This is a genomic window from Pantoea sp. GCM10028869, assembly GCF_042666835.1.
GTDB classification, from domain to species: domain Bacteria; phylum Pseudomonadota; class Gammaproteobacteria; order Enterobacterales; family Enterobacteriaceae; genus Pantoea; species Pantoea leporis.
Window position 1 is genome coordinate 170,189 of the sequence record NZ_JBHTGO010000004.1, and the last position, 56,876, is coordinate 227,064.

The 56,876-nt window shown below is 56.8% G+C and carries 53 protein-coding genes (1 of these 53 cut by a window edge); 29 read left to right on the top strand and 24 right to left on the bottom strand.

Annotated elements, in window-relative coordinates; all coding sequences use genetic code 11:
* A protein-coding gene (gene purM, locus ACFQW4_RS12110; protein ID WP_008108330.1) for a phosphoribosylformylglycinamidine cyclo-ligase crosses the window boundary here: on the bottom strand, window positions 1-293 show its 5' portion. The gene continues 748 nt to the left of window position 1, outside the view; 293 of the gene's 1,041 nt are visible here — the first part of the coding sequence; its start codon is at window positions 291-293; its stop codon lies off the left edge, out of view.
* A gap of 229 nt (window positions 294-522) precedes the next feature.
* Here purM and upp point away from each other — a divergent pair, with 229 nt between their 5' ends.
* The 3 genes from upp (at window position 523) to hda (ending at window position 3,346) form a co-directional block, all read left to right on the top strand.
* Window positions 523-1,149, top strand: coding sequence for a uracil phosphoribosyltransferase (gene upp, locus ACFQW4_RS12115; protein ID WP_008108331.1), 627 nt, complete (start codon window positions 523-525; stop codon window positions 1,147-1,149).
* Window positions 1,150-1,267: 118 nt separating this feature from the next.
* On the top strand, window positions 1,268-2,551 hold the full coding sequence (gene uraA, locus ACFQW4_RS12120) for a uracil permease (RefSeq protein ID WP_377725549.1): 1,284 nt from the start codon (window positions 1,268-1,270) through the stop codon (window positions 2,549-2,551).
* A gap of 93 nt (window positions 2,552-2,644) precedes the next feature.
* Complete coding sequence (gene hda / locus ACFQW4_RS12125) at window positions 2,645-3,346, top strand: DnaA inactivator Hda (protein ID WP_036649513.1); 702 nt, start codon at window positions 2,645-2,647, stop codon at window positions 3,344-3,346.
* Here hda and arsC read toward each other — a convergent pair.
* Entirely contained in the window at window positions 3,343-3,690 is a 348-nt protein-coding gene (gene arsC, locus ACFQW4_RS12130; protein WP_377725551.1) for an arsenate reductase (glutaredoxin), read from the bottom strand. The genes hda and arsC overlap by 4 nt on opposite strands.
* A gap of 4 nt (window positions 3,691-3,694) precedes the next feature.
* Window positions 3,695-5,158, bottom strand: a complete 1,464-nt coding sequence (locus ACFQW4_RS12135) for a M48 family metallopeptidase (protein ID WP_110866485.1) — start codon at window positions 5,156-5,158, stop codon at window positions 3,695-3,697.
* A 641-nt stretch (window positions 5,159-5,799) separates the two neighbouring features.
* Between ACFQW4_RS12135 and ACFQW4_RS12140 the strand changes: the two genes are divergently transcribed.
* From ACFQW4_RS12140 to ACFQW4_RS12180, 9 genes are all read left to right on the top strand, one after another.
* Window positions 5,800-6,405: a DsrE family protein gene (locus ACFQW4_RS12140; protein ID WP_101763514.1), complete on the top strand. Its 606-nt coding sequence runs from the start codon at window positions 5,800-5,802 to the stop codon at window positions 6,403-6,405.
* A 23-nt stretch (window positions 6,406-6,428) separates the two neighbouring features.
* Entirely contained in the window at window positions 6,429-7,037 is a 609-nt protein-coding gene (locus ACFQW4_RS12145; protein ID WP_101763515.1) for a DsrE family protein, read from the top strand.
* 126 nt (window positions 7,038-7,163) lie between these two features.
* Entirely contained in the window at window positions 7,164-8,189 is a 1,026-nt protein-coding gene (locus tag ACFQW4_RS12150) for a substrate-binding domain-containing protein (RefSeq protein WP_101763516.1), read from the top strand.
* Window positions 8,186-9,199 (top strand): ABC transporter substrate-binding protein, encoded by a 1,014-nt coding sequence (locus ACFQW4_RS12155; RefSeq protein WP_377725555.1) that lies wholly within the window; start codon window positions 8,186-8,188, stop codon window positions 9,197-9,199. The genes ACFQW4_RS12150 and ACFQW4_RS12155 overlap by 4 nt, the downstream gene beginning before the upstream one ends.
* On the top strand, window positions 9,199-10,062 hold the full coding sequence (locus tag ACFQW4_RS12160) for an ABC transporter permease (protein WP_309833700.1): 864 nt from the start codon (window positions 9,199-9,201) through the stop codon (window positions 10,060-10,062). Before ACFQW4_RS12155 ends, ACFQW4_RS12160 begins: the two co-directional genes overlap by 1 nt.
* Window positions 10,059-10,871 carry an ABC transporter permease gene (locus ACFQW4_RS12165; protein WP_101763519.1) on the top strand — a complete coding sequence of 271 codons (813 nt, stop codon included), beginning with the start codon at window positions 10,059-10,061 and terminating at the stop codon, window positions 10,869-10,871. Before ACFQW4_RS12160 ends, ACFQW4_RS12165 begins: the two co-directional genes overlap by 4 nt.
* Complete coding sequence (locus tag ACFQW4_RS12170) at window positions 10,868-11,851, top strand: ABC transporter ATP-binding protein (RefSeq protein ID WP_377725560.1); 984 nt, start codon at window positions 10,868-10,870, stop codon at window positions 11,849-11,851. The genes ACFQW4_RS12165 and ACFQW4_RS12170 overlap by 4 nt, the downstream gene beginning before the upstream one ends.
* A gap of 165 nt (window positions 11,852-12,016) precedes the next feature.
* Window positions 12,017-12,835, top strand: a complete 819-nt coding sequence (locus ACFQW4_RS12175) for a phosphodiesterase (RefSeq protein WP_377725848.1) — start codon at window positions 12,017-12,019, stop codon at window positions 12,833-12,835.
* Between the two features lie 165 nt (window positions 12,836-13,000).
* The gene (locus tag ACFQW4_RS12180; RefSeq protein WP_101763522.1) at window positions 13,001-14,593 is read left to right on the top strand and encodes a sensor domain-containing diguanylate cyclase; all 1,593 of its coding nucleotides are present in this window, start codon (window positions 13,001-13,003) and stop codon (window positions 14,591-14,593) included.
* A gap of 32 nt (window positions 14,594-14,625) precedes the next feature.
* Here ACFQW4_RS12180 and bcp read toward each other — a convergent pair whose 3' ends face one another.
* Together bcp and ACFQW4_RS12190 are read right to left on the bottom strand one after the other, a co-directional pair.
* On the bottom strand, window positions 14,626-15,093 hold the full coding sequence (gene bcp, locus ACFQW4_RS12185; RefSeq protein WP_377725562.1) for a thioredoxin-dependent thiol peroxidase: 468 nt from the start codon (window positions 15,091-15,093) through the stop codon (window positions 14,626-14,628).
* Between the two features lie 140 nt (window positions 15,094-15,233).
* A complete protein-coding gene (locus ACFQW4_RS12190; RefSeq protein WP_101763524.1) occupies window positions 15,234-15,800 on the bottom strand; it encodes a glycine cleavage system transcriptional repressor in 567 nt (188 codons plus the stop codon).
* Window positions 15,801-15,943: 143 nt separating this feature from the next.
* Between ACFQW4_RS12190 and dapA the strand changes: the two genes are divergently transcribed.
* From dapA to ypfH, 6 genes are all read left to right on the top strand, one after another.
* Window positions 15,944-16,822, top strand: coding sequence for a 4-hydroxy-tetrahydrodipicolinate synthase (gene dapA / locus ACFQW4_RS12195; RefSeq protein ID WP_101763525.1), 879 nt, complete (start codon window positions 15,944-15,946; stop codon window positions 16,820-16,822).
* Between the two features lie 14 nt (window positions 16,823-16,836).
* A complete protein-coding gene (gene bamC / locus ACFQW4_RS12200; RefSeq protein WP_101763526.1) occupies window positions 16,837-17,865 on the top strand; it encodes an outer membrane protein assembly factor BamC in 1,029 nt (342 codons plus the stop codon).
* Between the two features lie 144 nt (window positions 17,866-18,009).
* Window positions 18,010-18,723 carry a phosphoribosylaminoimidazolesuccinocarboxamide synthase gene (gene purC, locus ACFQW4_RS12205; protein WP_007884822.1) on the top strand — a complete coding sequence of 238 codons (714 nt, stop codon included), beginning with the start codon at window positions 18,010-18,012 and terminating at the stop codon, window positions 18,721-18,723.
* A 214-nt stretch (window positions 18,724-18,937) separates the two neighbouring features.
* Window positions 18,938-19,807: a neutral zinc metallopeptidase gene (locus ACFQW4_RS12210; RefSeq protein WP_377725566.1), complete on the top strand. Its 870-nt coding sequence runs from the start codon at window positions 18,938-18,940 to the stop codon at window positions 19,805-19,807.
* Between the two features lie 26 nt (window positions 19,808-19,833).
* On the top strand, window positions 19,834-21,765 hold the full coding sequence (locus tag ACFQW4_RS12215; protein ID WP_377725849.1) for a tRNA(Met) cytidine acetyltransferase TmcA: 1,932 nt from the start codon (window positions 19,834-19,836) through the stop codon (window positions 21,763-21,765).
* Window positions 21,766-21,838: 73 nt separating this feature from the next.
* Window positions 21,839-22,534, top strand: a complete 696-nt coding sequence (ypfH, locus tag ACFQW4_RS12220) for an esterase (protein WP_210081486.1) — start codon at window positions 21,839-21,841, stop codon at window positions 22,532-22,534.
* Between the two features lie 47 nt (window positions 22,535-22,581).
* Here ypfH and ACFQW4_RS12225 read toward each other — a convergent pair whose 3' ends face one another.
* Genes ACFQW4_RS12225 through ACFQW4_RS12235 form a run of 3 tightly spaced genes read right to left on the bottom strand, consistent with a single transcriptional unit; the run spans window position 22,582 to window position 24,287 of the window.
* Window positions 22,582-22,770 carry a YpfN family protein gene (locus ACFQW4_RS12225; protein WP_008108368.1) on the bottom strand — a complete coding sequence of 63 codons (189 nt, stop codon included), beginning with the start codon at window positions 22,768-22,770 and terminating at the stop codon, window positions 22,582-22,584.
* 19 nt (window positions 22,771-22,789) lie between these two features.
* Window positions 22,790-23,917 (bottom strand): succinyl-diaminopimelate desuccinylase, encoded by a 1,128-nt coding sequence (dapE, locus tag ACFQW4_RS12230; RefSeq protein ID WP_179449927.1) that lies wholly within the window; start codon window positions 23,915-23,917, stop codon window positions 22,790-22,792.
* Between the two features lies 1 nt (window position 23,918).
* Window positions 23,919-24,287, bottom strand: coding sequence for an ArsC family reductase (locus ACFQW4_RS12235; protein WP_101763530.1), 369 nt, complete (start codon window positions 24,285-24,287; stop codon window positions 23,919-23,921).
* 404 nt (window positions 24,288-24,691) lie between these two features.
* On the opposite strand from ACFQW4_RS12235, the gene ypfM reads away from it, so the two are divergent.
* Window positions 24,692-24,751 carry a protein YpfM gene (gene ypfM, locus ACFQW4_RS12240; protein WP_137386901.1) on the top strand — a complete coding sequence of 20 codons (60 nt, stop codon included), beginning with the start codon at window positions 24,692-24,694 and terminating at the stop codon, window positions 24,749-24,751.
* Between the two features lie 196 nt (window positions 24,752-24,947).
* Here the strand turns inward: ypfM and acrD are convergent, their stop codons facing one another.
* The 3 genes from acrD to narQ all read right to left on the bottom strand — a co-directional run bounded on the left by acrD (window position 24,948) and on the right by narQ (window position 30,690).
* Window positions 24,948-28,064 (bottom strand): multidrug efflux RND transporter permease AcrD, encoded by a 3,117-nt coding sequence (acrD, locus tag ACFQW4_RS12245; RefSeq protein WP_377725569.1) that lies wholly within the window; start codon window positions 28,062-28,064, stop codon window positions 24,948-24,950.
* 195 nt (window positions 28,065-28,259) lie between these two features.
* Window positions 28,260-28,892: a response regulator gene (locus ACFQW4_RS12250; RefSeq protein WP_101763532.1), complete on the bottom strand. Its 633-nt coding sequence runs from the start codon at window positions 28,890-28,892 to the stop codon at window positions 28,260-28,262.
* 109 nt (window positions 28,893-29,001) lie between these two features.
* Entirely contained in the window at window positions 29,002-30,690 is a 1,689-nt protein-coding gene (narQ, locus tag ACFQW4_RS12255) for a nitrate/nitrite two-component system sensor histidine kinase NarQ (RefSeq protein ID WP_377725572.1), read from the bottom strand.
* Between the two features lie 244 nt (window positions 30,691-30,934).
* Here narQ and ACFQW4_RS12260 point away from each other — a divergent pair, with 244 nt between their 5' ends.
* The 8 genes from ACFQW4_RS12260 (at window position 30,935) to nudK (ending at window position 38,216) form a co-directional block, all read left to right on the top strand.
* Window positions 30,935-31,207 (top strand): YdgH/BhsA/McbA-like domain containing protein, encoded by a 273-nt coding sequence (locus tag ACFQW4_RS12260; RefSeq protein ID WP_101763534.1) that lies wholly within the window; start codon window positions 30,935-30,937, stop codon window positions 31,205-31,207.
* Between the two features lie 279 nt (window positions 31,208-31,486).
* Window positions 31,487-32,989: an L-asparagine permease gene (ansP, locus tag ACFQW4_RS12265; protein WP_101763535.1), complete on the top strand. Its 1,503-nt coding sequence runs from the start codon at window positions 31,487-31,489 to the stop codon at window positions 32,987-32,989.
* A 163-nt stretch (window positions 32,990-33,152) separates the two neighbouring features.
* The gene (gene napF, locus ACFQW4_RS12270; protein WP_210081488.1) at window positions 33,153-33,623 is read left to right on the top strand and encodes a ferredoxin-type protein NapF; all 471 of its coding nucleotides are present in this window, start codon (window positions 33,153-33,155) and stop codon (window positions 33,621-33,623) included.
* Complete coding sequence (locus ACFQW4_RS12275; RefSeq protein ID WP_176971097.1) at window positions 33,613-33,891, top strand: chaperone NapD; 279 nt, start codon at window positions 33,613-33,615, stop codon at window positions 33,889-33,891. The genes napF and ACFQW4_RS12275 overlap by 11 nt, the downstream gene beginning before the upstream one ends.
* Complete coding sequence (gene napA / locus ACFQW4_RS12280) at window positions 33,888-36,374, top strand: nitrate reductase catalytic subunit NapA (RefSeq protein WP_101763538.1); 2,487 nt, start codon at window positions 33,888-33,890, stop codon at window positions 36,372-36,374. Before ACFQW4_RS12275 ends, napA begins: the two co-directional genes overlap by 4 nt.
* Before the next feature lie 11 nt (window positions 36,375-36,385).
* Window positions 36,386-36,817 (top strand): nitrate reductase cytochrome c-type subunit, encoded by a 432-nt coding sequence (gene napB / locus ACFQW4_RS12285; RefSeq protein ID WP_101763539.1) that lies wholly within the window; start codon window positions 36,386-36,388, stop codon window positions 36,815-36,817.
* Window positions 36,818-36,824: 7 nt separating this feature from the next.
* Window positions 36,825-37,409, top strand: a complete 585-nt coding sequence (napC, locus tag ACFQW4_RS12290) for a cytochrome c-type protein NapC (RefSeq protein ID WP_101763540.1) — start codon at window positions 36,825-36,827, stop codon at window positions 37,407-37,409.
* Between the two features lie 228 nt (window positions 37,410-37,637).
* Window positions 37,638-38,216, top strand: a complete 579-nt coding sequence (gene nudK / locus ACFQW4_RS12295; protein WP_101763541.1) for a GDP-mannose pyrophosphatase NudK — start codon at window positions 37,638-37,640, stop codon at window positions 38,214-38,216.
* A gap of 88 nt (window positions 38,217-38,304) precedes the next feature.
* Here nudK and ACFQW4_RS12300 read toward each other — a convergent pair whose 3' ends face one another.
* The 8 genes from ACFQW4_RS12300 to ACFQW4_RS12335 are packed head-to-tail and all read right to left on the bottom strand — an operon-like array spanning window position 38,305 to window position 46,231.
* Window positions 38,305-39,267, bottom strand: a complete 963-nt coding sequence (locus ACFQW4_RS12300) for a ribokinase (RefSeq protein WP_101763542.1) — start codon at window positions 39,265-39,267, stop codon at window positions 38,305-38,307.
* On the bottom strand, window positions 39,267-40,160 hold the full coding sequence (gene alsK, locus ACFQW4_RS12305) for an allose kinase (RefSeq protein WP_377725577.1): 894 nt from the start codon (window positions 40,158-40,160) through the stop codon (window positions 39,267-39,269). The genes ACFQW4_RS12300 and alsK overlap by 1 nt, the downstream gene beginning before the upstream one ends.
* A complete protein-coding gene (gene alsE, locus ACFQW4_RS12310) occupies window positions 40,157-40,849 on the bottom strand; it encodes a D-allulose 6-phosphate 3-epimerase (protein WP_061717928.1) in 693 nt (230 codons plus the stop codon). Before alsE ends, alsK begins: the two co-directional genes overlap by 4 nt.
* Window positions 40,849-41,898, bottom strand: coding sequence for an ABC transporter permease (locus tag ACFQW4_RS12315; protein WP_377725579.1), 1,050 nt, complete (start codon window positions 41,896-41,898; stop codon window positions 40,849-40,851). Before ACFQW4_RS12315 ends, alsE begins: the two co-directional genes overlap by 1 nt.
* Window positions 41,899-41,914: 16 nt before the next feature.
* Window positions 41,915-42,904, bottom strand: a complete 990-nt coding sequence (locus ACFQW4_RS12320) for an ABC transporter permease (RefSeq protein WP_101763545.1) — start codon at window positions 42,902-42,904, stop codon at window positions 41,915-41,917.
* Window positions 42,897-44,402, bottom strand: coding sequence for a sugar ABC transporter ATP-binding protein (locus ACFQW4_RS12325; protein ID WP_377725851.1), 1,506 nt, complete (start codon window positions 44,400-44,402; stop codon window positions 42,897-42,899). Before ACFQW4_RS12325 ends, ACFQW4_RS12320 begins: the two co-directional genes overlap by 8 nt.
* 2 nt (window positions 44,403-44,404) lie before the next feature.
* Window positions 44,405-45,388: a substrate-binding domain-containing protein gene (locus tag ACFQW4_RS12330; protein WP_110866506.1), complete on the bottom strand. Its 984-nt coding sequence runs from the start codon at window positions 45,386-45,388 to the stop codon at window positions 44,405-44,407.
* Between the two features lie 12 nt (window positions 45,389-45,400).
* A complete protein-coding gene (locus tag ACFQW4_RS12335) occupies window positions 45,401-46,231 on the bottom strand; it encodes a DeoR/GlpR family DNA-binding transcription regulator (protein WP_377725582.1) in 831 nt (276 codons plus the stop codon).
* Between the two features lie 488 nt (window positions 46,232-46,719).
* On the opposite strand from ACFQW4_RS12335, the gene ACFQW4_RS12340 reads away from it, so the two are divergent.
* Window positions 46,720-47,793: a DUF1176 domain-containing protein gene (locus ACFQW4_RS12340; RefSeq protein ID WP_110866507.1), complete on the top strand. Its 1,074-nt coding sequence runs from the start codon at window positions 46,720-46,722 to the stop codon at window positions 47,791-47,793.
* A 92-nt stretch (window positions 47,794-47,885) separates the two neighbouring features.
* Here the strand turns inward: ACFQW4_RS12340 and ampH are convergent, their stop codons facing one another.
* From ampH to tal, 3 genes are all read right to left on the bottom strand, one after another.
* Window positions 47,886-49,055, bottom strand: a complete 1,170-nt coding sequence (gene ampH, locus ACFQW4_RS12345; RefSeq protein WP_101763549.1) for a D-alanyl-D-alanine-carboxypeptidase/endopeptidase AmpH — start codon at window positions 49,053-49,055, stop codon at window positions 47,886-47,888.
* A 146-nt stretch (window positions 49,056-49,201) separates the two neighbouring features.
* Window positions 49,202-51,211 carry a transketolase gene (gene tkt / locus ACFQW4_RS12350; protein ID WP_210081491.1) on the bottom strand — a complete coding sequence of 670 codons (2,010 nt, stop codon included), beginning with the start codon at window positions 51,209-51,211 and terminating at the stop codon, window positions 49,202-49,204.
* A 69-nt stretch (window positions 51,212-51,280) separates the two neighbouring features.
* Window positions 51,281-52,231 carry a transaldolase gene (gene tal, locus ACFQW4_RS12355; RefSeq protein WP_101763551.1) on the bottom strand — a complete coding sequence of 317 codons (951 nt, stop codon included), beginning with the start codon at window positions 52,229-52,231 and terminating at the stop codon, window positions 51,281-51,283.
* A gap of 341 nt (window positions 52,232-52,572) precedes the next feature.
* Here tal and maeB point away from each other — a divergent pair, with 341 nt between their 5' ends.
* Entirely contained in the window at window positions 52,573-54,852 is a 2,280-nt protein-coding gene (maeB, locus tag ACFQW4_RS12360; RefSeq protein ID WP_377725584.1) for an NADP-dependent oxaloacetate-decarboxylating malate dehydrogenase, read from the top strand.
* Between the two features lie 104 nt (window positions 54,853-54,956).
* Here maeB and hemF read toward each other — a convergent pair whose 3' ends face one another.
* Both hemF and amiA read right to left on the bottom strand, forming a co-directional pair.
* Window positions 54,957-55,877, bottom strand: coding sequence for an oxygen-dependent coproporphyrinogen oxidase (gene hemF, locus ACFQW4_RS12365; protein ID WP_377725586.1), 921 nt, complete (start codon window positions 55,875-55,877; stop codon window positions 54,957-54,959).
* A 48-nt stretch (window positions 55,878-55,925) separates the two neighbouring features.
* A complete protein-coding gene (gene amiA / locus ACFQW4_RS12370; protein WP_101763566.1) occupies window positions 55,926-56,783 on the bottom strand; it encodes an N-acetylmuramoyl-L-alanine amidase AmiA in 858 nt (285 codons plus the stop codon).
* Between the last annotated feature and the right edge of the window lie 93 nt (window positions 56,784-56,876).

Here is a 56,876-nt window from a genome sequence, read left to right on the forward strand (position 1 = left end):
TGAACAATCAGGTCGTTCACACACATCGCGACCAGATCAATGCCGATGCTGTCGTGGCGTTTGAGATCCATCGCCAGACGCAGCTTGGTGCCGACGCCATCGGTTCCGGAGACCAGCACCGGCTCGCGGTACTTCTGCGGCAGCGCACAGAGCGCGCCGAATCCGCCCAATCCACCCATGACTTCCGGGCGGCGGGTTTTTTTCACTACGCCTTTAATACGGTCAACCAGATCGTTACCAGCATCGATATCAACACCGGCGTCTTTGTAGCTGAGAGAGGTTTTGTCGGTCACTGCGGAATCCCCACGCGAGTTGCGGTTGGTGGCAAAAATTAAGCGCGGCAATTCTAACAGCGCAGGCAAACGTTTGCGAGTCCCATCTCATGCTGCCTTTGCATCGCCTCAGATTTTCGCCAATCCTTAGATGACGCAGGCTATTGACCGATGACAAGTGGCGCAGCAGCGAAAAGGCGGTATAATCCGGCGATTTTTTTTAGCTCAACTCAATTCCGGGAGAACAATCATGAAGATCGTGGAAGTCAAACACCCGCTGGTCAAACATAAACTGGGCCTGATGCGTGAGCATGATATCAGCACCAAGCGTTTCCGCGAGTTGGCCTCGGAAGTGGGCAGCTTGCTGACCTATGAAGCCACCGCCGATCTGGAAACCGAGCGCGTCACCATCGAAGGCTGGAATGGTCCGGTTGAAATCGATCAGATCAAAGGTAAAAAAATCACCGTGGTTCCGATTCTGCGTGCGGGTCTTGGCATGATGGAAGGCGTGCTTGAGCACGTTCCCAGCGCGCGCATCAGCGTGGTTGGCGTGTATCGTGATGAAGAGACGCTGGAGCCGGTTCCTTATTTCCAGAAGCTGGTTTCGAACATCGAAGAGCGCCTGGCGCTGGTGGTCGACCCGATGCTGGCAACCGGCGGTTCGATGATCGCCACCATCGATCTGCTGAAAAAAGCCGGTTGTACCAGCATTAAAGTGCTGGTGCTGGTGGCCGCACCTGAAGGTATTGCCGCGCTGGAGAAAGCGCATCCGGATGTGGAGCTCTACACCGCATCTATCGATCAGGGATTGAACGAGAAGGGCTACATCATTCCTGGACTCGGCGATGCCGGGGACAAGATTTTCGGAACCAAATAAAAGAAACCAGCCGGCCAGAGAGTCGGCTTTTTTTTGGCAGAAACACAACATTGTCATCCTCGAGTTATTCGAGCCAACGCAGCCATGGCTCGAAGAACGAAGAGGATAGGGGATAATAATGACTCGTCGTGCAATCGGCGTTAGCGAACGCCCACCGCTGTTACAAACCATTCCACTCAGCCTACAGCACCTGTTCGCCATGTTCGGCGCAACCGTGCTGGTGCCGATTCTGTTCCACATCAACCCGGCCACGGTGTTGCTGTTTAACGGCGTCGGAACGCTGCTCTATCTGTTTATCTGTAAAGGCAAAATCCCCGCTTATCTCGGATCGAGCTTTGCCTTTATTTCGCCGGTGCTGCTGCTGTTGCCGCTGGGTTATGAAGTGGCGCTGGGCGGTTTTATTCTCTGCGGTTTGCTGTTCTGTATGGTGGCGCTGATCGTCAAGAAAGCCGGTACCGGCTGGCTTGATGTGATGTTCCCACCGGCAGCGATGGGCGCGATTGTCGCGGTTATCGGTCTGGAACTGGCGGGCGTGGCGGCGAATATGGCCGGCCTGCTGCCTGCTGACGGCACATCACCAGACAGCAAAACCGTGATCATCTCGATGGTGACGCTGGCGGTCACCGTGTTTGGTTCGGTGCTGTTCCGTGGTTTCCTCGCCATCATCCCGATTTTAGTCGGCGTGTTGGTCGGCTATGCGCTCTCTTACGCGATGGGCATTGTGGACTGGACCGCGGTGGAAAATGCGCCGTGGTTTGCGCTGCCAACCTTCTACACGCCGCGTTTTGAATGGGTGGCGATGCTGACCATTCTGCCAGCCGCACTGGTGGTGATTGCCGAGCACGTGGGTCACTTGGTGGTCACCGCGAATATCGTGAAGAAAGATCTGATCCGCGATCCGGGTCTGCACCGCTCGATGTTCGCTAACGGTTTATCCACCATGATCTCCGGTTTCTTCGGCTCCACGCCGAACACCACTTACGGCGAGAACATCGGTGTAATGGCGATTACCCGCGTGTACAGCACCTGGGTAATTGGCGGCGCGGCGATCTTTGCCATTCTGCTTTCGTGCGTCGGCAAGCTGGCGGCGGCGATTCAGGCGGTTCCTGTGCCGGTGATGGGCGGCGTATCGCTGCTGCTGTACGGCGTAATTGGCGCGTCCGGTATTCGTGTGCTGATCGAGTCTAAAGTGGATTACAACAAAGCGCAGAACCTGATACTGACCTCGGTGATCCTGATCATCGGCGTGAGCGGTGCCAAAGTGCATATCGGCGCGGCCGAGCTGAAAGGCATGGCGTTGGCGACTATTGTTGGCGTGGGTCTGGCGCTGATCTTCCGTTTAATCAGCGTGTTGCGCCCGGAAGAGGTGGTGCTGGACGCTGAAGAGAAGCGCGAAAGTTAAGGCTGCAAGCCGGGCAGGGAAGCCCGGTTCATCTCCGGCAAAGATCGTGATAAACTTGCGCGGTTTTCTGCCCGCTCATCCGTTGAGGTACTTCTGAACACGCCGGCACAGCTCTCATTGCCACTCTATTTACCCGATGATGAAACCTTCGCCAGTTTCTGGCCGGGGGAAAACACGTCTCTGCTGGCGGCGCTGCAAGGCGCACTCTCTCAGCAACACGGTAGCTATCTCTATTTCTGGTCGCGCGAAGGCGGTGGCCGTAGTCATCTGCTGCATGCCGCCTGTGCGGAACTCTCAGCGCGCGGCGAAGCGGTGGGCTATGTGCCGCTGGATAAGCGCACCTGGTTTGTGCCGGAAGTCCTGGAAGGCATGGAGAATCTGGCGCTGGTGTGCATCGATAATATCGAGTGCATCGCGGGCGATCCGGAGTGGGAAATGGCGATCTTTGATCTCTACAATCGTATTCTGGAAATCGGTAAAACGCGTTTGCTGATAACCGGCGATCGACCGCCGCGCCAGCTCAATCTTGGCTTACCGGATCTGGCTTCACGTCTCGACTGGGGACAGATTTACCGTTTGCAGCCGCTTTCTGATGACGACAAATTACAGGCGATGCAGCTGCGTGCCGGATTGCGTGGTTTTGAGTTGCCGGAAGATGTCGGGCGCTTCCTGTTGAAACGCCTCGACCGTGAGATGCGCACGCTGTTTGATACGCTGGATCGTCTCGATCGCGCCTCCATCAGCGCCCAGCGCAAACTCACCATTCCTTTTGTTAAAGAAGCGCTGGAGCTTTAGATAATCTCCAGCACCGCTTCGGGTGGACGACCAATACGCGCCTGTTCGCCCTTGATCACAATCGGGCGTTCGATCAGTTTCGGATGATCCACCATCGCCTGCAGCAGCTGAGCCTCGCTTAACGCGCTATCCGCTAAAGCCAACTCTTGATACAAGTCCTCTTTACGCCGCATCAGTTCGCGCGCGCTGTGCATGCCGAGCTGTTTCAACAGACGTTTTAGCGTGGGGACATCGGGCGGCGTCTCAAGATAAAGCACCACATTGGGCTTGATATCTCGCTCCTGCAACAGCGCCAGCGTTTCGCGGCTCTTGCTGCAGCGCGGGTTGTGATAAATGCTGACCATCTTCTTATCCTTTTTGATAAACCTTAAAACGCTTCTGCAGTTCACGGAACTGGTCGATACGTGCGTCATAGCGCGCTTGTTTCAGGCTGCCGAGCGGCACTTGCGCGCTGGCGCTGCTCAAGGTGGAGATCGCCTGATCGAGCTGGCCGTTGAGCGCCAAACCTTCCGCGCGCGCCGAAAGTTCTTCATCGCGCAAACCCTGCGCCGCAGAGGCCTGCGCCAGCAGATCAAAGGCGTTAACATCGTCTGGATGGGCAAAGGTGTAGCGATTGAGGATGCGGCTGGCGTTGGCGGGCTGCTTCGCTTCAACATAGGCATTAGCCAGATTCAACTGCAACACCGGATTGCTGTTGCTGCCTTTGGCGCTGCTGAGCATGGCGATCGCCTGCTGCGGCTGATTCAGGCCGATGTCGATGTCGGTCATGATATCAAGGAACCAGACGTTATCCGGCTGTTTCGCCAGCAGCGGGGCGATCACCCGTTTGGCGCTATCAAAGCTTTTGGCCTGCAGGAACTGTATCGCTTTGCCGTACTGTGCCGCCTGCTGCTCGCGCACGTTGCCTTTGGCGTATTCGTTCAGCAGGTCATCGGTCAGCTGATTGCGGCCAGTGGCGTACATGCCGAGCGAGCGCACTTTCGCCATGTAGAAATCCTGCGACGACTGCACCACCACCGGACGCATCTGGTTGGCGCGGTTACGCGCATCGGCAAGTCGGCTGTCGGGTAACGGGTGCGTCAGCAAAATTTCCGGCGGCTTGGAGGAGAAGCGGCTCTGATCCGCCAGCTTCTGCAGAAAAGTCGGCATCGCTTGCGGATCGAATCCAGCGCGTTGCAGCACCTGAATACCGATGCGGTCAGCTTCCTGCTCGTTGCCTTGGGTAAAGCTGATAATGCCTTGCTGCGCACCCGCCAGCGTACCGGTCAACGCCGCCATGCCGGCTTGCGGGCTGGCCATTGCCAGCAGAATCGATCCCAATGCGCCGACCCAGGTCAGCGGCGCATTGCGTCGCTGCTCTTCCATGGCGCGCGCCAGATGACGCTGCGTGACGTGCGAGATTTCGTGCGCCATCACCGACGCCAGCTGGCTTTCGTTATCGGTATAGCGGAACAGCGATGAATGCAGCACCACGTTGCCGCCAAAGAAGGCGAAGGCGTTGAGTTCGTCGTTCTGGATCAAAAAGAAGTGGAACGGCGTCCGCACCGAGTTGGCATGCGCCACTAGTCGCTGACCAAGCTCGTTAATGTATTGATTCAACAGCGGATCGTTAATCAGAGGCGCACTGGCGCGCAGCTGGCGCACGTAGAAGTCGCCCATCTGAAGTTCCTGATTAATCGAAAGCGTTGAACCTGCTGTGGTGCCCATGTCGGGCAGCGTATCACTAACGTCAGCGCGCGCACTCAGCGCAGGCGTCAGCAGCAGCGTAGGAATAAGGGCCGCCAGCACTGATTTTTTCAACCGGTTAAACATGCCTTGATCCTGTAAAAGTCACCCAAAATTGGACAGGTAAGTGGTTCAAATGTTCTGCACTATTTTTCCCTTTGCGGAACGCGCTCTATCTTAACCAGACTGCGGCGACAAGCAAACGATGAAGATTCATGCGCTTTAAATGAAAAAAGGGTTACAGCATGACGAAATTGCAGCAAAAAATTGAATAGCACGCCGCGATTTAAACAGGCTTCTTTATCTGCAGAAGTTAAAGTTACGTAAAGTTGCTCAAAATTATTGAATTTGGCATGAACTTTTCCAGGTTTACTCTGAAAAGCGGCGGCAAATCAGCGGTGTTGGCCCGCTTTATCCATCAGTGTTTTTAATCGTGAAGACGACGCGCAGAGCATGCTACACAGTTATCATCGGACGGATTTTAAACGCACGTAAACTTATTCCCTCTGTATTAGGATCACAATTTCACGGCCACGCATTTCTCAACTCCTGCCAAAGCGACAATCGAAACCCTTTTTCAATTAACCTTGCTAATTATTTTTCACGCAATGAAAACGTCGGACAGCCCGTCACTACAGGACTTTTGCCTTGCTCACGCTGTGGTATAGATAAGGCACTTTATTCAAACGGACTGTGAATTGACGCGCAGTGTAAGCCGGAGAGTTTTTATGCGTTCTGTAGTTTCATACGCCCTTATCGCAATTGTCGGTGGCTTTGTTGGCGCCACCGTGAGTAAAGGTGATGACCTGTATCAACGTGTTGTCAGCCATTTCTCCTCTGCACCCGCCGATCCCGACGGCTTCTGGAGCACGCCCGCCGTCGACGGCTACGGCAAAATCCATTACGAACCGGATGCGGCTTTCAAACCGGTGGTCGGTTTAAGCAACAAAGTGGTGTTTCAAATTACCCGCAGTGAAGGGGAGATGACGCGCCCAAATCTTGGACTGGAGCGCGTAGCGCGCGTGGTCAATCTCTATATCGCTTCGGGCGTGCCCGCTGACGACCTGCACTTTGTGGTATCGGTCACCGGTGATGCCACGCCAGCGATGCTGGATAACGCGCATTTCCAGCAGTTCTACCAGGCGGACAACCCCAATCTGGCGCTGATCGGCGCACTGAATAAGTTGGGCGTGAAGGTTTCCGTATGCGATCAGTCGGTGGCGTTCCATCACTTCCCGAGAGAGTGGATTGACCCATCGGTGATTCATGCACTCTCCAGCCCGACTACCGTGTCGACGCTGGAAAATCAGGGTTATGCACTCTTACAGATGTAAATTTCAGGCACAGGAGAAGTGAAATGCGTCCAGCATCCTATATCGTTATTGCGGCTCTGGCAGGGTTTGTCGGCGGCAATGTATTACAGCTCCCCGATTTGGTCGACAAGGTCAGCGACAAATTTGCTGACAAGAAAAGTGAACCGGCGGATTTCTGGAGCACGCCGGCGATCGAAGGTTACGGCAAAATCCACTTTGTGAATGTGCCGGACTACAATCCGGCCACCACGCCAGGGTTGAGCAATAAAATCGTCTTCCAGATCAACCGTAATGAAGGCGATGTGCGTCAGCCTAACCTTGGGCTGGAGCGCGTGGCACGCGTCACCAACCTCTATTACGCGGCGGGCGTACCGCTCGATCAGCTGAAATTTGTGGTGTCGATTAACAGCGATGCGGTTCCTGCGGCGTTGAATAATGAGCAGTTCCGCAAAACCTATGGCACCGATAACCCCAATCTCAAGCTGATTGATGAGCTGAAAAAAGCTGGCGTGAAGGTGACCATTTGCGATCAGTCGGTGGCTTTCCATCAGCTGGAGCGAAACTGGATCGATACGCGCGTCACCCACACGCTGTCGAGCGGCACCACCGTGGCGTCGCTGCAGAACGAAGGTTACGCCTTCCTGATGCTGTGATTTCTGCCTGACAGCAGTTCGCGCTGCAGTCATCCCGCTGTCATTTATCCGCGATGTTGCTGTCACAGTTCGCCGCTACTTTAAGCGCCAATGAGATCGATCTCATTGGCACTTTACGAGGCGAACATGTCCGATTTAATCAGCGTGGCCAAACTGGCTGGCGTTTCTCGCGCTACCGCCGCCCGCGCATTCTCTGATCCGCATCTGCTGCGAGCTGACACGCTGGAAAAGGTGTTGAGCGCCTCTGAGCAGCTCGGCTTTCGCCCCAATCACATTGCTCGCCAACTGCGTACCCAAAGTTCAACCACCTTCGGCGTGCTGCTGCCGTCGCTGCTGAATCCGATTTTCGCCCGTCAACTGCAAGCGATGGAGCGTCAGGCGCGTGCCGCCGGTTACGGTCTGCTGGTGGCAACCAGCGATTATCAGCCCGAGCGGGAAGCGGCGATGGTGGAGCACATGCTGAACCAGCGCGTTGCCGGTTTGGTTCTTACCGTCGCCGACGCCGACAACAGCGCCATCCTGCATACGCTGCATCAAGCCAGCATGCCGTTTGTCCTTACGCATAACGTGCCGCAAGCCACGCACTGGCCCGCGATTTGCGTCGATAACCGCCAGGCGATGCAGCAAGCCACCGAACACCTGCTGCAGCTCGGCCATCGCCACATCGGTATGGTGGCCGGTCCCATGCTGCAATCGGATCGCGCCCGTCTGCGCTATCAGGGCTATTGCGATGCCATGCAGCAGGCCGGATTGCGTGCGCTGCCGGTACTCGAAATGCCCAGCCATACCCAATCTGATTTCGCGCTGCTGCAGCCGCAGCTGAGTGGCGACACGCCGCTCAGCGCGGTGATCTGCACCAACGATCTGCTCGCCATCAGCCTGATTGGTGCTGCGGCGCGCGCCGGAGTGCGCATTCCGCAGCAGCTGTCGGTGATGGGTTTTGATGGCATCGATATCGGCGAGCACATCGCGCCGTCGCTGGCGAGCGTAAGCCAGCCAGCTGACATGCTCGGCGCCGGTGCGATCGACATGCTGTTACAACAAGCCAGCCGCGGCACGCGCGTGCTGCCACATCGATTAAGGCTCGGCGCCAGTATCGCCGCGCCAGCAACCTCTTTTTCTTCCATTGCCAATATCAGGGAACCATCATGAAAAAAGTCACAATGATTGCCGGGGCGCTCGCACTGACCGCCGGTTCGCTGTTCAGTTCGCTGGCGCAGGCCGCCGATACGGCGATTTGCTACAACTGTCCTCCCGAATGGGCGGACTGGGGAACCCAGCTTAACGCCATTGCTAAAGACACTGGCATTCAGGTGCCGCAGGACAACAAAAACTCCGGCCAGGCGCTGGCGCAGCTAGTGGCGGAGCAGGGTAATCCGGTGGCAGATGTGGTGTATTACGGCGTCAGTTTTGGTATCCAGGCGGATAGCGCCGGTGTCATCAGCGCCTATAAGCCCGCGCATTGGGACGAGATCCCAGCCGGAATGAAAGATCCTAACGGCAAGTGGGTGGCGCTGCACTCCGGCACCATGGGCTTTATGGTTAACCTTGATGCGCTGGGCGGCGCGCCGGTGCCGCAATCCTGGGACGATCTGCTGAAGCCTGAATACAAAGGCATGATCGGCTACCTCGATCCTGCTAGCGCCTTTGTCGGTTACGTGGCGGCCGTGGCGGTCAACCAGGCGAAGGGCGGCAACATGCAGGACTTCACACCCGCGCTGACATGGTTCAAAAAACTCCAGGCTAACCAGCCGATCGTACCGAAGCAGACCGCCTACGCGCGCCTGATCTCCGGTGAGATTCCGATCCTGCTCGACTACGACTTCAACGCCTACCGCGCCAAATATAAAGATCACGCCAATGTCGCCTTTGTGATCCCGAAAGAGGGCACGGTTACGGTGCCGTACGTCATCAGCCTGGTGAAGAACGCGCCGCACGCAGACAACGGCAAGAAAGTGATCGACTACGTGTTGTCGGATAAAGGTCAGGCGATTTGGGCGAATGCCTTCCTGCGTCCGGTGCGCACCTCGGCGATGTCCGCTGACGCTAAGAAATTCTTCCTGCCAGACAGCGATTATGCGCGTGCGCAAACCGTAAACTATCAGCAGATGGCCGATGCGCAGAAGGCCTTCTCGGCGAAATACCTGAGCGAGATGCGTTAATGTCGATGGCTGACACGCTGGCGGCCTCGCGCCGCCAGATACCGACGCAACCGGGCAGCCGCTGGTTGTGGCTGACGCTGCCCGCGCTGCTGTTCTTTTGCGCTTTCTGGCTGCTGCCGTTTGCCCGCCTGCTGCAAATCGGCATGCAGGACGATCGCAGCACCCAGCACAGCGGTTACTGGACGGTGATCACGCAACCGCACTATCTGCTGAGCCTGCTGAACACCGTGCTGCTGTCGCTGGCGGTGACGCTGGTGACGTTACTCATCGCCGCTATCGTCGGCTGCTTTCTGGCACGCCAGCGCTTTGCCGGGCGCGGCACCTTGCTGGCGTTGCTGACCTTTCCGCTGGCGTTTCCCGGCGTGGTGGTGGGTTTTCTGGTGGTGATGCTGGCTGGACGTCAGGGATTGCTGGCGCAAATCAGTATGAGTTTGCTGCATGAGCGCTGGACGCTGGCCTATTCGCTGGCGGGGCTGTTTATCGGTTACCTCTATTTCTCGCTGCCGCGCGCCATCGTCACGCTGGTAGCAGCCAGTGAAAAACTCGATCGCTCGCTGGAAGAAGCAGCACGTTCGCTCGGCGCCAGCCAGTGGCGCATCACCTGGGATGTGATTGTGCCCGGCCTGCAACCGGCGCTGCTCTCCACCGGCGCGCTGTGCTTCGCTACCAGCATGGGCGCTTTTGGCACCGCCTTTACGCTCGGCACCGATTTGGCGGTGCTACCACTGACCATTTACGGCGAGTTCACCAACTACGCCAACTTCGCCACCGCCGCCGCGCTGTCAGTGTTGATGGGTGGATTCGCCTGGCTGGCACTGATGCTGGCGCGCCGTCTGGCGCAGGCTAAGGAGGCGCAATCATGAAACGTCGTGGACTGTTTAGCCTGCAACTGCTGATCACCGCCATCACCGCGCTGTTTATGATCGTGCCGGTGGTGCTGTCAATGCTGGCGGGCGTCACCAATAACTATTTCATCGGCCTGCGCAGCGGCTTCACGCTGAAGTGGGTGGAGCAAGTGTGGCAGATGTACGCCGATACTTTCTGGCTGTCGCTGCTGATCGCGCTGTTCTGCCTGCTGGTTACCTTGGTGATTGGCGTTCCCGCTGCGTGGGGATTGCTGAAAGCGCCGGGCCGCTGGGCGGCGCGTATTGAAGAGTGCTTGATGCTGCCGGTGGCGCTGCCCGGTCTGGCAACCGCGCTTGGCATCATTCTGCTCTACGGCCAGTTTTCCGGCCTGCGTGATAGCTGGCTGTTCATCCTGATTGGTCACGTGCTGTTTACCTTGCCGTTTATGATGCGGCCGGTGCTGGCGGTGATGCAGGCGGTGGATATGCCGCGCCTGGAAGAAGCATCGGCCAGCCTCGGCGCCAGCTTGTGGCAGCGCTTCTTTACCGTGGTGGTGCCGAACTGCCGCAACGGCATTCTTGCTGGCGCGTTTATGGTGATCACGCTGTCGGTGGGGGAATTCAACATTACATGGATGCTGCACACGCCGCTGACCAAAACCTTGCCGGTTGGCCTTGCCGACAGCTATGCCTCAATGCGGCTGGAAGTGGGTTCCGCCTACACGCTGATTTTCATTCTGATGATTCTGCCGCTGCTGCTGATGCTCAATGCCGTGAATCACTGGCTTAACCGCGCGGTTTCGCGCCAACACAAGGAGGCAGCATGAACCCTGCGGCCGTTACCGTGACGCTGCGCGGCTGCGCACGTCATTTTAATCATCATCAGGCGCTGCAACCGCTTGATCTCACGGTGCATGCCGGCGAAACGCTGGTGCTGCTGGGGCCGTCCGGCTGCGGTAAAACTACCACGCTGCGCATAATCAGCGGACTGGAAAGCTGCGATGTCGGCGGCGAAGTGTGGTTTGACGATCGCAACGTTACCGCTTTACCGATTGAAAAACGCAACGTCGGCATGGTGTTCCAGAACTACGCGCTGTTCCCGAATCTCAATGTGGCCGGGAACGTAGCGTACGGCCTGAAAGTGCAGGGCGTGGCGCGTGGAGAACGGGAAGCGCGCGTGCAGGAGATGCTGGCGCTGGTGGATCTCACCGCGCTGGCGCAGCGTAGCATCGACAAACTCTCCGGCGGCCAGAAGCAGCGTGTGGCGCTGGCGCGCGCGTTAGCCGCGCGGCCCAAAGTGCTGCTGTTTGATGAGCCGCTGGCGGCGCTGGATGCGCGTCTGCGCGATCGTCTGCGTCTGGAGATCGGCGCGCTACTGAAGAAGCTGGCGATCACCGCCGTTTACGTAACGCACGATCAGCAGGAAGCGATGGCGCTCGGCGACCGTATTGCGGTGATGGAGCAGGGACGTTTGGTGCAGATCGATACGCCGCAGAAAATTTATCAGCATCCGGCGTCAAAATTTGTCGCCGATTTTGTGGGTGCGATTAACTGCGTAGATGTGGATACACGCGGCCATCCGCAGCGCTTTTGCCGCCCGGAAGATGTGCTGCTGGCCAGCGATGAGCGTTATCCGCGCCAGGGTTTTATTGTTGCCAGCACCTTTCTGGGCGCGTCGCAGCGGTTGATGATCGACATCGGGCTGGCGACGCCCATTCAGGTGGATCGCCACGCGCGTGAAGCCTGGCATGCCGGACAAGCGGTGAGCTGGACGCTGGCGCAGGACGCCGCGCTGCAGTTTTCTTGATGTCATTGACTCAGCGCTGGAATTGATTGCCGCACAATTCGTAGCGGCGCGATTCATCGCGCAATAAATTGCGCCGCTACGAACCGTAAGCATTGTGATAGCCGTGGTTGACAAATATTACGCTGCAATTTTTGCAGCCGGAGAAACTTTATTGTGTCTGAAGCAATGACGCTCATCGCGCAAATCAGCGATTTACACATCAAGGCCAACGGCCGTTTATCCTACAAAAAAGTCGACACTCAAGCCGCGCTACTGCGGGTGATTGAGACGCTAAACCGCCTTGCGCCGCGCCCCGACATGGTGGTGATGACCGGCGATCTGGTCGATTTCGGCACCGCGGCAGAGTATCAAACTTTAAAGCAGGCGCTGCGTCAGCTGCAGCTGCCGTTTCTGCTGATGGCGGGCAACCACGACGATCGCCAGGCGCTGCGTGCGGCGTTTCCGGATCATCACTATCTGCAGCACGGAGCAACCCTGAACTGGCAGATGCAGGTGAAAGGCGTGCAGCTGCTGGCGCTCGATTCCAGCGTGCCACAGCAGCCGTGGGGCTATGTGGATGAAGCGCAGCTGTGCTGGCTTGATGAGCAGTTGCAGCGTCAGCCGCAGTTGCCGACGCTGGTGATGCTGCATCATCCGCCGTTTCTTTGCGGCATCGAACATATGGATAACCAGCCGCTGCGCAATCCGGCGGCGCTGGCGGCGATTATCCAGCGCCATCCACAGGTGGAACGCGTACTGAGCGGTCATCTGCACCGCTCGGTGCAGGCGCGTTTTGCCGGTACGCTGGCGTGCGTGGCGCCTGGTGTATCGCATCAGGTGGCGTTTGATCTCGCGGAAAATGCACCGGCGAATTTTATGCTGGAGCCGCCCGGTTTTCTGCTGCATCGCTGGCATGCGCAGCAGGGCATGAGCACGCATTTGTGTGCTATCGGCGATTATCCCGGTCCGTGGCCGTTTTACGATGCCAACGGTTTGATCGATTAGCGCCAGCGCAGAGAAAGAATTGTGTGAGGCTGACAGGATGCTTCGTGCTCAATTTGCGTTGTGGGTGTACAATCGCCCGTTAGCTCACCAGGGCAAGTGCATCCAACTATAACAAGACTGTCAGGCACACATATCGATGAATCTATTCACTAAGGTCGGTGCGCTATGCTAACGCGCCTGCGGCCAAAAACTGACCTGCGCACGCTGATCGCGCTGTTGGCGATCACCAGCATCGTCATCACACTTGCCAACACGCTGTACGCCACCTGGCGCGTGCAACGTATGGTCCTGATCGAAAGCACCCTCGAAGCCAATCGCGCTTACGCCACTAAACTGGCGGCGACGACGGAGGTCTTCTTTCAGCTGGCTCAGTCGCAGCTGCACTACAGCGCGACGCAGCTGGGCAATGATTTTGATGATGCCGATTTAGCGCAGCAGGAAGTCAATCGCCTGCGTGAGCAAACTAATAGCTTCAACTCGGTGGCGGTGGTGGACAGCAACGGCATCGTGAAAGCCATTTCACCCGAATCGCTGATGCTGAAAGGCATGCAGCTCACCAGCCAGGCTTCGCGTGAAGCGCTGGCGCAGCGTCAGCCGATGGTCAGCAAACCCAGCATCTCCGCCGCCAATAATTTGATTGTATTTGTCTCCTGGCCGATCTGGAGCAAAGACGGACGTTACCTTGGCTACGTCGGCGGCACCATCTATCTGAAGAAGAAAAGCATCCTTAATGCACTGCTCGGCGAGCAGTTCTATCGCGATGGCACGCATGTTTACGTGCTGGATCGCAATAATCAGGTGCTGTACCACCAGAATACCCAGCTGATTGGTAAAAGCGTGCCGGGCATCGTTAGCGATCGCCAACGCGAGGAGAAAACCAACGGTGAAGTGCAACTGACGGAAGAGAACGTGCCTAAGCTGGCCGGTTACGCCATCGTGCCCACCACCGGCTGGATGGTGGTGGCGTTGAAACCCACCGATGTGACGCTGGCGCCGCTCACCGGCTTGCTGCTGAAAGTGTTGAAAAACTCGGTGCCATTTGCGCTGCTGACCTTGCTGGTGGCGGTGATTCTGGCGCGTCTGATTGCGCTGCCGCTGTGGCAACTGGCGCGCAAAGCCAGCCAGATGGATTCCCAGGGCGTGTCGAACGAGATTGGCGGCATTCGCGCCTGGTATTTCGAAGCGGCGCAGGTCAAACGCGCGCTACTCACCGGTATTGGTTTAGTGCAGGATAAGATTGGTCGCCTGAAATCGGAAGTGCAGAGCGATCCCATGACCAATCTGCTTAACCGGCGTGGCCTGAGCGCGGTGCTCGACTACTTCGCCACCATGCGCCAACCGTTCTCGGTGCTGGCGCTGGATATCGATCACTTCAAACGGGTCAACGATACCTTCGGTCATGACGTCGGCGATGAGGTGATTAAACATGTGGCGCGAACCTTACGCAGCAGCGCCCGTCAAACCGATGTGGTGTGCCGTAACGGCGGGGAAGAGTTCCTGATGTTGCTGCCTGCGACGTCGGTGGAAGACGCACGCATTCTGGCCGAGCGCGTGCGCATCAGCATTGCAGAAAACTGGATTGATCAGGTTGGCAATGTCACGCTGTCGGTGGGCATTGCCGACTGGCAGCCGGAAAGTGGTTCGCAGGAGCAGAGCCTCAAGCAAGCCGATGCCGCGCTTTATCAGGCGAAAAATGCTGGACGCAACTGCGTGATGATCTCCGGTCAGGATGCGTTGGTCAGCAGCATTACGCATTAACGCTCCGGGTGCGGCCTGCGCACCCGTTTACCTCAGGCTGACTTCAGATAATCCAGCACGATGTCGTGGTGATTGGAGGTTTTGAAATCGTCGAACACTTTCTCAATTTTGCCGTTGGCATCAATAAGGAAGCTGATGCGGTGAATGCCGTCATAGGTTTTACCCATAAAGGTTTTCTCGCCCCAGACGCCAAACTGCTCGCACACCTGATGATCTTCATCCGATAACAGCGTGAAGTTCAGCAGCTCTTTATCGGCAAAGCGTGACAGCTTTTCCGCTTTGTCGGTGCTGATACCCAGCACAACAACGCCCTCAGTTTTCAACGCATCCATGTTGTCGCGCAGACCGCAAGCCTGCACGGTGCAACCCGGCGTCATGGCTTTCGGATAGAAATAGACCAGAACGCGCTGTCCCTGGAAGTCGGCCAAATTTACTTGTTCGCCGTCTTGATCGGGCAAACTAAATTTCGGTGCGGTATCACCGGCTTTCAGTGGATTCATCACAACTCTCCATTTTTTTACATGCTGTGGGTAATACACCATCAAGAGCAAAAGTGCCAGGTGGTGTTTACCGTCAGGGTTATTTCACCACACGGTTTGCCGCAGCGGCAGAGTGTGTGGCGAAATAACCCGGAGCCTGATTAAACGGTGCTGTTAGCATCGTCGGTGACACTATAAAGACGAATTGAGCCTTGTGCATGCAGTTCTTCGCACAGCTGATTGAAAGCCTGCTCGATGGGCGCACTGAATTGATTGGCTGGGCTGTGCGCCGTTATTTGAATATAGAGCGTCGGTGCCACGCCATCCTGCGCCGGTTTAATTCTGGACACCAGTTCGGCAATGTTCATCTGATGTTTATCGAACAGATCGGTGAAGCGCTCAATGATATGCGGTGAATCCGGCACTTCAATCTGCACCCACACGGTGGCGGGCATCGGTGGCGTGGCGCGCGCATTGGTGCGCTTCATTACAATCAGCAACTCCAGCTCGGCACCTTTCATCGGCAGCGTCGATTCAATCAGGGTGATCGCGTTCCAGCTACCGGACAGCAGCATGATAAAAGTGAACTCATCGCCCAGCATTGCTAAACGGCTGTCCTCAATATTGCAGCCGCAGCTGCTGACGTGACGGGTGATGGTATTGACGATACCCGGACGATCAACGCCCAGTGCGGTGATCACCAGATGGTGAGGCTGTGACTGCGACAAAATGGCATTTCCTGTACGTTCGCTAATAACTATAAGGTAAACATAAAAAAAACTGCTGACAAGCGCGGGAATGGCGTGGCTCGCTTGCTTTTCTTTCAATGTAAAACGTAACATGAGGCACTTGTTTGTCGAGGGGATAGCCCATGTTCACCGGAAGTATTGTTGCGCTCATTACGCCAATGAATGAAAAAGGTAATGTCTGCCGCGAAAGTTTGAAAAAACTGATTGATTATCATGTTGCCAGCGGCACCGCGGCGATTGTTTCTGTTGGCACCACCGGCGAATCAGCCACGCTCAGCCATGACGAGCACGGTGATGTGGTTATGCAAACCCTGGAACTGGCGGATGGCCGTATTCCGGTTATAGCCGGCACCGGCGCAAATGCCACGGCTGAAGGCATCTCTCTGACCAAACGCTTTACCGGCAGCGGTGTGGTGGGCTGTTTAACGGTCACGCCTTATTACAACCGTCCGACGCAGGAAGGTCTGTTCCAGCACTTTAAAGCTATTGCGGAAAGTACCGATCTGCCGCAGATGCTGTATAACGTTCCTTCGCGTACCGGTTGCGACATGCTGCCGGAAACCGTCGCGCGTCTGGCCGAAATTAAAAATATTATCGGAATCAAAGAGGCCACCGGGAACTTATCGCGTGTCTCACAGATCCAAGAGCTGGTTAATGATGAGTTCATCATCGTCAGCGGCGATGACGCTACGGCGCTGGACTCCATGCAACTGGGCGGCAAAGGCGTAATTTCGGTCACGGCTAACATTGCAGCGCGTGAAATGGTTGAACTCTGTGCCTTAGCGCAACAGGGCAAATTCGCCGAAGCGCGTCGCCTGAATCAGCGTCTGATGCACCTGCACCAGACGCTTTTCTGTGAACCCAATCCAATCCCGGTGAAATGGGCAGCAAAACAGCTAGGATTAATCGCGGATGACACGCTGCGCTTGCCAATGACGCCACTGACCGAAGCTGGTCAGACGAAAACGGCGCAAGCGTTGATTAAAGCGGGTCTGCGATAATTTAGGGAGAATCAATGAGTTATTCAGTTAAGCGCTCGACGCTGGCAACGGTAGTGGGCCTTTCCACCCTGATGCTGCTCACAGCGTGTTCCAACGATCAGCGTTATAAGCGCCAGGTCAGCGGGGATGAATCTTACCTGCAGGCGCCTGAGCTGCATGATTTAAAAGCCCCCGCGGGCATGATTCTGCCGTTGCAGAATGGGGATTACGATGTTCCGCACAGCGTGGCGAAAGGCGCGGTTGGTAAAGAGCTGGATATTCGTCCGCCAGCCCAGCCGCTGGCGCTGCTGAACGGCACGCGTGCGCAGTTCACCGGTAATACGGGCGTGCTGGCAGTGGAAAGCAGTCGCGGTTCTATCTGGTCGCAGGTTGTGGGTGTGATTCAGTCTTACAAGTTCCCGATTGCCCAGCGTGATGACGCTTCGCAACAGCTGACCACCGATTGGGTGCAGTGGAACCGTGCTGACGAAGATAACCAGTATCGCGGTCGCTATCAGATCAGCGTGCAGAATCAGAGCTATCAGCAAGTGCTGACCGTACGTTTGCTGGAACTGCAGCAGTCTGGTCAAGCCGTTACTTCTCCGGCACAGATTCAACGCTATACCGGCCAGATGTTGAACGACATCAGCACCGGTCTGGATAAAGTCGATTCTGCCAGCCAGGATGCGGCGGCCAACCGTGCCACCGGACAGATTGATGTGCAGAGCGGCGCGGATGACACCGGTTTACCGCTGTTGATTCTGCGCGCACCGTTTAACGTCACCTGGCAGCGTTTGCCAGCGGCGCTGAAACGCGTGGGCATGGAAATCACGGATGACAACCGTTCGCAGGGCAGCCTGAAAGTGACCTACAAACAGCCGGGCAGCGGCGTGTGGGATCAGATTGGCGCCAAAGATCCAGAACTGCCAAACGGCGATTACAAGTTGCAGGTTGGCGATCTGGATAACCGCAGCAGTCTGCAGTTCATCGATCCGAAAGGTCACGTGCTAACCCAGGCGCAGAACGACGCGCTGGTGCAGGTGATTCAAGGTGCGCTGAAATAAATTGCCAAAGGGCCGGAGATTCTCCGGCCTTTTTGTTTTGGATTTGGCATAATAGCGCCCGGCGAAGTAAACGATTGCGTCACGCAATCGGCGCGCGGTGAAACACCGCTGAACACGGGTTCTTTCATGTTTGGAGTTAACAAGATGCAAAAGCGAGCTGAGTTGTATCGCGGTAAAGCGAAAACCGTATACAGCACCGATAATCCGGATCTGCTGGTACTTGAATTCCGCAACGATACGTCAGCAGGAGACGGTGCACGAATCGAGCAGTTTGATCGCAAAGGAATGGTAAACAACAAGTTTAACCATTTCATCATGACCAAATTGCAGGAAGCGGGCATTCCGACCCAGATGGAAGCGCTGCTGTCAGATAACGAAGCGCTGGTGAAAAAGCTGGAGATGGTGCCGGTGGAGTGCGTGGTGCGCAACCGAGCGGCAGGATCGCTGGTAAAACGTCTGGGTGTGGAAGAGGGCATTGTGCTCAATCCACCGCTGTTTGATCTCTTCCTGAAAGATGACGCCAAACACGACCCGATGGTCAACGAATCCTATTGCGAAACCTTCGGCTGGGTGAGCAAAGCGAATCTGGCACGCATGCAAGAGCTGACCTTCAAAGCCAATGATGTGCTGAGTAAACTGTTTGATGACGCAGGTTTGATCCTGGTCGACTTCAAGCTGGAGTTTGGTCTGTTCAACGGCGAAGTGGTGCTGGGTGATGAGTTCTCGCCAGATGGCGCGCGTCTGTGGGACAAAAACACCATGGATAAAATGGACAAAGACCGTTTCCGTCAGAGCCTTGGCGGCTTGGTTGAAGCGTACGAAGAAGTTGCACAGCGTTTGGGTGTGAAGCTGGATTAAGTCCTGTTTGCACCGGCCCGTAGCGGCGCGATTTATCGCGCTCTATTACGGTCGGTGCACCTTCCAGACATTGCGCGATAAATCGCGCCGCTACAAATTCCTTCCCCCTTTATCACACCATTTCTCTCATTCTTACCGTGCTGTCACTACAACACTGGTGCTTACCGCTGCCGCCAACTAAAATCATGCCAAACATGTTTAAAGGAGTTAGACCATGCGCTGGCAAGGGCGTCGTGAAAGCGACAATGTAGAAGATCGACGCAATGATTCACCTGGCCTTGGCGGCGGCGGGGGACGGCAAATCCGCATTCCACGCGGCAAAGGCGGCCTTATCTTGCTGGTGGTGGTCGCTGTTGCCGGCTATTACGGCTACGACCTCACCGCGTTATTGGAAGGCGGCGGCAGTGTCGCGCCAACGTCGCAGCAGCGTCAGGTAAACACCGCGCAGAGCAACGAAGATGCCAAATTCACCTCGGTGATTCTGGCAACCACCGAAGATACCTGGAGCAAGCTGTTCCAGCAGATGAACAAAAAGTATGTGCCGCCGAAGCTGGTGATGTATCGCGGGGCAACGCGCACCAACTGCGGCACTGGCCAATCGGCGATGGGGCCGTTTTACTGTCCTGCCGATCAAACCGTGTATATCGATTTGTCATTCTACGATGACATGAAAACCAAACTCGGTGCCGGTGGCGACTTTGCGCAAGGCTTCGTGATTGCGCATGAAGTGGGGCATCACGTTCAAAAGCTGCTGGGCATTGAGCCAAAAGTGCGTCAGATGCAGCAGGGCGCGAGCCAGGCGCAGGCGAATCAGCTGTCGGTGAAAATGGAGCTGCAGGCGGATTGCTTCGCCGGCGTTTGGGGCCATTACATGGAGCAGCAAAACGTTCTGGAAGTGGGCGATCTGCAGGAAGCACTCAACGCAGCTGAAGCGATTGGCGACGATCGTCTGCAGCAGAAAGGTCAGGGCCGCGTAGTGCCGGATAGCTTCACCCATGGCACCTCTCAGCAGCGTTACACCTGGCTGAAACGCGGTTTCGATAGCGGCGATCCCGGCCAGTGCAACACCTTCGCTAGCAAGTGATCTCCGTGGTTGAACAAACGGCGGCGATGCAGCGTGCAGGCATTCGCCGCCTTTGCGTGATAGCGGGTGATGCGGAGTGGGCGCAGCAGCAGGCCACAGGTTGGCACACCGCGCTGCCCGGCGACTGGCTGACGGTGAGCGACAGCACCGATTTCTCGCACGCCGTTGCGCCCGCGGCTTTACGCACCTTGCTGGGGCGTGAATTCCAGCATGCAATATTTGATGCCCGCCGCGGTTTTCACGCCGAAGCTTTTGCAGCACTGGCCGGAACCTTACGCGCGGGCAGCTGGTTATTGCTGTTAACGCCTGATTGGGAAAGCTGGCCCAAGCAAACCGATGCCGACAGCTTGCGCTGGGCGGATGTCGCTGAACCGATCGCCACGCCGCACTTTATCCACCATCTGCAATCCCTGATGCGGCAAGACGCGCAGGTGATGTTGCAACGTCAGCATCAAGCGGTGCGTTATCCGGTGGAAACGCATCTGCCCGACTGGCGCTGTCAGGTACCGCAGCAGCAGGCGCGAATCCTTGAACAGCTTGAAGCGATGCCGCCGGGCGTGGCAGTGATCACCGCCGCGCGCGGTCGCGGCAAATCGGCGTTGGCCGGCATGCTGGCGCAGCGCAACCAACACTGTTTAGTCACGGCACCGGCCAAAGTCTCCACGGCGGTGCTGGCAGAATTCGCTGGTGAGCATTTCAGTTTCATGGCTCCCGATGCCGTTCTCGCGCAGGAAGCGACGCCTCAGGCGCAGTGGCTGATTGTCGATGAAGCGGCCGCCATTCCCGCGCCCATCCTGCAACAGCTGGTGCAACGTTTCCCGCGCGTGCTGCTTATCACCACCGTGCAAGGTTATGAAGGCACCGGACGCGGCTTTATGCTGCGCTTCTGCGCCACCTTGCCGGATGTGCGCCTCTTCCAGCTCGACGAGCCGTTGCGCTGGTCGCCGAACGATCCGCTGGAGCAGTGGCTCAGCCAGGCGTTGCTGTTTGAAGATGCGCAGGAGAGCCGCGCAAGCGGTGAGATCGCCATTTACCCGGCCACACCGGACCACAACATAACGGCGCTGGAAGCGGGCTATCGCCTGCTTGCCAGTGCGCACTATCGCACTTCGCCACTGGATTTACGGCGCATGCTGGATGCGCCCGGCATGCGTTTTTGGTTGGCGGGTGCAGCCGAACAGGTAACCGGCGCGTTGTGGCTGGTAGAAGAGGGCGGATTGGATCAGCCATTGGCTGACGCGGTGTGGGCCGGTCATCGTCGGCCGCGTGGCAATCTGGTGGCGCAATCGCTGGCGGCCCATGCCGGTTTCGCGCAGGCGGCAACGCTGCGCTCACTGCGCATTAGCCGGATTGCGGTGCAGGCGTCACAGCGTCAGCGTGGGATCGGCAAAGCGCTGGTGGCCACCGCACGACAGCAGGCGCAGAATTGTGATTATCTCTCGGTGAGTTTTGGCTACACCGAATCTTTGTGGCGCTTCTGGCGCGCCTGCGGTTTTACGCTGGTGCGGATTGGCTCGCAGCGCGAAGCCAGCAGCGGCTGCTATGCCGCGATGGCGCTGCTGGCAATCTCTGCGGCAGGTGAAGCGCTACAACAGCAGGCAGCGCAGCGCCTGGCGCGTGATTGGCTGTGGCTGCAAGCGATTATAGATTTACCGTTAACGCTGGTAAGCGATGCCAGCCAGCAGCTAAACGAGGATGACTGGGCGCTGCTGGCCGGCTTTGCCTGGGCGCAGCGCCCGTTCGAAGCCAGCTACGCGGCGCTACAGCGGCTGGTGCGCCAGTCTCCTTCACCGTTGTTGAATGCCATCCTGCTGCAAAAACAGACGCTAACCGATGCCGCGCAACATGCCGGTCTCAGCGGGCGTAAAGCCTTGATAAACCAGCTGCGATCGGAAGCTGGCGCAGCAATGATTCACCTCAATCCCGATGCGGCGCAGCGGCTGCGTTCATTGCAATAAATCCATTATCTCGTTCAAATTTTCCCGATATCTCTGTGCCAGCAGCGGCGTATAGTGATTTGAGGAGGATCTTATGGCACTACGATATGTAATTGTTCAGCAACCCAGCAGTGCAGCACAGCTGTTTCTGCTGTATCACGGCATCAACGACAACCCGGATTCGATGGCGCAGATTGGTAGCTGGTTCGCGAAAGCGTTCCCGCAAGCGCTGGTGGTGTCGGTCGGCGCACCTTACGCGGGCAGCGTGCCGCAAGGACGTCAGTGGTTTGCCGATATTCCGCCGCACGATCGTTCGGAGCAGCAGGGCGTGGATGCGATCATGCCTGAGTTCGTGGCATCGGTGCGTCACTGGCAGCAAGAGAGCGGCGTGCGTGCCGCAGCCACGGCGCTGGTGGGCTTTTCCCAGGGCGGCATCATGGTGCTGGAAGGCATGAAAGCGCAGCCGGATTTGGCGGGACGCGCGATTGTGTTCAGCGGCCGCTATGCCACGTTGCCGTTGCGGGCCAGCACGCGTAACACCATTCATCTGATTCATGGCGATTACGACGAACAAATCCCGCTGCAGCACGCTGAAGAGGCGAAGCAACGTCTGATTTCGTTGGGCGGCGATGTCACGCTGGATGTGGTGGAAGATTTACCGCACGCGATTAACGATCGCAGCATGGAACTGGCGCTGAATCATCTGCGTTATACTGTGCCGCGTCGTTACTTCGATGAGGCGCTGAGCGGTGCGAAGCCGGGCGATGATGATGTGGTGATGATGATGTAGCAGGATGCGTAACGGCGCGAGTTATCGCGCCGTTTGCGATATGACGATTATTTCTTTTTCGGCCAGTCGTCCTCGTCATCCCATTTATCGTTGAAATCACGATGCGGCGGTAACGTCGGTTTGTTGTCCATGAATTTTTTATGGTCGATACGTTTTAGGTCTTTGTAAACGTTCATCAAAATACCAACCATCAGCAGGATCACCAGGATCCACCAGTACTCTTTAAAGAATTCCATCCCCTTTCTCCTTTCGCGCTTAGGCGATCAGCTGTTCCATGATGCGCTGATACATACGGCTCAGCATCTGCAAATCTGACGCTTTCACGCACTCATTGATCTTATGAATGGTGGCGTTCACCGGGCCCAGTTCCACCACCTGCGCACCCATGCGCGCAATGAAGCGCCCATCGGAGGTGCCGCCGGTAGTTAGCAACTGCGGCTTAATTTCATTATAGTGCGCCACAGCGTTCACCACGGCATCCACCAGCTTACCGCGTGATGTCAGGAATGGCTGGCCGGAAACATTCCACTCCAGCGTATAGCGCAGCTGATGACGATCGAGCAGCTCCGCCACGCGATCTTTAATCATCTGATCGGTCAACTGCGTGCTGAAACGGAAGTTGAACTGCACAAAGAATTCGCCAGGAATTACGTTGTTGCTGCCGGTTCCGGCCTGCACGTTGGCGATCTGCATACTGGTCGGTGGGAAGAATTCGTTGCCTTCATCCCACACGGTTTCTACCAGCTCATTCAGCGCCGGCATGGCGCGATGCACCGGATTATCCGCCAGATGCGGATAGGCTACGTGGCCCTGCACGCCATGAATAGTGAGATTCGCGGTCATCGAGCCGCGACGGCCATTCTTCACCACGTCACCCACAATCTCGGTGCTCGACGGTTCGCCGACCAGGCAATAATCCATGCGTTCGTTGCGCGCCATCAAGCGCTCAACCACTTTCACCGTTCCGTTAACCGCGCTGGCTTCTTCATCGGAGGTAATCAGAAACGCCAGACGACCTTTATGCTGCGGATTAGCGGCCACAAAGCGTTCCGCTGCCACCACCATCGCCGCCAGCGAACCTTTCATATCGGCGGCACCGCGGCCAAACAGCATGCCGTCGCGGATGCTGGGTTCAAACGGCGGGCTGATCCAGCGGTTGGCGTCGCCCGGCGGCACCACATCGGTATGACCGGCAAACGCCAGCGTTTCGCCCTGGCCGCGCGTCGCCCAAAAGTTCAGCGTATCGCCAATGTGCATTGGCTCAACCGTGAAGCCGATGGCTTCCAGACGCGCAATCAGCAGCGCCTGACAACCGGCATCATCCGGGCTGAGTGACGGGCGACGGATAAGCTGCTGAGCCAGCTCAATAACCGGACAGAACATGTTATGACTTCTCCTGGATAAAGGCGGAATAAAGGGAATCTTTGAAGCCGACCAGCAGATCGCCATTCGGCGCGGCTAACACCGGACGCTTGATGATGGCAGGCTGCGCCAGCATCACCGCTTTGGCGCTGGCGGCATCGTTTACCGCGTCGCGTTCGGCTTCCGGCAGCTTGCGCCACGTGGTACCGCGCGTATTCAGCAGCGCCTCATAACCGAGTTGATCGATAAACGATTGCAGCAGCGCGTCGTCAATGCCCTCCACGCGATAGTCGTGAAAACAGTAGTCGATACCGGAAGACGCCAAATAGTTGCGTGCTTTTTTAATCGTGTCGCAATTTTTAATTCCGTACATCACCCACTGCGCTGTCATCGCTTATTCCCGTTGAGTAAAAAATAAAGCGCGAGTTTACCACAGCGCTCTAAGGGCTGTGAGCGCTGACAGTGAAAGCCGGCCTTATTCACCCATTTTTCATGGCCCTTAAGCCGTTATAAATTTTATTACTTAGGGCCAGGAAGCGCTTTCACTTACGCACTTAATAATTGCCTGCGATATCATTAAGCCACTAAGGATTATCCTAAATGCAGATTTCTGCTACCCGATTTAAGTCAGCCATTTTTCCTGCCGCATTATAGAGTTGCTGAAATGTGCGTCAGTACGCAATTTCAAAAGATTGAAGCTTTTCTACGCTTTTGCCGATAGTGATAACAGGTGGAAACGTATTCACCACCAGAAAAAAACGGCGTAGAATTGCCGCTACAATAAGAGAGGGTTTTATGGTCGACACCGAAATGGGAAACTGGAAAGAATTCATCGAAGCGATGTTACGCAAGTAACGCGTGAAGAGAAAAGCAGGGCACTTCCCAACTTGCTGTAATTCTTACCACACACAACAATAAAGCCGCAATGGATGTTCATGGCGGCTTTTTTATTCATTTAACCGCGCGCGATGAATCACGCCGCGACAAGTGTGTGCACTTGATATGCGCGGAACCTGATGTCCGCACAAGCCTCAGCGGCGCAATGGCCTGCTTAATCGTGCGGCTTCTCTTTCAGCGGGAAGCGGCGGCGTACCACCACAAAGAACAACGGCACAAAGAAAATCGCCAGCACGGTGGCAGAAATCATCCCGCCCATCACGCCGGTACCCACCGCGTGCTGGCTGCCGGAACCGGCACCGCTGCTGATGGCCATCGGCAGCACGCCGAAGATAAACGCCAGCGAAGTCATCAGAATCGGGCGCAGACGCTGACGCGAGGCTTCCAGCGTCGACTCCATCAGCTCGCGGCCTTTACTGTTGATCTCATTGGCGAACTCGACAATCAAAATGGCATTCTTCGCCGACAAGCCAATCACCGTGAGCAAGCCCACCTGGAAATAGACATCGTTCTCCAGCCCGCGCATCCAGGTTGCCACCAGCGCGCCCACCACGCCGAGCGGCACCACCAGCATCACTGAGAATGGAATTGACCAGCTCTCATACAACGCCGCCAGACACAGGAATACCACCAGCAGCGAAATCGCATACAGCGCCGGCGCCTGCGAACCGGATAAGCGCTCCTGATAGGAGGCGCCGGTCCACTGGAAGCCTACGCCCAGCGGCAGCTGCCCAACCAGTTTCTCCATCTCGTCCATTGCGGTACCGCTGCTGACGCCGTTCGCCGCTTCACCGACAATCTCTAGCGCAGAGTAACCGTTGTAGCGCTCCAGACGCGGTGAACCGGTTTGCCAATGGCTGGTGGCGAAGGCGGAGAAGGGCACCATGCTGCCGCTGTTGTTACGCACATACCACTTATTCACGTCTTCCGGCAGCATGCGGAACTCTGCCGCCGCCTGCACGTAGACTTTCTTCACGCGACCGCGATCGAGGAAGTCATTAACGTAGGTTGAGCCCCACGCGGTGGTTAAGGTGTCGTTGATGGTATCCAGCGACACACCAAGCGCCTGCGCTTTGCGCTGGTCGACATCAATCTGCAACTGCGGACTGTCGTCGAGGCCGTTGTGACGTACCCGTGACAGCGCCGGATTGCTGTCAGCCATCTCCAGTAACTTATCGCGCATTGCCATTAGTCGCGTGTGGCCGATGCCACCGTGATCCTGCAGCTCCATATCGAAGCCCGACGAACTGCCCATGCCGGTAATCGCGGGCGGGCTGCTGGCGATAACGCGCGCTTCGTTGATCTTGTGGAAGGCTTTAGTCGCGCGCTCAATGATGGCGAAAGAGGTGCGATCGCTGCCCGGACGCTCCTCCCAATCTTTCAAGCGAACGAACAGGCGCGCGACGTTTTGACCGTTACCGCCAGGACCCGCTCCGATGGTGGAGAACACCGAAACCACATTGTCTTTCTCCTGAGTCATATAATAATTCTCGACCTTCGCCACCACGTTCGAGGTTTGTTGCAGCGTCGAACCGGCCGGCAATTGCACCTGCGTCAGGAACACGCCGCGATCTTCCAGCGGCAGGAACGAGGTGGGCAGACGAATAAACAGGAACGCCATCACGCCGATAATCGCCAGATAGAGCAGCAGCCAGCGGCCGCCTTTACGCAAAATTTTGGCGACGCCGCGCTCGTAACGTTCTGCGCTGGCGTTGAAGGTGCGGTTAAACCAGCCGAAGAAGCCACGACGACCGTGATGATGGCCTCGCTCCAGCGGTTTCAGCAGCGTGGAACAGAGCGCGGGCGTCAGAATCATCGCCACCAATACCGACAGCACCATCGCCGAAACGATAGTGATCGAAAACTGGCGATAGATGGCGCCGACGGTCCCGCCAAAGAACGCCATCGGCACAAACACCGCCGACAGCACTAGCGCAATGCCGACTAGCGCGCCCTGAATCTGGCCCATCGATTTACGCGTAGCGGCGCGCGGCGACAGACCTTCCTCGCTCATGATGCGCTCGACGTTTTCCACCACCACGATAGCGTCATCCACCAGCAAGCCGATGGCGAGCACCATGGCGAACATCGTCAGGGTGTTGATGCTGTAGCCGAAGGCGTAGAGCACCGCAAAGGTGCCGAGCAGCACCACCGGCACGGCGATAGTTGGAATTAGCGTGGCACGAAAGTTTTGCAGGAACAGATACATCACAAGGAACACCAGCAGGATCGCTTCCAGCAGGGTCTTCACCACGTCTTTAATCGAGGCCTTAACAAACGGCGTGGTTTCGTAAGCGACTTTGGCTTCCAGCCCGTGAGGGAAGTAATGCGACAGCTCAGCAATACGCTCACGCACCAGTTTGTCGGTGTTCATCTCATTGGCGCCGGAAGCCAGCTTAATGCCGAGCCCCGATGCCGCCTGACCATTGTAGCGGCTGAGGAAGTCATATTTTTCCGCGCCCATCGCCACATCCGCCACATCGCCGAGCGTCACCACCGAGCCGTCGCTGTTGGTTTTCAGCGTCACTGCTTTGAACTGCGCCGGGGTTTGCAGCATCGACTGCGCATTCACCGTGGCGTTGAGCGCTTGCTTGTCCACCGACGGCAATCCGCCTACCTGACCCACTGCTACCTGCGCATTTTGCGATTCAATCGCGCTCACCACGTCTTCGGTGGCCAGCGCGTAGGCGATCAGCTTGTTGGGATCGAGCCAGATCCGCATCGCATATTGCGAGCCGTAAGCATCCACCTGGCCGACACCATCAACACGGCTGAGCGGATCCTGAATGTTACTGGCGACGTAATCTGAAATATCCTGTTTGTCCATGCTTCCGTCGGTAGAGACGAAGGCAATCATCAGAATATTGCTGTCACCGGTTTTATTCACCGTCACACCTTGTGACTGTACCGCCGCGGGCAGTTTACGCAGTGCACTTTGCAATTGGTTTTGCACCTGCTGGCGCGCTTCGTCGGGGTTGGTGCCCGCGGTAAAGGTGAGGGTGATCTGGGCCTGGCCGGTGTTGCTGCTGTTGGAGGACATGTACATCAAATTATCGATGCCGGTCATGTTCTGTTCGATAACTTGCGTAACGGTGTTTTCCAGCGTTTCCGCGGATGCGCCGGGATAGTTGGCGGTGATACGCACGTTAGGCGGCGCGAGGTCGGGATATTGCTCAACCGGTAGCGAGACGATCGCCAACGTACCGCACAGGCAGAGCAGAATAGACAGAACCCAGGCAAAAATGGGCCGGTCGATAAAGAAATTCGACATGAAACCGACACTCCTCAACTGCGTATTTTTTACTTTTATTATGATGAGCGCGATGCGCGGACGGCGTCACGCTGGCGGAGTGCAAACTGCTCTCTCGAAAGACTCCTGCTGCAGACACTCTACGCGGCACAAATTAGAGAATCGTGAGTAAATTATGGAGAAAGTGTAAATATAGTGACGGTTTTTTGTGCGCGACTACAGATGTCGGCTTTCGAGCCACAGTACCGTAGCGGCAACGCGCGAACGGACATCCAGCTTGCGCAGCAGGTTGCGAATGTGCACTTTTACCGTCTCTTCGGAGATATGCAAGGTGGCAGCAATTTCCTTATTCGATAAGCCACGCGCCACTTCCTGCAGCACATCCAGTTCGCGTTCGGTGAGCTGTTTGAACGGATTTGTCGTCGGCTGGCGCGTCGCCAGATAATCGGCCACCACCTCGCTAAACACGTTTTCACCTTTAGCGCCGCGCATCACTTGCGCCAGCAGTAGTTCGGGTTCGCTGTCCTTGAGCAGATAGCCATCGGCACCAGCATCCACCATCGCATAAATATCACTGCGCGCATCGGAAACCGTCAGCACCAAAATGCGTGCGGCGATGCCTTCGTTACGCAGCGCTTTCAGCGTGTCCAGCCCGGACATGCCTTTCATGTTGAGATCCAGCAGAATGACATCTGGCGACAAACGGCGTGCTTCGGCCAGCGCTTCGGTGCCGTTATTGGCTTCCGCTACCACGTCCAGCCGGGGCTCCAGCGCCAGCAACTGGCGAATACCACGGCGCATCAGTGGATGATCGTCAACGATCATAATAGTCAGGGAAGGGTTAGCCATAATATCTCCAGTATCAAAGGCAACTTTCTTTCATTAACGCATCTGCCGTAGCGGCGCAGTTTATTGCGCGATGAATCGCGCCGCTACAGCAGGTGCGCTCTATAATCTGTCAGCTCAACCGGTGCGTCGGGCGCGGTGGAAAACGCAGCGTGACGCGCGTGCCTTGCGCCTGCGGGGTAATCATCAGCGTGCCGGATAATCGCGCGGCGCGCTCCGCCATGATGGTGAGACCATAATGTCCTGGCGGCTCTTCGAGGCTGCTGATGCCGCAGCCATCGTCTTCGATGGTCAGTAAGTGGTCCTCATCAGCGACACGCTGATAGTGAATCTGAATATTGTGCGCCTGCGCATGGCGAATCGCGTTGAGCAGCGCTTCGCGCGCAATCTGCAGCACATGCACTTGCTGCTGCGCATCCAGCATCTGCAAGCCGGGCTGATAATCGAAGTCGATTGCCGCCTGCGATTGCTCCTGCAGCGGCGCAATCATCGCCTGCATCGCCTGCACCAAATCAGCCTGTTCGATGGTCAGACGGAAGGTGGTCAGCAGTTCGCGCAGCTGCTGATAGGCTTCGGCCAGCGCGCGATCGAAATCAGCGATAATCGCCAGCGCCTGCGGTTGCGACCCATCGACATTGCGTCGCAGCAGCGCCAGCTGGATGCGCAGGAAAGAGAGCGACTGCGCCAGCGAATCGTGCAGTTCGCGGGCAATGGTGGCGCGCTCTTCTATTAATAGCATCTGCTGATACTGCTTTTGCGTCTGCCAAATCCACAGTGCGCGCGCCAGCATGTTCGCCAGGCTCTGCATCAGTTCGTCGGCGGGCGGTGCGCGGTGGGTTTGCCAGCACAGTTCGCCCAGCCGCTGCTCTTCCTGCATCAACGGCAAACGCTGCCAGCTCACCTCATCCGCCGCCACACCGGCCTGAAACTCAATCCCTTCGCTGACAATTTTCAGCACCGTCAGCGCTTCACGGCGCTGTACCAGACGCAGCAATCCCTGAAACAGTTCGGGATTGGGTGGGCTGCTGGTGAGAATTTGTGAGCTTTCATACAGTAGAGAAAGTGTGCGATTGGCCTGGGTGAGATCTTCGGTTTTATCACGCACCGCGCACTCCAGCAGGCGATAGTGCGAATGCAGCCGTTCGGCCATGGTAGTAAAAGCCTGCGCCAGCACGCCCAGTTCATTCGGCTGTTGCACCGGCAGCGGCGGAAAAGCGAAATTCGCCTGCTCAACATATTGGCTGGCGGTCACCAGCGCGTTGAGCGGTCGCACCACGTTGCGGCGGATAAAGCGAATCGTCCACAACGCCAGCGCCACAATCGCCAGAAAACCGAACAGGCTGCTGGCGGCCACCAGATGCATCTTCAGTTCAGCATAATGCTGTAATGCCAGCACGAAGCGGTCGATCTCGCTGACGTAGCCCGCGACACGCTGCTGGTAGATTTGTGCCCGCTTGGGCTGCAACGTTTCCTGCAGCATCGGCCAGCTGTGACGCAGATAGCGATAGCGGCTACTCACTTCAAGCGGTACCCACGCGCGCTCCAGATGCTGCAGCGCCGGGGATTCCAGCGTTTGCCGGTAAAGTTGGATGTGATGATTCAACTGCTGCGGATCGCGCGTGCTGTCCCACGCCAGACGATATATCTGCATGCGCAGCGATCCGGCGACATTCACCGCTTCGGCATCGCGCAGGCTGCTGGAGAGCGTCATCAGCGCCAGCCCGGTGGTCAACAGCGACAGCAGCACAATCACGCTGAGTGCGCGCGCAATGGTACGAGTAACGGGACGTTTCACAATCACAGTAATAACCCTTGTAAGAGCGGGGGATTATAGGGCAGCCGTGCGGTGACGGCGAGTGAGATCTCGTCACATCAGGTTACTTTTAACAGAGAAAACCCTTTCTCTTTACCTTTCTCTAAATAACCCGCGCTAAGCTGGCGAATTATTAAACGGCTTTACGGCTTGCTCAACCTGGTTTTCATTCCCTGCGTGATAATAAGTCCTGTAACGCTTAACCCTTAACGGAAGACAACAGGAGCATCACATGAAGAGACGTTATGCCGTTCTGACTGCTGCACTGCTTGCCACCGCAAGTTTCTCGACGTTGGCGGCCCAGCCCGTAAGCGCCACGCAAGCGCAAAACCTGCAAAGCGCGGGCACCGTTTCCATCAGCGGCGTACGCGGCTCGCTGGATGATGCAACGCGCCATCTGTCGCAAAAAGCGCAAGAGGAAGGTGCCAGCGGCTATCGTGTTATTGGTGTACAAACTCCGGGCGACTCCAGCCTGTGGAGCGGCACCGCAGAGATTTATCGTTAATTCCCTCCAGTAGTTATCCCTGTAGCCATCCCTTTACCGGTCAGCCCTCTGGCCGGTTTTTTTGTGCACCGCGACGGATTATTACAATTCATCTTGTGCAGCCTGGCGGTATTTTTTGCTTCGTTCTTGCAGAACGGGTAGGATTCATCGCCGTAAATTCCCAGCCCGCCACGCGACATCGTTCCGCCGCTGTGACACCGGGTTTTTACCCCATTTCGCACCGCCATACGCAATCGTTTGGTTACGCGGTGATTGATGGTCAGGACAAACAGGATAGCTATGAAATCAACTAAAAAAACCGCAGCCGAACAACGCGCTGCGAAAAGACGCTGGCTCAACTCGCACGACAGCGGTTACCACAAAGCAATGGGTAACCGCCAGGTACAAATGATCGCCATCGGCGGTGCTATCGGTACCGGTCTGTTCCTCGGTGCTGGCGCGCGCCTGCAAATGGCCGGTCCTGCACTGGCGCTGGTTTATCTGGTGTGCGGTATCTTCTCCTTCTTTATCCTCCGAGCGTTGGGCGAACTGGTGTTACATCGTCCTTCCAGCGGCAGCTTTGTTTCTTATGCACGTGAATTCCTTGGGGAAAAAGCGTCTTACGTTGCGGGCTGGATGTATTTCGTTAACTGGGCGATGACCGGTATCGTCGATATCACCGCAGTCGCGCTTTATATGCACTATTGGGGCGCGTTTGGCGATGTGCCGCAGTGGGTGTTTGCGCTAGGCGCGCTGGCGATTGTCGGCACCATGAACATGATCGGCGTGAAGTGGTTCGCCGAGATGGAGTTCTGGTTCGCGCTGGTGAAAGTGCTGGCTATCGTGGTGTTCCTGATTGTCGGCGTGGTGTTCCTCGGCAGCGGTAAACCGCTGGACGGCAATACCACCGGCTTCCATCTGATCACCGATAACGGCGGTTTCTTCCCGCACGGCTTGCTGCCAGCGCTGGTGTTGGTGCAGGGCGTCGTGTTCGCCTTCGCCTCGATTGAGCTGGTAGGTACCGCAGCAGGCGAATGTAAAGATCCCAAGACCATGCTGCCAAAAGCCATCAACAGCGTGATCTGGCGTATCGGCCTGTTCTACGTCGGTTCCGTGGTGCTGCTGGTACTGCTGCTGCCGTGGAATGCCTATCAGGCGGGGCAAAGTCCGTTCGTGACCTTCTTCTCCAAACTGGGCGTGCCTTATATCGGTAGCGTAATGAACATCGTGGTGCTGAGCGCCGCGCTGTCGAGCCTCAACTCGGGTCTCTATTCCACCGGCCGTATTCTGCGCTCCATGTCGATGGGCGGTTCTGCGCCACAGTTTATGTCGAAGATGAGCAAGCAGCAGGTGCCGTATGCCGGCATTCTGGTCACCGTTGCCGTTTACATCATCGGCGTGGTGCTGAACTACTATGTGCCGTCGCAGGTGTTTGAAATCGTTCTGAACGTGGCGTCACTCGGCATCATCTCGTCGTGGGCCTTTATCGTGGTGTGCCAGATGCGTCTGCGCAAAGCGATCAAAGAGGGCAAAGCCGAAGATGTCAGCTTCAAGCTACCGTGGGCGCCGTTCACCTCCTGGTTGACGCTGCTGTTCCTGGTGAGCGTGCTGGTGCTGATGGCGTTCGACTATCCGAACGGCACGTACACCATCGCCTCGATTCCCCTGATTGCCGTGGTGCTCGTGCTGGGTTGGTTTGGCGTGCGCAAACGCGTTAATGCCGAAGCGATGAAAGAGCACGAACATCATGCTGACGACCAGGATGATGTATCGCCGAAACTGGCGGACGATAACGCGCGTTAATCGTAGCGATTCTCATCTACGGGGGCCTTTTGGCCCCCGTTTTTATTTCAATTCCCCTTCACTTGATCCCACGTCGGGATTTACCCCTTTGGGGTGATATAGCCCTCTTTAGCGTCAGGTTATTTTACGCACCATCTCTCTTTCCCCCGTTTAAGGTGAACCGATGGCGCTGTCGCGACGTGAACTCTTTACCGGGCAGCGCGTAGCGTCTGCTGACGGCATCGCTTTGCCATGGTGGCGGGGAGAGAAGGGGTGTGATGGCTGCGGCACATGCGTCTCGGCCTGCGAAACCCACATCATCCGCCTGGCTGCCGGTGAAGTGCCGCACCTCGATTTTCTGCAAGGTGAATGCACGTTTTGCGCCGCCTGCGTAGACGCTTGCCCGCAGCCGCTATTCCACGCGCGTGAAACCGAGCCGTTTCCACAGCGCATTCGCATCGACAACCGCTGCATCACCTTCCTGGGCGTGAACTGCCGCAGCTGTCAGGAGAGTTGTGAACAGCAAGCCATCCGTTTTCACCTGATGCCGAACGGCATCGCACAGCCTGAAACCCTTCCGCAGCATTGCACCGGTTGCGGCGCCTGCATCGCGCCTTGCCCGGTCTCAGCCACAGGATTACATCATGAACCATGAAAACAGTTGGCACGTCTGCGGCCTGGTGATTCAGGCGCGACCGGCGTCGATTCCCGCCGTAAAAAGTGCGCTGCTGGCCTTTGCCGATTGCGACATCGCCGCGGAAGACGCCGCGCGCGGCACGCTGGCGGTGACGCTGGGTGCCGCGGATAGCGCCGCGCTGCTGCGCAATATTGAAGAGAGCCGCAACATCGCTGGCGTGTTGGCGGTATCGCTGGTGTATCACCAGCAAGACGAAATTGAAGAACCTTGTAAGGAAGCATCATGAGCATAAGTCGTCGTGATTTTATGAAGGCCAATGCGGCGGCGGCTGCTGCAACGGCTGCAGGACTCACCATTCCCACCGTCACCAAAGCCGCGACCTCATTGGCTGCGCCAATTCGCTGGGAAAAAGCGCCGTGCCGATTCTGCGGCACCGGCTGTGGCGTGCTGGTTGGCACCCAGGATGGCCGCGTAGTGGCGTCGCAGGGCGATCCGCAGGCAGAAGTGAACCGCGGTCTGAACTGTATCAAAGGCTATTTCCTGCCGAAGATCATGTACGGGAAAGATCGTCTGACCCAGCCGCTGCTGCGCATGACCGACGGTAAATATGCCAAAGAGGGCGAGTTCACCCCGGTCAGCTGGGATCAAGCCTTCGACATCATGGAAGAGAAGTTCAAAGCGGCACTGAAAGCCAACGGCCCGGATTCGGTCGGCATGTTCGGTTCCGGTCAGTGGACGGTGTGGGAAGGTTACGCGGCCTCCAAGCTGATGAAAGCCGGTTTTCGCACCAACAATCTCGATCCCAATGCGCGTCACTGCATGGCTTCAGCAGTGGTGGGCTTTATGCGTACCTTCGGCATGGACGAACCGATGGGCTGCTACGACGACATCGAGCAGGCCGACGCTTTTGTGCTGTGGGGCTCGAACATGGCGGAGATGCACCCGATTCTCTGGTCACGTATCACCGCGCGTCGTCTCAGCAGTGAGAACGTCAAAGTGGCGGTGCTTTCCACCTATCGTCATCGCAGTTTTGAGCTGGCCGACAACGCGATGGTGTTCACACCGCAGAGCGATCTGGCGATCCTCAACTTCATCGCCAACTACATTATTCAGAACAACAAGGTTGATAAAACCTTCCTGCAGAATCACGTTACGCTACGCAAAGGCGTGACCGACATCGGTTACGGTTTGCGCCCCACCGATCCGCGTCAGGCTTCGGCGAAGAACCCGGACAGCGGCGAATCCACGCCGATGAGCTTTGACGAGTTTGCGAAGTTTGTCTCTGAGTACACGGTAGAAAAAGCCAGCGCAATGAGCGGTGTGGAGAAAGATCAACTCATCGCCCTCGCCGAGCTGTATGCCGATCCGAAAGTCAACGTGGTGTCGTACTGGACCATGGGCTTCAACCAGCATACGCGCGGCGTGTGGGCCAATAACCTGTGCTACAACCTGCACTTATTGACCGGCAAAATTTCACGTCCAGGCACCGGTCCGTTCTCGCTCACCGGCCAGCCGTCGGCGTGCGGCACGGCGCGTGAAGTCGGCACCTTCTCACATCGTTTACCGGCGGACATGGTGGTTAATAATGACAAACACCGCGCTACCGCCGAGAAGCTGTGGAAGCTGCCGCAGGGCACGGTGCCGGCCAAAATTGGTTTGCATGCCGTGGCGCAGGATCGCGCGCTGAAAGATGGCAAGCTCAACGCCTACTGGGTGATGTGTAACAACAACATGCAGGCCGGTCCCAACCTGACGCAGGAGCGTATGCCGGGCTGGCGCGATGAGCGCAACTTCATCGTGGTTTCCGATCCCTATCCCACCGTCAGCGCCTTGTCGGCTGACCTGATTCTGCCCACTGCGATGTGGGTGGAGAAAGAGGGCGCGTATGGCAACGCCGAGCGTCGTACTCAGTTCTGGCATCAGCAGGTGAAAGCGCCGGGCGACGCGAAATCCGATCTGTGGCAGTTGGTGAATTTCTCCAAACGTTTCAAGGTAGCGGAAGTGTGGCCGGAAGCGCTGCTGGCGCAGAATCCGGAGCTGCGCGACAAAACGCTGTTTGATGTGCTGTACGCCAACGGCCAGGTCAACCAATTCCCTCTGAGTGAAGTGGCAGATGACCAGTTGAATGATGAAGCGCGCGAGTTTGGCTTCTACATCCAGAAAGGCTTGTTCGAGGAGTACGCCAGCTTTGGTCGCGGTCACGGCCACGATCTTGCGCCGTTCGATGCTTACCATCAGGCGCGCGGCCTGCGCTGGCCGGTGGTGGATGGCAAAGAGACGCGCTGGCGCTATCGCGAAGGTTACGACAGCTACGTCAAAGCCGGTGAAGGCGTGCGTTTCTACGGTAAGCCGGATGGTAAAGCCACCATTTTCGCGCTGCCTTACGAAGCGCCAGCCGAATCGCCGGATGAAGAGTACGACCTGTGGTTCTGTACCGGTCGTGTGCTGGAACACTGGCACACCGGCACCATGACGCGTCGCGTGCCGGAGCTGCACCGCGCGGTGCCGCAGGCGCTACTCTATATACATCCGCTGGATGCCAAAGAGCGCAATTTCCGTCGCGGCGAGAAAGTCCGCGTGGTGTCGCGTCGTGGCGAAACCCTTGCCACCGTGGAAACGCGCGGTCGCAATCAGCCGCCCAAAGGTCTGGTATTTATGCCGTTCTTTGATGCGGGCGTGCTGGCCAACAACGTCACGCTGGACGCCACCGATCCGCTGTCGAAGCAGACCGATTACAAAAAATGCGCCGTCAAGCTGGTTAAAATTTAAGGCAGGATGCAATGAAACCCTTAATCACACTTGTTACTTTGGCCGCCCTGATGCTGGGCGGCACGGTTTACGCCCACAACGGCGTCGATCTCAATCAGTCACCGGAAGTGACGGCCACGCAGCAGGGCACCATTCATCAGCCCAAGGAGCAGAGCCGCAAGCCGTTGAACTATGTGAATCAGCCGCCGGTGATCCCGCATAGCGTGGATGGCTATCAGGTGACGAAAAACGTCAACCGTTGTCTGCAGTGTCACGGCACGCAGAGCTATCTCACCACCGGCGCGCCACGCGTTAGCCCAACGCACTTCACCGATCGCGATGGTCTGGTGAGCAGCACCGTGTCGCCGCGTCGCTACTTCTGCCTGCAGTGTCACGTACCGCAAACCGATGCCAAACCGGTGGTGGAAAACACCTTCAAACCGGCTGACGGCTTCGGTAAGTGAGGACATGATGAAAGAGAAACTTCTGCGCATCTGGCGCTGGTGGCGGCGTCCGAGCCGTCTGGCGCTCGGTACGCTACTGATTCTGGGCTTTGCTGGCGGCATCATTTTCTGGGGCGGCTTCAATACCGCAATGGAGATGACCAACCGCGAGCAGTTCTGTATTGGCTGCCATGAGATGCGAAATAACGTCTATCAGGAATATATGCAGACGGTGCACTACAACAACCGCAGCGGCGTGCGCGCCACCTGTCCGGATTGTCACGTGCCGCACGAGTGGGGCCCGAAAATGCTGCGTAAGATCCAGGCGAGCAAAGAGGTGTATGCCAAGATTTTCGGCATCATCGATACGCCGCAAAAGTTCGAGGATCATCGCATTAAGCTGGCGCAAAACGAGTGGCGCAGGATGAAAAACAACAATTCGCAGGAGTGTCGTAACTGCCACAACTTCGATTATATGGATTTCACCGCGCAGAAGACCGTGGCCGCGAAGATGCACAGCAAAGCAGTTGAGGAAGGGAAAACCTGTATCGATTGCCACAAAGGTATCGCGCACCATCTGCCCGATATGAAAGACCAACCCAACGGTTTTTGAGGCCTAACAACGCGGCATGAATGGGCGTAATGCCGATCACTACCGCAGCGCATCAAACCACTGCACAATCCGTAGCGGCGCGATTTAACGCGCAACCCATTGCGCCGCTACACTCTGTGCACTGAGTCAGGAGCGCCCATTACGGCGACCGGCCTCACAATTCAGATAGTTTTCCCCGCCGCTTCGGCCTATCATCTCAGGCTCCCTCAATTTAGCAGTGGAGTGGTTATGTCGTTAAAGATCAACATCATCAAAGACAAGTTGCTGTCAGAAAACTGGTTTGTGCTGCGCAACTTCACCTACGAACTCACCCGCAACAACGGCGAAGTCGTGCGTCACAAGCGCGAAGTGTACGATCGCGGAAACGGTGCCACCATCCTGCTGTACAACACTGAAAAAAATAGCGTGCTGCTGGTGCGTCAGTTCCGCATTGCCACTTATGTCAATGGCAATGAAAGTGGCGAACTGATTGAGACCTGCGCCGGGCTGCTGGATGACGACTCGCCGGAAGATTGCATCCGCAAAGAAGCGATAGAAGAGACCGGCTATCAGGTGGGTAAGGTCGATAAAGTTTTTGAAGCCTACATGTCGCCGGGCGGCGTGACTGAACTGATCCACTTCTTCGCCGCGGAATACAGCGATGCACAGCGCGCAAACAAGGGCGGTGGCGTTGAGGATGAAGAGATTACCGTGCTGGAGCTGAGTTTCCCGGAGGCGCTGGCGATGGTGAAAGATGGCCGCATTCGTGACGGTAAAGCCATTATGCTGCTGCAGCATGCGCAGATCGCCGGTTGGTTGCAGGCGTAAACATAATCTCCTAATCGCACAGTTTCGTAGCGGCGCGATTCATCGCGCGATTTATTGCGCCGCTACAGCAATGTGTAGCCATCTTGCCTTAAACACACTCTCCCAACGTTTCCGGGACACATTGCGGATACGCCTGCAATCTTGCCAGCGCTTCGGCATACGAAGGCATCGAGTGCGCTGCACCGGAGCGTTCCACACACAGCGAAGCATAAGCTGAAGCAAACAGCGCCGCCTGTGGCAGTTCATCGCCGGAAGCCAGCCGCGCCGCCAGTGCGCCATTAAACGCATCGCCCGCGCCGGTGGTATCCAGCGGCTGAGCCGGGAACAGCGGAATACGCAGCGGCGGCTGGTCTGCTACTGACAGCAACGCACCGCAAACCCCCAACGTAATAATCACCTGACGCGCCCCTTTGCGATGCAGCTTCTCTGCGGCTTGCTGCGCGCTGGCGAAGTCGGTGACCTTCACGCCGGTCAGCTGCATCGCTTCGGTGCTGTTAGGCGTCAGCAAATCCACTTTTGCCAGCAGCGCATCGGTGACCTTCTGCCACGGCGCAGGATTCATAATCACAAAGGTGCCACCGGCGCGCGCGTTGTCGATCATGCGCTGAATGGCGCTGAGATTATTCTCCAGCTGCACCAGCAGAATATCGGCTGCCGCAACGGTGGGTTGGCAGCGCGTCACCTCGGCGGCTGTTACGGTGGTGTTCGCGCCGGGATAGACCGAAATCATGTTCTCGGCATCGTCCCCGGCGACATAAATCAGCGCATTGCCGGTCGGTTTCTCCTTGCAGGTAAACAAGGTAATGGCATCGAAACCGGTCTTTTCCAGATGGCGACGCGCAAACATGCCGAAGTCATCATTACCAATCTTACCGATATAGTGCACGCGCGCGCCGGCGCGCAGCGCGGCCGTCGCCTGATTCGCGCCTTTGCCGCCCGGTCCCATCATGCTGGTATGGGCGGTGAGCGATTCGCCCGGCATCGGAAAGCGGTTCATTACCGCGACTACGTCGAGGTTGAACGAGCCAAACACACACACTTTTCCTTTCATCATGCACTCCTGAACAGACGTTCGGCGGCTAAACAGGCACCGCGACAACCGGTGTGGTCGGTGGATTGGCTAAACACGATCTTCAAACCCTCACGCGTGGCGGGTGGACGAAGATGCTGCTGGATCTGGCTGCGCAGCTGTGCCAGCGGAAAGTCCGCCATCGCCAGCACGCCGCCGCCCAGAATCAGGTATTCCGGATCGAGGATGTTCATCTCGGTGGCAATCAGTTGCGCCAGCCGCTGTACAAAAGCCTGCAGCTCCGGATGCTCACGATGCTGGGTAAACAGCGCCGACATGTTGGTTTCCGGCACATGGGTGCTCGCCCAGCGGCTCAGCCAATGGCCCGACGTCACGGTTTCCGCACAGCCACGATTGCCGCACGGGCAGGGCAGATCGTTGCCGGCAACAGGCACATGACCCAACTCACCCGCGCCACCGTGTTGACCATGATAAAACTGGCCGTTAAGCCACAGGCTGTTGCCCATGCCGGTGCCGGGATACAAACCCACCGCGCTGTCTGGCAGCTGCTCCAGCTGCAGTAAATCCCACAGCATCAGATGGTTAACATCTTTGTCCATCGCCACCGGTACGCCAAGGCGTTCGGTGAGGCGCGCGGCAACCGGTTGCTGATCCAGCGCCTGAATAAACGGCAGCGAAATCACCTGCTGGCGGTCACGGCTGAGAATGCCGGGTAATCCGAGCATCACGCCGCTAACTGGCTGCTGCTCCAGCGTTTCGCTGATTAACTGGCCCAACGCGTTAAGCGCATCAGGCTGCTGCGCCCAGCTGGCCGTCGGCACTTTACGGAAGCTCGACCAAACGCGGCCTGCTTCCATCAGCTGCAGACGTGTGCCGGTGCCGCCAATGTCGATACCGAGCCAGCATTTTTTCATGCGGATACCTGCGCCAATCCCTGAGCCTCATCAATGCTTTCGCGCATCATATTCCAGGCGGTTTCCAGGTCGTCGTGAATATTGAACAGACCGGAGGTGCCGACAATCAGCACTTCTGCACCCGCGCCGACCAGCGTGTTGTAGGTGCGGGTATTGCAGGAACCGTCGATCTCAATCAGATATTGATAGCCGTTGGCCTGCTTCAGCGCTTTCAGCTCTTGCACCTTCTGCACCATTTCCGGAATAAACGGTTGTCCGGCGTAGCCGGGATCCACCGTCATCACGGTGATTTTATCCACCAGATGAATGTAGTGATGAATAAAGGAGACCGGCGTAGCAGGATTAAGCACCACGCCCACTTTCTTGCCGAAGCTGCGGATCATATTGATCACCCGGAATGCATCGCGGTTGATGGTTTCGGCGTGCGGGCAGATGTAATCGGCACCCGCTTTGGCAATTACTTCAATGAAATCGGTGGGCTGCTCGACCATCAAATGCACATCCAGCGCCACTTTGGTGAACGGGCGAATCTGCTCAATAAAGAACGGTGACAGCGTGATATTTTTCACGTAGTGACCATCCATAATGTCGATATGCAGGAAGTCGGCGCGGGAGTCCAGCACGGCGAGCTGGTGCTTGATCTCCATCAGATTCATACACATCAACGACGGGGAGACTTGAATACGCATCATACTTCCTTTTTTTCGGTCAAAGGGTTAAGCGCCGCCGCCAGTTTGCTGAGCTTGACGGCACGATGTTCGTTAAAGCGAGTTTTGAATTGTTTGAAGGCCAGCACCACAATCAGCACCGCGCCCCACATTGCCAGGCTAACGTGCTGGCTGATGTTCATCAGGTTGAAGCCGGTGGAGAGCACTTGCAGGGCGATCAGCGCCAGCACCACGCCGGTCACGCGACCAAAGCCGCCATTCGGGTCGGTGCCGCCAAGGATAATGGCCAGCACCGTCAGCAGCAGATACGCATCGCCGTAACCCATACGCGCCGAGTTGAAGCGCGCCATCATGATCAAACCGGCCAACACGCACAGCAGGCTGGAGATGACGTACACCAGAATCACCATGCGATGCGTATTGATGCCGCTAAACCAGGTGGCGTTGATGTTGCTGCCGCCCATATAGATGCATTTACCGGCGCGGGTTTTGCCGAGGAACAGCGCCAGCAGCGCGGCGGCAAACAGGAACACCCACAGCGGCAGCGGAACGCCAAGCAGCGTGTTGGAACCGAGCGCCTGCACCACCGACGGCATGCCGCTGACGGCCGCGCCTTTGGTCAGCCAGATGCCGATACCGTTCAGCGTCATCATGGTCGCGAGCGTCACCAGAATCGGGTGCGCACCGATGCGCGTCACCATCACGCCGGTAATCACGCCGATCACCGCCGCAATCAGCATCGCGCCGATAACCGCAATAAACAGCCACAGCAGTTGCATGCCAGTGCCGGCATCGGCGGGCAGGGCGCGCATCAGCGTCCAGGCGATAAACAGCGCCGTCAGGTTGGCGGTGGCGATGATCGCCAGATTCAGTCCGCCGCTGAGAATGGCGATAAACATCGCCAGCGTCAGCAAGCCCAGCTCGGGCAGCTGAAATGCCATGCTCATAAAGGTCGAATCAGTGAGAAAGCGGCCTGGTAACATGACGGTGAAGATCGCCAGCGCCAGCGCAATTAACAGCATCAGGCCGATATTGGTGCCGTCCGGACGCAGAGCAGAGAGTGATTTCATGTTGATGCGGCTCCCGTTAGACGAAACTGACATCAGTTTCTTTACGTTTTTTGTAGTGAGTCACGGCGATAGCCACCATGATCACGCCGCCCACCACGATGTTCATGAAGTAGTTGGAGACGCCAATCAGGTTGAGGCCGTTCTTCAGGATGGCGATGAGGAACACGCCCATTAAGGTGCCGCTCACCGTGCCTTTGCCGCCCATCAGGCTGGCACCGCCCAGCACCGTGGCGGCCAGCACATCCAGCTCGCCGCCGACCAGCGCATTTGGCACCACTTCGCCCATGCGATAGACCTGCACCAAGCCGCCAATCGCCGCCATGGCACCCAGCCAGCCATAGGCGAAGACATGAATCAGACCGACGCGAATACCGATGCGGCGCGCCGATTCCGCATCGCCGCCCACCGCATACAGTTGGCGACCGAGATTGGTTTTATTCAGCAGCAGCGCGGTGAGTCCGGCAATCACCAGCATGGTCACCAGCGGCAAGCCAATCTGGAAGCTGTTGCCTTGCCAGGTGAACGGCAGCACGCTGCGCAGCGTGATCCACCAGTCCGGCAGCGAATAGAGGCTTTTGCCGCCGGTTACCCACATCAACAGGCCAAACAGCAGCGACTGCATGCTGATGGTGATGATGATCGAGACGACGCGCAGCGTGGTGATCAGCAGGGCGTTGATCACGCCAAACAGCGTGCCGCACACCACCGCCAGCAGGATGCTGAGCAGGGCGTTATCAAACTGGAACTGCACAAACAGCGAGGCGATCAGGTATTGCACCACCGACGCCACCGCAGCAAAGGAGATATCGATGCCGCCGGTCACCAGCACCACAAACAGGCCGAGGGCAAAGATGCCGGTCACGGCGTAGCTTTCTGCCAGATCCAGCAGGTTTTGCACCGTCAGGAACTGATCGCTGGCGGCAGAGAAAAACACAATGAACGCCAGCAAAACCCAGGCCAGCCAGCCCTGGCTGGAGCTCGGACGTAAACGAGAAAAATCAGGCATTGATCACCTCCGCCAGCTGCTGTTGCTCAACGGTATCGGGTTGGTATTCGGCATGAACGGTGCCATCACGGAAGTGCAGGATGCGGTCGCAGTTGTACCAAACCTCCGGCACTTCGTCGGAAATCAGGATGATCGACAAACCCTCTTTCGCCAGCAGATGAATCAGCTGATAGATGCTGGCTTTAGCGCCGACATCCACGCCAACGGTGGGCGAATCGAGGATCAGGATGCGCGGCTGGGTCAGCACCCATTTCGCCAGCACGATTTTCTGCTGGTTGCCGCCGGAGAGCGTGGAGATGGCCAGATTGGGATCGGCGACGCGTACGCCAAGCTGCTGAATCCACTGCAGGATCAGCTTGTTCTTGCGATATTCATCAATCAGGTGGAAACGGTTTTGCAGCTTGTCGAGGATCGGCAGCACCATGTTGTCGGCCACCGATTGTTGCTGCACCAAACCCAGGGTTAAGCGATCTTCGGAGACGTAGCCGATGCCGGCTTTGATCGCATCTTCGTGTCCACGGAAACGCACCGGTTTGCTGTCGAGCCAGATCTTGCCGCTGTCGGGTTTGGTCATGCCAAACAGCGACAGCGCCAGTTCGGTGCGGCCCGAGCCCAGCAGGCCGCACAGGCCCAGCACTTCGCCCTGATAGAGTTTGAAATTAACGTCATGGTATTGTCCGGCGCGCGTCAGTTTTTCGACTTCGAGGATCAGGCGATCGTCATGGCGCGTCGGCGTTTTCAGCTGATAGTCGAGCTTCAGGCCGGTCATCAGTTCGGTCAGATGGTGCGGCGTCATCGCTTTTGCGGGCCAGCAGCCCATTTTGCGGCCGTCGCGGATCACCGTCACGCGATCTGAGATCTCCAGCACCTCATCCAGTCGATGGCTGACAAACACCACGCAGATGTTTTTGTCTTTCAGGTAACGCACGGTGCGCAGCAGCTGATTCACTTCGGTGCGCGTCAGCGACGCCGTCGGCTCATCCATGATCACCAGCCGCGCATCGGCGACCAGCGCGCGGCAGATCGCCACCTGCTGACGCTGCGCAATCGACAGCGACGCCACTTTCTCATCGAGATCGAGTTCAAACTTCAGTTCATCAATGATGCGCTGCGCGGTTTCACGCAGTTTGGCTTTGCGGTGCCAGCCGAGCAGGCTATTCAGGTTGTGCTCGAAGGCGATGTTTTCCGCCACGCTGAGGTTGGGGAACAGCGACAGATCCTGATAAATCACCTGGATACCGAATTCACGCGCCTGGCGAGTGGTCAGACGCGGAAAGCTCGGGCCGTCACCCAGCGTGATACGGCTGCCGCTATCCGGGGCGTGCACCCCGGAAATGACTTTGATTAAGGTGCTCTTGCCACAGCCGTTGGTGCCAGCGAGACAGTGCACTTCGCCAGCCAGTAAGGTCAGCGAGATATCGCTCAGTGCGCGGTTGCCACCAAATGTCTTCGACAGGTTGTCGAGCGCAATCAGCGTCTGTGGGATCACCTCATTCATCATTACAGCCCCATTTTCACCAGTTTTGGCAGGTTCTCTTTGTCCAGGCTTTCGGTGTTGTTGCCGAGGATGGTGTGGGTCGCCTCGTCAACTTTCACTTTGCCCAAACCCTCGATGGTCATTCCGTCGGTGATTGGCTCTTTCTTCTGCATCATGTCGGCGATACGTACGAACACTTCGCCTGCGGTTTGTGGATTCCAGATGTAGCCGCCTTTGATCGCGCCACGCTGCACCAGCGATGCGCCCTGGCCAGGACTAAAGGCGCCAATTACGCAGACCTGATCGATCTTGTTACGGTTCATCACCGCGCGACCGGCGCCAATCGGACCCTGTGAACCAAAGGCCATAATTCCTTTCAAATCCGGATACTTGGACATCAGTTCGTTAGTGGTGCGAATCGAGTCATCCAGCGATTCGCCGACGCCAAACTTGTCGGTGACCATCTGCATCTTCGGATAGTGTTCTTTTTGATAATTCAGCGCGGCGTCGGTCCACTGCTGGTGCAACGGCACGGTCAGGCTGCCGACGTACATGGCGTATTTGCCCTCTTCATGCATGCATTTCGCCAGCGCTTTCATATGGTTGATGCCGTGCGTCGGCGCATCCACCAGTTCGAAGTCCCAGTTAGCGCCTTTCTGATCCGGCGATTCGTGGGTGATCACTTCAATGCCGGCATCACGGGCGCGCTTCAGCACCGGTTCCAGCACTTTCGGGTCATTTGGCACCACGCCAATGATGTCGACCTTCTGGGCAATCAAATCTTCGATAGCGCGCACCTGCAGAGCCGGATCGGCCGCCGTTGGTCCCACCATCCACGCGTCAATGCCGCGTTTCGCCGCTTCACTCTTGATGCCCGCTTCCATGGCGTTGAACCACGGAATACCGCCAATTTTCACCACGATGCCCATGCGTAATTTGTCAGCAGCCTGCGCGCCGGAGGCGGCAAACAGGGCGAGCAGAGAACAGGCGATAAGATGTTTTTTCATAAAGACTCCGATTTAATTTTTTATTAGCTGCATAGAATGGCTGCGCTGGGAGCAATCAATAATATTGACGCCGTTCCACGCTAATTCTTGTTCCAGCTCTTTGTCTTTTAATTGGTCAGTAATGAGAAAGTCCACATCGCGATAATGACAAATACGCGCGAATGAGGGCCGCAGGAATTTACTTCCGTCCAGCAGCAGATGTTTTCTTTCCGCTGCTAATAACATTTGCTGTTTTAAATGTGCGTTGTTTTCGTTACCTTCACGTAAATAACCGTCATTGCCTAAACTGCTACAGGAGAAAAAGATCTTATTGATCTGAAATTCCCTGAGCGGTTGCTCGGCGACGACGCCGTGGAAATCTTCATAACGGTCAGAATATTCTCCCCCCAGACAGATGGTGCGGATGCTGCCGCGCGCCGCAAGGGTTTGCACAATCCTGATGGAATTGGTTAATACCGTTAATTCAATATCCGGCAGCTGTCGCGCTAAATACCAGCAAGTGGTGCTGCTATCGAGTAATATACAATCGCCGGGGCTAATGAAATCGAGTGCGCGTTTGGCAATAGCCATTTTTGCATCAACATGTTCATTGACTCTCTGGCGGAAAGATAATTTATACTCGTTAACACCTCGCGTATTTCCCTGAATGTTGGCGGCCTGTCGTTTTGCTGGTACCGCACCACCGTGACTGCGTTGTAACAGACCACGTTTCTCCAGCTGCGTTAAATCACGCCGAATAGTTTCTTGTGAAACCTGACATAACGTGACTAATTCAGCGACAATGACCCGACCATTTAAATTTAATTCGTCAATAATTCGCTGCTGTCTTTCAATCGGCAACATAACCAACCTCCGATGGCTATAAATTACTGGATAGCGCATTTGGAAAGTGTGGGCTGCGCACGAGTCCACAGTCACCAAAACGCCTTAGCTGATTAGAGTGATCTGGATCTGTCTTATATGTAAATGAGATGTCTGGTTATCAAAATTAAGTGATATGTCTCACATAAATAAGCCTAATGGCGCGAAATCCGCGTTCTACGCGCGTTGCAAATCCAAAACATGGATTTAACCTAACATGACCGCTTATGACCGTTTGTGTGTATTTGACCGTTTTGTGATGAGTTAACAAGAGTCCGACGAATCCGATTGAGCAGTAATCGGTCAAAACGGATGATGAGCGCTTGCCCCATCCAGTACCCGTTCGCCACAGGTGACGGCTTTTTCAGCGGTTAACCTCGCTTTTAGGGCCGGCTCACAGTTTAGGCCTGCTGACAGCGTTCCCGTTGCGCTATTATTTTCTTTCCAGGAATTTGGGGACCGATTTTTTGATGTCGTATTGGATGAAGTTACTGCTTTTATTGCCCTTTCTTTTTGTCGCGTGCGTTCAGGCTCAGCCACTGCAAAAGTCATTTTCCGACTGGCAACTGACCTGTAACAACGCGGCTTTTTGCGTGGCACGCAGTTTTCCCGGTGACAACGGCTTAGTAATGACGCTCTCACGTCATGCTGGCGTCAACGATCGTCCCTTGCTGCGTATTGATTACGGCAGCGCCTACAGCGGTGAGCTGCCGGGCGGCCCGCTCAAGGATAACCTGCTACTCGATCAACGCCGTCTCACACCAGACCTTAAACACTGGACGGTGGAACCGCATCATCTGGCGACCAGTAATGCTATCGCCATCGACGAGTTTCTGGCGCAGACGCTGGATGCGCAAAATCTGCAGCTGACCTATAAAGCCAACGCCACCATTCCGCTCAGCGGTATGAAGGCGGCATTACTGTTGATGGATGACGTGCAGGGCCGCGTCAACGGTGCCAGCGCCTGGGTGAAGCGTGGCGACCGCGTGCAGTGGGATGTACCGCCGCAGCCAGCGTTGCCGGCGTTACCTTCGCCATTACCGCCGCCGCCGCCGCTGACGCAGGAAGAGACCAGCGGTTTAATTGATTTTGGTACCTGGCGGGTGAATACCGATAACTGCTCGCTCGATCCACTGCGGCGTGAAGTGAGCGTGTCGCCGCTGACCGACAGCAAAGCGCTGCTGCTGATCAGCTGCGAAACCGGTGCGTATAACGTGATCGATCTGGCCTTTGAAGTGACGCGCACGCAGCCTTATGTGTCGCGCGGTCTGAGCTTAACGCTGCCGTTTACGCCGCCGTCACGCGGAGATAATCAGCTGGAGTTGGTGAACGCGGAATTTGATGCCAGCCATGGATTGCTCTACACCTTCAGTAAAGGACGTGGTTTGGGGGATTGCGGCGTGGCAACGCGCTGGCAGTATGACGGCAACGAGTTTGTGCTGGCGGAGTATGCGGAAGAGAAGACCTGCGATGCGTGGCACAGCAGTGAGGATTGGCCAACATTATGGGTTACTGAATCGCAAAATCCGGCGCAGTCGCGTTAATACCACGTGCAGCATTAAATCATTGCACATTCCGTAGCGGCGCGATTTATCGCGCAATGAATTGCGCCGCTACAGCCTGCACCACAACCCAGTTAGCGGATGGCTTGCACCGTCATCGGTGAACCCGATTGATTGCCCACCAGCTCGGTCAGCATATTATTCACGCCATCGCTCATCGGGGTGAAACGCGTTAACGGCGAGCGAGTCACCACCACAAACACGCCGACGTTGTGCTGCGGCACCATCGCCATATAGGTAATGAAGCCGCCGCCACCGCCGGTTTTCTGAATAATCCCCGGACGACCTTCCTTCGGCCCCATATAGACCCAACCCATGCCCAGCGCATCGGCGCGGCCCGGCACATCCATGCCTTCCACTTTGGTTAGCTGGTCACGACGATAAATCAGCGTTTGCAGGCGATCAATTTGCGGCGTGCGGTGATTCACCGCCGAGTTAAGGAACTGCTGCATCCAGCGGCCCATATCGTCTGGCGTTGAGTAAACGCCGCCGCTACCGATGGCCGCCAGCGTGTTGTTACACGGACTGGCACCTTTCTCGGCAATCATCAGACGCTGACACTGATCCGGTGACGGCGTAAAGGTGGTGTCTTTCATGCCTAACGGACGCGTTATCAATTGCTGGAACAGTGCTGGATAGGGCATGCCCGCCGCTTTGGCGAGCGCATCGCTCAGCAGATCGAAGCCCAGGTTGGAATAGGCGGCATTGGTGCCTGGCGCGGCCTTTAATGCCGCTCCGCTCAGCCACTGCCAGCGATCGGACTTGGTCGGCCAGACAAACACCGGACGATGCGGTTTACCGCCGGGCTGCTCGCGCGGCAGGCCGCTGGTGTGGGTGGAGAGGTTAATCAGGCGAATCGGCTGGCCGTTATAGCTTGGCACGCGCGCGCCAGGCGGCGCGTATTTGCTGAGCGGATCGTCAAGACGCAGTTGACCGCGTTCGGCCATCTTCACCATCACTTCGCTGGTCATCAGCTTGCTGAGCGAGGCAATACGAATCACCGAATCGGGCTGCGGACGCACGTTGTTGCCGGGGCGCGTATCACCAAAGCTGGCGAAAACCCGCTGATTGCCATCAATCGCCACCAGCGCCATGCCGGTTGCGCCGCTGCCATAGAAAATGTGCTCGGCGTAGCGATCAACAATTTGCGATGCCAATAGCGGATCGGGCGACGACTGCGCCATGCTTTTTAATGGAAGCACTGTAACCATTAAGGCCAGTAAAAAAGGAGTACGTTTTTTCAACGGGTAAGCGTCCGCTATAAGAATCGGAGGAAAGCTTATAGTAATCAGTTTGCGCGAGGCGTGAAGGGGGCAGGGCGGATTTTTTTCTGTTTCAGGCTGTGATCAAAAAATGGCCCTTACGCCAAAAAGACGCAGGGCCAGATCGATTAGTGCGGCTTGAGTAAAGCTTCAGTATGGCTGACGATGTTCTCGATGGTGAAACCGAATTCCGGGAACAGTTTGCCGGCGGGGGCTGACTCACCAAAGGTGGTCATACCGACAATCGCGCCATCCAGACCAACATACTTGTACCAGTAATCAGCAATACCGGCTTCGACTGCCACGCGCGCTTTCACGCCGGATGGCAGCACCGATTCGCGATACGCGACGTCCTGCTTATCAAACACGTCGGTGCTCGGCAGCGAAACCACGCGAATCTTGTGGCCAGCAGCGGTGAGTTTATCCGCCGCGCCCAGCGCGATTTCAATCTCCGAACCGGTGGCGATGATGATCGCATCCGGCGTGCCGTTGCTGTCCTGCAGCACATAGCCACCGCGCGCAATATTCGCCACCTGCTCTTTGCTACGCTCTGGCTGCAGCAGGTTCTGACGCGACAGGATCAGCGCGGTTGGCCCATGATGGCGCTCAACGGCGGCTTGCCACGCCACGGCGGTTTCCACCTGATCGCACGGACGCCACACACTCATGTTTGGCGTAACGCGCAGGCTGGCAATCTGCTCAACTGGCTGGTGTGTCGGACCATCTTCGCCGAGGCCGATGGAGTCATGCGTATAGACCAGCACCTGACGCGCCTTCATCAGCGCCGCCATGCGCACCGCATTACGCGCGTACTCGACGAACATCAGGAAGGTAGCGGTGTATGGCACGAAGCCGCCGTGATGCGCGATGCCGTTGCCGATCGCCGTCATACCAAATTCACGTACGCCGTAGTGAATGTAGTTACCGGCAGTATCCTCTTTGATCGATTTTGAGCCCGACCAGATGGTGAGGTTACTGGGTGCCAGATCCGCTGAGCCGCCGAGGAATTCCGGCAGCAGCTTGCCAAACACTTCCAGCGTATTTTGTGAGGCTTTACGGCTGGCGATTTTCTGTGGATTAGCCTGCAGCTCTTCAACAAACTTCTGCACTTCGCTACTCCAGTTAGCCGGCATTTCACCGCTCAGACGACGGGTAAACTCCTGCGCCAACTCGGGGTGTGCCTCTTTGTAAGCGGCAAACTTATCATCCCAGGATTTCTCGCGCTGCGCGCCCGCTTCTTTGGCATCCCACTGCTGATAAATCTCTTTCGGGATCTCAAACGGCGGATAGTGCCAGCCCAGTTTCTGCCGCGTCAACGCCACTTCTTCTTCGCCCAACGCCGCGCCGTGCGACTCCTCTTTACCGGCTTTGTTCGGCGAGCCGAAACCGATAGTGGTGCGACAGATAATCAGTGACGGCTTGTCGGTAACGCTTTGCGCCTCTTTAATCGCCGCAGCGATCGCTGCCGAATCGTGGCCGTCGATACCTTCTGCGCTACCGATGACGTGCCAGTTGTAGGCTTCGAAACGTTTGTGCGTGTCGTCGGTGAACCAGCCTTCGGTTTCACCATCGATGGAGATGCCGTTGTGATCGTAGAAGCCAATCAGTTTGCCGAGACCGAGCGTACCGGCCAGCGAGCTCACTTCGTGCGAGATGCCTTCCATCAAACAGCCATCGCCCATAAACACGTAGGTGTGGTGATCGACGATGTCGTGACCGGGACGGTTAAACTGCGCCGCCAGCGTGCGTTCGGCAATCGCTAAACCTACCGCGTTGGCCAGGCCCTGGCCGAGCGGACCGGTGGTGGTTTCCACGCCAGGCGTGTAACCGAGTTCGGGATGCCCCGGCGTTTTAGAGTGCAGCTGACGGAAGTTTTTCAACTCTTCCATCGGCAGGTCGTAGCCGGTGAGATGCAGCAGGCTGTAGAGCAGCATCGAGCCGTGACCGTTGGAAAGAATAAAGCGGTCACGATCGGCCCACGCCGGATTGTTGGGATTGTGTTTCAACACGTCGCGCCATAACACTTCGGCGATATCTGCCATGCCCATCGGCATACCTGGGTGCCCGGAATTTGCTTTTTGTACCGCATCCATGCTGAGTGCACGAATTGCGTTAGCCAACTCTCTGCGTGAAGACATAAGGTTCTCCCTTGTGATTTGGCGATAGCGGATGAGCCAATGCCCATCCGCCATAAGAGTGAGTGCGGATTACAGACGAGAAGAGAGCACATCTTCCAGCTTCTGCTGGTCAACGGCGAACTGACGGATGCCGTCTGACAGTTTTTCTACCGCCATCGGATCCTGATTGTGTTCCCAGCGGAATTCCGCTTCTGAAAGTGAAGCCGGCTGATGGAAACCTTCGGTTGATGGCTCCAGCTTACGCTCCAGCGGCGCGTCGCTATTGGCCAGCTCTTCCAGCAGGTTAGGGGAAATGGTCAAACGGTCGCAGCCGGCCAGCGCCTGAATCTGTTCCACTTTGCGGAAGCTGGCGCCCATGATGACGGTGCTGTAACGGTGCTTCTTGTAGTAATCGTAGATACGGCGCACAGATTTCACGCCCGGATCTTCATCAACCACATACGGATCCATCGGTTTGCGGGTGTTGTACCAGTCGTAAATACGGCCAACAAACGGAGAAATCAGGAACACACCGGCTTCGGCACAGGCTCGCGCCTGAGCGAAGGAGAACAGCAGCGTCAGGTTGCACTGAATGCCGTTTTTCTCCAGCTCTTCAGCGGCTTTGATGCCTTCCCAAGTTGACGCCAGTTTGATCAGAATGCGTGAGCGGTCGATGCCGTGCTCTTCGTACAGACGCACCAGCTTCTCGGCTTTGGTGACACACATGCCACGATCGAAGGAGAGGCGCGCATCCACTTCGGTCGAAACACGGCCCGGTATGCTTTTCAGAATTTCCATACCGAGGTTAATCGCCACTTTGTCGCTGGCGTTGATGATTTGTGTCTCTTTGCTGCCGCCCTGTTTTTTCGCGTAGTCGATGGCGTCATCAATCAGATGTTTATAACCCTCAAGACCGGCGGCTTTCAGAATCAATGAGGGGTTGGTGGTCGCGTCTTCTGGATTGTAATGGCGAATGGATTCGATATCGCCGCTGTCCGCCACCACGGTGGTGTATTGTTTCAATGCATCTAGCTGGTTCATCACTTAACTCCTTGATTAGCAATAATGTGGGCAAAGGTGTTGCACCCATTCCTGTTAAGTATTGGTCCAACACAGTGCTACAGACGTTACACGAAGAAAATGCGTTTTCTCTGATTGTGGCGTCGTGGCGCTTAAGAGGTGCGATAGTGAAAGGAGGACTGGCCTAAACGGTTCAGCTACGCTTTTTGCCATCAATAAGGATAGCAGGCTGTGCCGATCCCGCAGGCGAAGCGGTGGCAATCCGTGCCTTTCAGTCTGTGCGTTCTTTGAGCGCCTTCACCCTCTTTTGTGCCGCACATTCCTATACTGAATGCCTATTTAGCGATGCCAAAGGATGCCCAATGGACGATCAACTCAAGCAAAGCGCGCTCGATTTTCATCAATTTCCCACGCCCGGAAAAATTCAGGTTTCACCCACCAAACCGTTAGCCACGCAGCGCGATCTGGCGCTGGCCTATTCGCCCGGCGTCGCTGCGCCTTGTCTTGAAATTGCCGCCGATCCGCTGGCGGCGCGCAAATACACCGCGCGTGGCAATCTGGTGGCGGTGATCTCCAACGGCACCGCGGTGCTGGGGCTGGGTAACATTGGCGCGCTGGCGAGTAAGCCGGTGATGGAAGGCAAGGGCGTGCTGTTCAAAAAGTTCGCCGGCATTGACGTGTTTGATATCGAAATCGATGAGCGCGATCCCGATAAGTTGATTGAGGTGATTGCCGCGCTGGAACCCACTTTTGGTGGCATCAATCTGGAAGATATCAAAGCGCCCGAGTGTTTCTATATTGAGCAACAGCTGCGTGAGCGCATGCAGATCCCGGTATTCCACGACGATCAGCACGGCACGGCGATCATCTGTACCGCGGCGGTGCTCAACGGCTTAACCATCGTTAAAAAAGCCATCAGCGAGGTGCGGCTGGTGGTTTCCGGCGCAGGGGCTTCGGCGATTGCCTGCCTGAATCTGCTGGTAGCGCTCGGCATGCAGCAGCACAACATTGTGGTGTGCGATTCCAAAGGGGTGATCTATCGCGATCGCGAGCCGAATATGACGCCGACCAAAGCGGCCTATGCGGTGGCCGACAGCGGCGCACGCACGCTGGACGAGGTGATTGGCGGCGCGGATATTTTCCTTGGCTGTTCCGGCCCCAAAGCGCTGACGCCGGAGATGGTGCAGAAGATGGCGCAGGATCCGCTGATTCTGGCGCTGGCCAATCCCGAGCCGGAAATCATGCCGCCGCTGGCCAAACAGGTGCGGCCCGACGCGATTATCTGCACCGGGCGCTCTGATTTCCCCAATCAGGTGAACAACGTGTTGTGCTTCCCGTTTATCTTCCGTGGCGCGCTGGATGTGGGTGCCACGGCGATTAATGAGGAGATGAAGCTGGCGGCGGTGCACGCGATTGCGGCGCTGGCACAGGCGGAACAGAGCGATGTGGTGGCGTCGGCGTATGACGATCAGGATCTGAGTTTCGGCCCGGAATACTTGATCCCCAAACCGTTTGATCCGCGTTTAATCGTGCAGATTGCGCCCGCGGTGGCGAAAGCGGCGATGGAATCGGGCGTCGCCACGCGACCGATTGAGGATTTTGATGCTTATCGTGAGCAGCTCACCGAGTTCGTCTATAAAACCAACCTGTTTATGAAGCCGATCTTTTCGCAAGCGCGTAGAGATCCCAAACGCGTGGTGCTGGCAGAAGGCGAAGAGGTGCGCGTGCTGCATGCCACGCAGGAGCTGGTGACGTTAGGGCTGGCGAAGCCGATCCTGATTGGCCGGCCGAATGTCATCGCTATGCGTCTGCAAAAGCAGGGTTTGAAGATCGAGGCCGGCAAAGATTTTGAGATCGTCAATAACGAGTCCGATCCACGTTTCAAAGAGTACTGGAATGAGTATTACCAGATCATGAAACGGCGCGGCGTGACGCCGGAAACTGCCCAGCGCGCGGTGATCGGCAATCCCACGCTGATTGGCGCGATCATGGTGCATCGCGGTGAAGCCGATGCGCTGATCTGCGGCACCATCGGCGATTATCAGGAACATTATGATGTGGTGGAGAAAGTGTTTGGGCTGCGAGAGGACGTGAAGGTGGCGGGCGCGATGAATGCGCTGCTATTGCCGAGCGGCAATACCTTTATAGCTGACACCTACGTTAATGAAGATCCCAGCGCAGAACAACTGGCGGATATCACGCTGCTGGCGGCGGAAACGGTGCGACGCTTCGGCATTGAACCGCGCGTGGCGCTGCTGTCGCACTCCAGCTTTGGCACCTCAAATGCGCCGGGCGCGCGCAAAATGCGTGACGTACTCGCGTTGATTCAGCAACGCGCCCCGGACCTGGAGATTGACGGCGAAATGCACGGTGATGCGGCGCTGGTCGAGAGCATTCGCCGTGAACTGATGCCGGACAGCCCGCTGAAAGGCACCGCGAATTTGCTGATTATGCCGAACGTCGAAGCGGCGCGTATCAGCTATAACCTGCTGCGCGTCTCCTGCTCCGAAGGTGTCACGGTGGGACCGGTGTTGATGGGGATCAGCAAGCCGGTGCATGTATTGACGCGAATCGCCTCGGTGCGGCGCATCGTGAATATGGTGGCGTTAGCGGTGGTGGAGGCACAGACCGAGCCGTTGTAACGACTTGATTGGCGAATGTGTTGCGCCGCAATGAAATTCTGCACACCTTGTCGCGGCGCAATTCATTGCGCGATAAATCGCGCCGCTACGGGGTGTGCGGTTTGTTAATTATGTAGCTTCAACCAATCTTTGACTGGCAGGAAATCGCGGTACAAGGCGGCTTCGGGGGAATCGGCTTCTGGCTGATAATCGTATTCCCAGCGCACCAGCGGTGGCATCGACATCAAAATGGATTCGGTGCGACCGCCGGTTTGCAGGCCAAACAGCGTGCCGCGATCCCACACCAGATTGAACTCGACGTAGCGACCACGACGATAGAGCTGGAACTGGCGCTCGCGATCGCCCCACGGCAGCGCTTTGCGCCTGGCCACAATCGGCAGGTAGGCGTTGGCAAAACCGTTGCCGACTGCCTGCATGAAATCGAAGCAGTAATCGAAATCGGGCGTGTTCAGGTCGTCATAAAACAGGCCGCCGATACCGCGCTGCTCGTCGCGATGCTTGAGGTAGAAGTAATCGTCGCACCACTTTTTGTAGCGCGAATAAACCTCCTCACCAAACGGCTGGCATAGATCGTGCGCGGTTTGATGCCAGTGCAGCGCATCCTGTTCGAAGCCGTAATAGGGCGTAAGATCGAAACCGCCACCAAACCACCACACCGGATCGGCGCCCGGTTTTTCCGCAATAAAGAAGCGCACGTTGGCGTGGCTGGTGGGCACATAAGGATTGGATGGATGCACCACCAGCGATACGCCCATCGCTTCAAAGCTGCGCCCGGCCAGTTCAGGACGATGCGCGGTGGCGGACGCGGGCATTTGATCGCCATGCACGTGCGAGAAGTTAACGCCGGCTTGTTCAAACACCGCGCCATCACGCAATACGCGACTGCGTCCGCCGCCGCCGCCGGGACGTTGCCACTCATCTTCGGCAAAGCTCGCCTTGCCATCTTCCGCCGCTAATTGGGCGCAAATATCATCTTGCAGCGCCAGCAAAAAGGCTTTGACGCGGGAAATATCGGGATTGCTCATCAGTCACTCGTTCCGGAAATGTGCCGCGATTCTACCACAGGATAAAGGCTATGCTTCGCGACGATCGACCTCATCGAAGTAGCGGGTGATGCCGTCGGCAATGGCGCTGGCAATTTTCTGGCGGAACGCCTGCGTGCCAAGCAGCTGCTCTTCACGCGGATTGGTAATGAAGGAGGTTTCCACCAGCACCGAAGGAATCGACGGCGATTTCAGCACCGCAAATGCAGCCTGTTCGGTGTGCTGGCTGTGCAGATGATGCACCGGGCGAATCTGGTCGAGGACGTGTTTACCCAGCGTCAGGCTGTTGCGAATGGTATCGGTCTGCACCAGATCGAACAGAATCTGGTTGAGGTAATGATCTTTATCCTGCACCTCAGCACCGCCCACTTTGTCGGCATCGTTTTCACGCTGCGAAAGATATCGCGCCATCGCGCTGCTGGCACCGCGATTGGAAAGGGCAAAAACCGATGCGCCGTTAGCATCCGGGCTGGTGTAGCCATCGGCGTGAATCGACATAAACAGGTTAGCGCCGTGCTGGTGGGCGATTTCGACGCGCTGATAGAGCGGAATAAAGTGGTCGCTGTCGCGCGTCAGGCGCACTTCGATGTGCGGATGCGATTGCAGCAGCGTCTTCACGGTATTGGCGATCGCCAGCACAATGTGTTTCTCTTCCGAACCCTCTTCGCCGACGGCGCCGGAATCGATGCCGCCGTGGCCGGGATCAATCATCACGATACGTTTGCCGTTGCTGGCGGGTTTCGGTGGGGTATGACGCGGACTGACGCGCAAATCGCTGTTCTGTTCTTTGGCCTGCACCGCACGCGGTGATAACACCGCCAGCGCTAAACCGGAAAGTATCAGTTGGCGACGATTGGTAAGGCGCTTAAGCAGTGAAATCTTCTTCATTTACGGGTCCATGGCAGGTAAATCCTGCCCCGTGTTATAGCGTAACAATTGCCAGGCGGCGACCTCGCAACTATTTCAAGTGTTTACTTTCTA

Bases quoted from the DNA above. Each gene is read 5' to 3' on its own strand.
- upp (WP_008108331.1), top strand. From the start codon at position 523: ATGAAGATCGTGGAAGTCAAACACCCGCTGGTCAAACATAAACTGGGC.
- uraA (WP_377725549.1), top strand. From the start codon at position 1,268: ATGACTCGTCGTGCAATCGGCGTTAGCGAACGCCCACCGCTGTTACAA.
- arsC (WP_377725551.1), bottom strand. From the start codon at position 3,690: ATGGTCAGCATTTATCACAACCCGCGCTGCAGCAAGAGCCGCGAAACG.
- ACFQW4_RS12135 (WP_110866485.1), bottom strand. From the start codon at position 5,158: ATGTTTAACCGGTTGAAAAAATCAGTGCTGGCGGCCCTTATTCCTACG.
- ACFQW4_RS12140 (WP_101763514.1), top strand. From the start codon at position 5,800: ATGCGTTCTGTAGTTTCATACGCCCTTATCGCAATTGTCGGTGGCTTT.
- ACFQW4_RS12145 (WP_101763515.1), top strand. From the start codon at position 6,429: ATGCGTCCAGCATCCTATATCGTTATTGCGGCTCTGGCAGGGTTTGTC.
- ACFQW4_RS12150 (WP_101763516.1), top strand. From the start codon at position 7,164: ATGTCCGATTTAATCAGCGTGGCCAAACTGGCTGGCGTTTCTCGCGCT.
- ACFQW4_RS12155 (WP_377725555.1), top strand. From the start codon at position 8,186: ATGAAAAAAGTCACAATGATTGCCGGGGCGCTCGCACTGACCGCCGGT.
- ACFQW4_RS12160 (WP_309833700.1), top strand. From the start codon at position 9,199: ATGTCGATGGCTGACACGCTGGCGGCCTCGCGCCGCCAGATACCGACG.
- ACFQW4_RS12165 (WP_101763519.1), top strand. From the start codon at position 10,059: ATGAAACGTCGTGGACTGTTTAGCCTGCAACTGCTGATCACCGCCATC.
- ACFQW4_RS12170 (WP_377725560.1), top strand. From the start codon at position 10,868: ATGAACCCTGCGGCCGTTACCGTGACGCTGCGCGGCTGCGCACGTCAT.
- ACFQW4_RS12175 (WP_377725848.1), top strand. From the start codon at position 12,017: ATGACGCTCATCGCGCAAATCAGCGATTTACACATCAAGGCCAACGGC.
- ACFQW4_RS12180 (WP_101763522.1), top strand. From the start codon at position 13,001: ATGCTAACGCGCCTGCGGCCAAAAACTGACCTGCGCACGCTGATCGCG.
- bcp (WP_377725562.1), bottom strand. From the start codon at position 15,093: ATGAATCCACTGAAAGCCGGTGATACCGCACCGAAATTTAGTTTGCCC.
- dapA (WP_101763525.1), top strand. From the start codon at position 15,944: ATGTTCACCGGAAGTATTGTTGCGCTCATTACGCCAATGAATGAAAAA.
- bamC (WP_101763526.1), top strand. From the start codon at position 16,837: ATGAGTTATTCAGTTAAGCGCTCGACGCTGGCAACGGTAGTGGGCCTT.
- purC (WP_007884822.1), top strand. From the start codon at position 18,010: ATGCAAAAGCGAGCTGAGTTGTATCGCGGTAAAGCGAAAACCGTATAC.
- ACFQW4_RS12210 (WP_377725566.1), top strand. From the start codon at position 18,938: ATGCGCTGGCAAGGGCGTCGTGAAAGCGACAATGTAGAAGATCGACGC.
- ACFQW4_RS12215 (WP_377725849.1), top strand. From the start codon at position 19,834: ATGCAGCGTGCAGGCATTCGCCGCCTTTGCGTGATAGCGGGTGATGCG.
- ypfH (WP_210081486.1), top strand. From the start codon at position 21,839: ATGGCACTACGATATGTAATTGTTCAGCAACCCAGCAGTGCAGCACAG.
- ACFQW4_RS12225 (WP_008108368.1), bottom strand. From the start codon at position 22,770: ATGGAATTCTTTAAAGAGTACTGGTGGATCCTGGTGATCCTGCTGATG.
- dapE (WP_179449927.1), bottom strand. From the start codon at position 23,917: ATGTTCTGTCCGGTTATTGAGCTGGCTCAGCAGCTTATCCGTCGCCCG.
- ACFQW4_RS12235 (WP_101763530.1), bottom strand. From the start codon at position 24,287: ATGACAGCGCAGTGGGTGATGTACGGAATTAAAAATTGCGACACGATT.
- acrD (WP_377725569.1), bottom strand. From the start codon at position 28,064: ATGTCGAATTTCTTTATCGACCGGCCCATTTTTGCCTGGGTTCTGTCT.
- ACFQW4_RS12250 (WP_101763532.1), bottom strand. From the start codon at position 28,892: ATGGCTAACCCTTCCCTGACTATTATGATCGTTGACGATCATCCACTG.
- ACFQW4_RS12260 (WP_101763534.1), top strand. From the start codon at position 30,935: ATGAAGAGACGTTATGCCGTTCTGACTGCTGCACTGCTTGCCACCGCA.
- ansP (WP_101763535.1), top strand. From the start codon at position 31,487: ATGAAATCAACTAAAAAAACCGCAGCCGAACAACGCGCTGCGAAAAGA.
- napF (WP_210081488.1), top strand. From the start codon at position 33,153: ATGGCGCTGTCGCGACGTGAACTCTTTACCGGGCAGCGCGTAGCGTCT.
- ACFQW4_RS12275 (WP_176971097.1), top strand. From the start codon at position 33,613: ATGAACCATGAAAACAGTTGGCACGTCTGCGGCCTGGTGATTCAGGCG.
- napA (WP_101763538.1), top strand. From the start codon at position 33,888: ATGAGCATAAGTCGTCGTGATTTTATGAAGGCCAATGCGGCGGCGGCT.
- napB (WP_101763539.1), top strand. From the start codon at position 36,386: ATGAAACCCTTAATCACACTTGTTACTTTGGCCGCCCTGATGCTGGGC.
- napC (WP_101763540.1), top strand. From the start codon at position 36,825: ATGAAAGAGAAACTTCTGCGCATCTGGCGCTGGTGGCGGCGTCCGAGC.
- nudK (WP_101763541.1), top strand. From the start codon at position 37,638: ATGTCGTTAAAGATCAACATCATCAAAGACAAGTTGCTGTCAGAAAAC.
- ACFQW4_RS12300 (WP_101763542.1), bottom strand. From the start codon at position 39,267: ATGAAAGGAAAAGTGTGTGTGTTTGGCTCGTTCAACCTCGACGTAGTC.
- alsK (WP_377725577.1), bottom strand. From the start codon at position 40,160: ATGAAAAAATGCTGGCTCGGTATCGACATTGGCGGCACCGGCACACGT.
- alsE (WP_061717928.1), bottom strand. From the start codon at position 40,849: ATGCGTATTCAAGTCTCCCCGTCGTTGATGTGTATGAATCTGATGGAG.
- ACFQW4_RS12315 (WP_377725579.1), bottom strand. From the start codon at position 41,898: ATGAAATCACTCTCTGCTCTGCGTCCGGACGGCACCAATATCGGCCTG.
- ACFQW4_RS12320 (WP_101763545.1), bottom strand. From the start codon at position 42,904: ATGCCTGATTTTTCTCGTTTACGTCCGAGCTCCAGCCAGGGCTGGCTG.
- ACFQW4_RS12325 (WP_377725851.1), bottom strand. From the start codon at position 44,402: ATGAATGAGGTGATCCCACAGACGCTGATTGCGCTCGACAACCTGTCG.
- ACFQW4_RS12330 (WP_110866506.1), bottom strand. From the start codon at position 45,388: ATGAAAAAACATCTTATCGCCTGTTCTCTGCTCGCCCTGTTTGCCGCC.
- ACFQW4_RS12335 (WP_377725582.1), bottom strand. From the start codon at position 46,231: ATGTTGCCGATTGAAAGACAGCAGCGAATTATTGACGAATTAAATTTA.
- ACFQW4_RS12340 (WP_110866507.1), top strand. From the start codon at position 46,720: ATGTCGTATTGGATGAAGTTACTGCTTTTATTGCCCTTTCTTTTTGTC.
- tkt (WP_210081491.1), bottom strand. From the start codon at position 51,211: ATGTCTTCACGCAGAGAGTTGGCTAACGCAATTCGTGCACTCAGCATG.
- tal (WP_101763551.1), bottom strand. From the start codon at position 52,231: ATGAACCAGCTAGATGCATTGAAACAATACACCACCGTGGTGGCGGAC.
- maeB (WP_377725584.1), top strand. From the start codon at position 52,573: ATGGACGATCAACTCAAGCAAAGCGCGCTCGATTTTCATCAATTTCCC.
- hemF (WP_377725586.1), bottom strand. From the start codon at position 55,877: ATGAGCAATCCCGATATTTCCCGCGTCAAAGCCTTTTTGCTGGCGCTG.
- amiA (WP_101763566.1), bottom strand. From the start codon at position 56,783: ATGAAGAAGATTTCACTGCTTAAGCGCCTTACCAATCGTCGCCAACTG.